Source organism: Vreelandella halophila (assembly GCF_019903425.1).
Classification (GTDB): domain Bacteria; phylum Pseudomonadota; class Gammaproteobacteria; order Pseudomonadales; family Oleiphilaceae; genus Halospina; species Halospina halophila.
The window spans coordinates 558744-616414 of sequence record NZ_JACHUZ010000013.1 but is presented as its reverse complement, the minus strand read 5'-3'; the positions used below and the strand labels follow the sequence as shown (position 1 = coordinate 616414).

At 62.5% G+C, this 57671-nt stretch carries 52 protein-coding genes (2 of these 52 cut by a window edge); 17 read left to right on the top strand and 35 right to left on the bottom strand.

Annotation, left to right across the window (positions count from 1 at the left end):
- From glmS to H4I92_RS07080, 16 genes are all read right to left on the bottom strand, one after another.
- Nucleotides 1-1642: the 5' portion of a glutamine--fructose-6-phosphate transaminase (isomerizing) gene (gene glmS, locus H4I92_RS07155; protein WP_077529957.1), read on the bottom strand. It extends 191 nt beyond the left edge of the window; the window shows 1642 of its 1833 coding nt (coding positions 1-1642); it begins with the start codon at nucleotides 1640-1642; the stop codon falls past the left edge of the window.
- A gap of 2 nt (nucleotides 1643-1644) precedes the next feature.
- Nucleotides 1645-3036, bottom strand: a complete 1392-nt coding sequence (gene glmU / locus H4I92_RS07150; protein WP_077529956.1) for a bifunctional UDP-N-acetylglucosamine diphosphorylase/glucosamine-1-phosphate N-acetyltransferase GlmU — start codon at nucleotides 3034-3036, stop codon at nucleotides 1645-1647.
- Between the two features lie 109 nt (nucleotides 3037-3145).
- The gene (locus tag H4I92_RS07145) at nucleotides 3146-3568 is read right to left on the bottom strand and encodes a F0F1 ATP synthase subunit epsilon (protein ID WP_077529955.1); all 423 of its coding nucleotides are present in this window, start codon (nucleotides 3566-3568) and stop codon (nucleotides 3146-3148) included.
- 29 nt (nucleotides 3569-3597) lie between these two features.
- Nucleotides 3598-4989, bottom strand: coding sequence for a F0F1 ATP synthase subunit beta (gene atpD, locus H4I92_RS07140; protein WP_077529954.1), 1392 nt, complete (start codon nucleotides 4987-4989; stop codon nucleotides 3598-3600).
- A gap of 36 nt (nucleotides 4990-5025) precedes the next feature.
- Complete coding sequence (gene atpG, locus H4I92_RS07135; protein WP_077529953.1) at nucleotides 5026-5886, bottom strand: F0F1 ATP synthase subunit gamma; 861 nt, start codon at nucleotides 5884-5886, stop codon at nucleotides 5026-5028.
- 65 nt (nucleotides 5887-5951) lie between these two features.
- Entirely contained in the window at nucleotides 5952-7496 is a 1545-nt protein-coding gene (gene atpA / locus H4I92_RS07130) for a F0F1 ATP synthase subunit alpha (RefSeq protein WP_077529952.1), read from the bottom strand.
- Between the two features lie 69 nt (nucleotides 7497-7565).
- Nucleotides 7566-8102, bottom strand: coding sequence for a F0F1 ATP synthase subunit delta (locus H4I92_RS07125; protein WP_077529951.1), 537 nt, complete (start codon nucleotides 8100-8102; stop codon nucleotides 7566-7568).
- A 12-nt stretch (nucleotides 8103-8114) separates the two neighbouring features.
- Nucleotides 8115-8585: a F0F1 ATP synthase subunit B gene (locus H4I92_RS07120; protein ID WP_077529950.1), complete on the bottom strand. Its 471-nt coding sequence runs from the start codon at nucleotides 8583-8585 to the stop codon at nucleotides 8115-8117.
- A gap of 79 nt (nucleotides 8586-8664) precedes the next feature.
- Complete coding sequence (gene atpE, locus H4I92_RS07115) at nucleotides 8665-8889, bottom strand: F0F1 ATP synthase subunit C (protein WP_077529949.1); 225 nt, start codon at nucleotides 8887-8889, stop codon at nucleotides 8665-8667.
- Nucleotides 8890-8944: 55 nt separating this feature from the next.
- Nucleotides 8945-9796: a F0F1 ATP synthase subunit A gene (gene atpB, locus H4I92_RS07110; protein WP_077529948.1), complete on the bottom strand. Its 852-nt coding sequence runs from the start codon at nucleotides 9794-9796 to the stop codon at nucleotides 8945-8947.
- A gap of 17 nt (nucleotides 9797-9813) precedes the next feature.
- Complete coding sequence (locus H4I92_RS07105) at nucleotides 9814-10155, bottom strand: ATP synthase subunit I (protein WP_077529947.1); 342 nt, start codon at nucleotides 10153-10155, stop codon at nucleotides 9814-9816.
- Between the two features lie 142 nt (nucleotides 10156-10297).
- The gene (locus tag H4I92_RS07100; RefSeq protein WP_077529946.1) at nucleotides 10298-11182 is read right to left on the bottom strand and encodes a ParB/RepB/Spo0J family partition protein; all 885 of its coding nucleotides are present in this window, start codon (nucleotides 11180-11182) and stop codon (nucleotides 10298-10300) included.
- Nucleotides 11183-11228: 46 nt separating this feature from the next.
- A complete protein-coding gene (locus tag H4I92_RS07095) occupies nucleotides 11229-12023 on the bottom strand; it encodes a ParA family protein (protein WP_077529945.1) in 795 nt (264 codons plus the stop codon).
- Nucleotides 12024-12028: 5 nt separating this feature from the next.
- Nucleotides 12029-12682 (bottom strand): 16S rRNA (guanine(527)-N(7))-methyltransferase RsmG, encoded by a 654-nt coding sequence (rsmG, locus tag H4I92_RS07090; RefSeq protein WP_077529944.1) that lies wholly within the window; start codon nucleotides 12680-12682, stop codon nucleotides 12029-12031.
- Nucleotides 12683-14569, bottom strand: a complete 1887-nt coding sequence (mnmG, locus tag H4I92_RS07085; protein ID WP_077529943.1) for a tRNA uridine-5-carboxymethylaminomethyl(34) synthesis enzyme MnmG — start codon at nucleotides 14567-14569, stop codon at nucleotides 12683-12685.
- 285 nt (nucleotides 14570-14854) lie between these two features.
- Nucleotides 14855-15400, bottom strand: coding sequence for a DUF3833 domain-containing protein (locus H4I92_RS07080; RefSeq protein WP_143512622.1), 546 nt, complete (start codon nucleotides 15398-15400; stop codon nucleotides 14855-14857).
- A 167-nt stretch (nucleotides 15401-15567) separates the two neighbouring features.
- On the opposite strand from H4I92_RS07080, the gene H4I92_RS07075 reads away from it, so the two are divergent.
- Nucleotides 15568-17388, top strand: a complete 1821-nt coding sequence (locus tag H4I92_RS07075) for an acyl-CoA dehydrogenase C-terminal domain-containing protein (protein ID WP_077529941.1) — start codon at nucleotides 15568-15570, stop codon at nucleotides 17386-17388.
- A 50-nt stretch (nucleotides 17389-17438) separates the two neighbouring features.
- Here the strand turns inward: H4I92_RS07075 and H4I92_RS07070 are convergent, their stop codons facing one another.
- The 6 genes from H4I92_RS07070 to rpmH form a co-directional block, all read right to left on the bottom strand.
- On the bottom strand, nucleotides 17439-19592 hold the full coding sequence (locus H4I92_RS07070) for a TonB-dependent receptor (RefSeq protein WP_223073625.1): 2154 nt from the start codon (nucleotides 19590-19592) through the stop codon (nucleotides 17439-17441).
- A gap of 216 nt (nucleotides 19593-19808) precedes the next feature.
- Nucleotides 19809-21176 carry a tRNA uridine-5-carboxymethylaminomethyl(34) synthesis GTPase MnmE gene (mnmE, locus tag H4I92_RS07065; protein ID WP_077529940.1) on the bottom strand — a complete coding sequence of 456 codons (1368 nt, stop codon included), beginning with the start codon at nucleotides 21174-21176 and terminating at the stop codon, nucleotides 19809-19811.
- Nucleotides 21177-21191: 15 nt separating this feature from the next.
- A complete protein-coding gene (yidC, locus tag H4I92_RS07060; RefSeq protein WP_077529939.1) occupies nucleotides 21192-22928 on the bottom strand; it encodes a membrane protein insertase YidC in 1737 nt (578 codons plus the stop codon).
- Nucleotides 22929-22936: 8 nt separating this feature from the next.
- Nucleotides 22937-23185, bottom strand: coding sequence for a membrane protein insertion efficiency factor YidD (yidD, locus tag H4I92_RS07055; protein WP_218668163.1), 249 nt, complete (start codon nucleotides 23183-23185; stop codon nucleotides 22937-22939).
- 4 nt (nucleotides 23186-23189) lie between these two features.
- Entirely contained in the window at nucleotides 23190-23621 is a 432-nt protein-coding gene (gene rnpA / locus H4I92_RS07050; protein ID WP_245800861.1) for a ribonuclease P protein component, read from the bottom strand.
- On the bottom strand, nucleotides 23590-23724 hold the full coding sequence (gene rpmH / locus H4I92_RS07045; RefSeq protein ID WP_077529936.1) for a 50S ribosomal protein L34: 135 nt from the start codon (nucleotides 23722-23724) through the stop codon (nucleotides 23590-23592). The genes rnpA and rpmH overlap by 32 nt, the downstream gene beginning before the upstream one ends.
- Before the next feature lie 627 nt (nucleotides 23725-24351).
- Here rpmH and dnaA point away from each other — a divergent pair.
- The 6 genes from dnaA to gyrB are packed head-to-tail and all read left to right on the top strand — an operon-like array spanning nucleotide 24352 to nucleotide 32738.
- Nucleotides 24352-25872, top strand: a complete 1521-nt coding sequence (gene dnaA / locus H4I92_RS07040; RefSeq protein WP_077529935.1) for a chromosomal replication initiator protein DnaA — start codon at nucleotides 24352-24354, stop codon at nucleotides 25870-25872.
- A gap of 44 nt (nucleotides 25873-25916) precedes the next feature.
- Complete coding sequence (dnaN, locus tag H4I92_RS07035) at nucleotides 25917-27020, top strand: DNA polymerase III subunit beta (protein ID WP_077529934.1); 1104 nt, start codon at nucleotides 25917-25919, stop codon at nucleotides 27018-27020.
- Between the two features lie 35 nt (nucleotides 27021-27055).
- Nucleotides 27056-28438, top strand: coding sequence for an ABC1 kinase family protein (locus tag H4I92_RS07030; RefSeq protein WP_077529933.1), 1383 nt, complete (start codon nucleotides 27056-27058; stop codon nucleotides 28436-28438).
- Nucleotides 28439-28447: 9 nt separating this feature from the next.
- Entirely contained in the window at nucleotides 28448-29197 is a 750-nt protein-coding gene (locus tag H4I92_RS07025; RefSeq protein ID WP_077529932.1) for a glutathione S-transferase N-terminal domain-containing protein, read from the top strand.
- 3 nt (nucleotides 29198-29200) lie between these two features.
- Nucleotides 29201-30304, top strand: coding sequence for a DNA replication/repair protein RecF (gene recF, locus H4I92_RS07020; RefSeq protein ID WP_077529931.1), 1104 nt, complete (start codon nucleotides 29201-29203; stop codon nucleotides 30302-30304).
- A 25-nt stretch (nucleotides 30305-30329) separates the two neighbouring features.
- Nucleotides 30330-32738 carry a DNA topoisomerase (ATP-hydrolyzing) subunit B gene (gene gyrB / locus H4I92_RS07015; RefSeq protein ID WP_077529930.1) on the top strand — a complete coding sequence of 803 codons (2409 nt, stop codon included), beginning with the start codon at nucleotides 30330-30332 and terminating at the stop codon, nucleotides 32736-32738.
- Nucleotides 32739-32742: 4 nt separating this feature from the next.
- Here the strand turns inward: gyrB and H4I92_RS07010 are convergent, their stop codons facing one another.
- The 3 genes from H4I92_RS07010 to glyQ form a co-directional block, all read right to left on the bottom strand.
- Nucleotides 32743-33570: a TroA family protein gene (locus H4I92_RS07010; protein WP_077529929.1), complete on the bottom strand. Its 828-nt coding sequence runs from the start codon at nucleotides 33568-33570 to the stop codon at nucleotides 32743-32745.
- A 109-nt stretch (nucleotides 33571-33679) separates the two neighbouring features.
- Nucleotides 33680-35764, bottom strand: coding sequence for a glycine--tRNA ligase subunit beta (glyS, locus tag H4I92_RS07005; protein WP_077529928.1), 2085 nt, complete (start codon nucleotides 35762-35764; stop codon nucleotides 33680-33682).
- 2 nt (nucleotides 35765-35766) lie between these two features.
- Complete coding sequence (glyQ, locus tag H4I92_RS07000) at nucleotides 35767-36723, bottom strand: glycine--tRNA ligase subunit alpha (RefSeq protein ID WP_077531689.1); 957 nt, start codon at nucleotides 36721-36723, stop codon at nucleotides 35767-35769.
- Between the two features lie 117 nt (nucleotides 36724-36840).
- Between glyQ and H4I92_RS06995 the strand changes: the two genes are divergently transcribed.
- Both H4I92_RS06995 and H4I92_RS06990 read left to right on the top strand, forming a co-directional pair.
- On the top strand, nucleotides 36841-37737 hold the full coding sequence (locus H4I92_RS06995; protein ID WP_077529927.1) for a lysophospholipid acyltransferase family protein: 897 nt from the start codon (nucleotides 36841-36843) through the stop codon (nucleotides 37735-37737).
- Between the two features lie 12 nt (nucleotides 37738-37749).
- Nucleotides 37750-39564, top strand: a complete 1815-nt coding sequence (locus tag H4I92_RS06990) for an ABCB family ABC transporter ATP-binding protein/permease (protein ID WP_077529926.1) — start codon at nucleotides 37750-37752, stop codon at nucleotides 39562-39564.
- A gap of 41 nt (nucleotides 39565-39605) precedes the next feature.
- Here H4I92_RS06990 and H4I92_RS06985 read toward each other — a convergent pair whose 3' ends face one another.
- The 8 genes from H4I92_RS06985 to def all read right to left on the bottom strand — a co-directional run bounded on the left by H4I92_RS06985 (nucleotide 39606) and on the right by def (nucleotide 49621).
- Entirely contained in the window at nucleotides 39606-41783 is a 2178-nt protein-coding gene (locus tag H4I92_RS06985; protein WP_179105644.1) for a TonB-dependent siderophore receptor, read from the bottom strand.
- 280 nt (nucleotides 41784-42063) lie between these two features.
- Nucleotides 42064-43368, bottom strand: a complete 1305-nt coding sequence (locus H4I92_RS06980) for a sensor domain-containing diguanylate cyclase (RefSeq protein WP_077529924.1) — start codon at nucleotides 43366-43368, stop codon at nucleotides 42064-42066.
- Nucleotides 43359-43928 carry a 7TMR-DISMED2 domain-containing protein gene (locus H4I92_RS06975; RefSeq protein ID WP_077529923.1) on the bottom strand — a complete coding sequence of 190 codons (570 nt, stop codon included), beginning with the start codon at nucleotides 43926-43928 and terminating at the stop codon, nucleotides 43359-43361. The genes H4I92_RS06980 and H4I92_RS06975 overlap by 10 nt, the downstream gene beginning before the upstream one ends.
- Nucleotides 43929-43972: 44 nt before the next feature.
- Nucleotides 43973-45421: a TrkH family potassium uptake protein gene (locus tag H4I92_RS06970; protein WP_077529922.1), complete on the bottom strand. Its 1449-nt coding sequence runs from the start codon at nucleotides 45419-45421 to the stop codon at nucleotides 43973-43975.
- Between the two features lie 11 nt (nucleotides 45422-45432).
- Nucleotides 45433-46815 carry a Trk system potassium transporter TrkA gene (gene trkA / locus H4I92_RS06965; protein ID WP_077529921.1) on the bottom strand — a complete coding sequence of 461 codons (1383 nt, stop codon included), beginning with the start codon at nucleotides 46813-46815 and terminating at the stop codon, nucleotides 45433-45435.
- Nucleotides 46816-46845: 30 nt separating this feature from the next.
- Entirely contained in the window at nucleotides 46846-48162 is a 1317-nt protein-coding gene (gene rsmB, locus H4I92_RS06960; protein WP_077529920.1) for a 16S rRNA (cytosine(967)-C(5))-methyltransferase RsmB, read from the bottom strand.
- Nucleotides 48159-49100 (bottom strand): methionyl-tRNA formyltransferase, encoded by a 942-nt coding sequence (gene fmt, locus H4I92_RS06955; protein WP_077529919.1) that lies wholly within the window; start codon nucleotides 49098-49100, stop codon nucleotides 48159-48161. The genes rsmB and fmt overlap by 4 nt, the downstream gene beginning before the upstream one ends.
- 14 nt (nucleotides 49101-49114) lie before the next feature.
- The gene (def, locus tag H4I92_RS06950) at nucleotides 49115-49621 is read right to left on the bottom strand and encodes a peptide deformylase (protein WP_077529918.1); all 507 of its coding nucleotides are present in this window, start codon (nucleotides 49619-49621) and stop codon (nucleotides 49115-49117) included.
- Nucleotides 49622-49812: 191 nt separating this feature from the next.
- Between def and H4I92_RS06945 the strand changes: the two genes are divergently transcribed.
- The 7 genes from H4I92_RS06945 (at nucleotide 49813) to H4I92_RS06915 (ending at nucleotide 56135) form a co-directional block, all read left to right on the top strand.
- On the top strand, nucleotides 49813-50841 hold the full coding sequence (locus H4I92_RS06945) for a LysM peptidoglycan-binding domain-containing protein (RefSeq protein ID WP_077529917.1): 1029 nt from the start codon (nucleotides 49813-49815) through the stop codon (nucleotides 50839-50841).
- Between the two features lie 29 nt (nucleotides 50842-50870).
- Complete coding sequence (gene dprA / locus H4I92_RS06940; RefSeq protein WP_143512620.1) at nucleotides 50871-52022, top strand: DNA-processing protein DprA; 1152 nt, start codon at nucleotides 50871-50873, stop codon at nucleotides 52020-52022.
- 57 nt (nucleotides 52023-52079) lie between these two features.
- The gene (locus tag H4I92_RS06935; protein ID WP_245800860.1) at nucleotides 52080-52652 is read left to right on the top strand and encodes an L-threonylcarbamoyladenylate synthase; all 573 of its coding nucleotides are present in this window, start codon (nucleotides 52080-52082) and stop codon (nucleotides 52650-52652) included.
- Nucleotides 52653-52685: 33 nt separating this feature from the next.
- Nucleotides 52686-53612, top strand: coding sequence for an oxygen-dependent coproporphyrinogen oxidase (hemF, locus tag H4I92_RS06930; RefSeq protein WP_077529916.1), 927 nt, complete (start codon nucleotides 52686-52688; stop codon nucleotides 53610-53612).
- Nucleotides 53605-54426 carry a shikimate dehydrogenase gene (gene aroE / locus H4I92_RS06925; RefSeq protein ID WP_077529915.1) on the top strand — a complete coding sequence of 274 codons (822 nt, stop codon included), beginning with the start codon at nucleotides 53605-53607 and terminating at the stop codon, nucleotides 54424-54426. Before hemF ends, aroE begins: the two co-directional genes overlap by 8 nt.
- An 89-nt stretch (nucleotides 54427-54515) precedes the next feature.
- Nucleotides 54516-55289, top strand: coding sequence for a motility protein A (locus H4I92_RS06920; protein WP_077529914.1), 774 nt, complete (start codon nucleotides 54516-54518; stop codon nucleotides 55287-55289).
- Between the two features lie 12 nt (nucleotides 55290-55301).
- Complete coding sequence (locus H4I92_RS06915; RefSeq protein WP_077529913.1) at nucleotides 55302-56135, top strand: flagellar motor protein MotB; 834 nt, start codon at nucleotides 55302-55304, stop codon at nucleotides 56133-56135.
- 70 nt (nucleotides 56136-56205) lie between these two features.
- Here the strand turns inward: H4I92_RS06915 and H4I92_RS06910 are convergent, their stop codons facing one another.
- Together H4I92_RS06910 and H4I92_RS06905 are read right to left on the bottom strand one after the other, a co-directional pair.
- Complete coding sequence (locus tag H4I92_RS06910) at nucleotides 56206-56664, bottom strand: Hsp20/alpha crystallin family protein (RefSeq protein ID WP_077529912.1); 459 nt, start codon at nucleotides 56662-56664, stop codon at nucleotides 56206-56208.
- A gap of 136 nt (nucleotides 56665-56800) precedes the next feature.
- On the bottom strand, nucleotides 56801-57340 hold the full coding sequence (locus H4I92_RS06905) for a gamma carbonic anhydrase family protein (RefSeq protein ID WP_077529911.1): 540 nt from the start codon (nucleotides 57338-57340) through the stop codon (nucleotides 56801-56803).
- 83 nt (nucleotides 57341-57423) lie between these two features.
- On the opposite strand from H4I92_RS06905, the gene H4I92_RS06900 reads away from it, so the two are divergent.
- A protein-coding gene (locus tag H4I92_RS06900; protein ID WP_077529910.1) for a M3 family metallopeptidase crosses the window boundary here: on the top strand, nucleotides 57424-57671 show its 5' portion. Its footprint extends 1804 nt past the window's final position; only the first 248 of its 2052 coding nucleotides appear in the window; its start codon is at nucleotides 57424-57426; its stop codon lies off the right edge, out of view.

Sequence of the window (57671 nt, the reverse complement as noted above, 5' to 3'; positions counted from 1 at the left end):
ACACGAAGAGTTCGCCGCCCCTAGCCCGCACCTCTTGGAGGTTGGACTTGAGCTTCTCGAGCAGCTCATTGGACGGCGCCACCGTCACAACCGGCATCTCGCTGTCCACCAGCGCCAGCGGGCCATGCTTGAGCTCGCCCGCCGGGTAGGCCTCGGCGTGGATGTAGGAGATCTCCTTGAGCTTGAGCGCCCCTTCCATGGCCACCGGGTAGAGCGAGCCACGTCCCAGGAAGAGGCTGTGGTGCTTGTCCACGAACCACTGGGAGAGCTGCTGGATGGAATCATCCAGGTTGAGGATGGCGCGCATCTGCTCCGGGATCGCCCGCAGGGCCTGTACCAGCTCCGCCTCGCGTTCCGCGGAAAGCCCATGATGGCGGGCCAGCGCCAGGGTGAACATCAGCAGCGCGGTGAGCTGGGTGGTGAAAGCCTTGGTGGAGGCCACCCCGATTTCCGGGCCCGCATGCGTCATGATGACCATGTCGGACTCGCGCACCAGGGAACTGCCCGGCACGTTGCAGATGGCCAGCGCCGCCCGGAAACCGGCATCCCGCGCCTGGCGCAGGGCGGCCAGAGTGTCCGCGGTCTCGCCGGACTGGGAGATGGTCAGAAAGAGGGTGCCGTCCTGGATGACGTGTTTCCGGTAACGGAACTCCGAGGCCACCTCGACACTGCAGGGAATGCCCGCCAGCTCCTCGATCCAGTAGCGGGCCACCATGCCGGCGTGGAAGCTGGTGCCGCAGGCCACGATCTGGACATGTCGGATCTCGCCCAGCAGTCGTGAGGCCTCGGTACCCAGGGCCTGTTCAAGCACCCGGCTGTCGGTCACCCGGCCCTGGAGCGTGGCCTCGATCACGTCCGGCTGCTCGTGGATCTCCTTGAGCATGAAATGGCGGTAGTCGCCCTTCTCCGCCGCGTCCGCGCTGTGTTCAAAACGATTAACGGCGCGCTCCACCGCCTGACCCTCAGCATCGGTAATGGTGACGCCATCCGCCCGCACTAGGGCGGTATCCCCTTCTGCGAGGTAGATGAAGCGATCCGTGACCGGCAGGAGGGCGAGCTGGTCCGAGGCCACGAAATGCTCACCGATGCCCACCCCGATCACCAACGGGCTGCCCTGGCGGGCGACCAGCAGTGTTTCCGGTTCGTCCGCGTGTAGTAAGGCCAGTGCATAGGCCCCCTGCACCTGGGCCACAGCATTGTGGAAGCCTTCAATCAGGTTGCCGGCGCGCTCGTATTCGCGCGCGATCAGGTGGGCAAGGACCTCGGTGTCGGTCTCGGAGGTAAAGGCGTAACCGCTGTTGCGGAGGTCGTCGCGCAGGGGCTCGAAGTTCTCGATGATGCCGTTGTGGACCACGGCGAGGCGCGCCCCGGACATATGCGGGTGAGCGTTGGCGGCGGAGGGTTTGCCGTGGGTGGCCCAGCGGGTATGCGCGATGCCCAGGTGGCCCGCCGGCGGGTTTTGTTCCACCGCCTGCTCCAGAGCCGCCACCTTGCCGACTTCGCGCTGGCGCCGGATGCCACTCTCGGGGTCCAGGACGGCCAGCCCGGCCGAATCATAGCCCCGGTACTCCAGGCGCCTGAGGCCCTCGATCAGGATGCCCTGAACGTCGCGGCGGGCGGCCGCTCCCACGATTCCGCACATGCCTAGCTGTCTCCCTCTTCGCTATCCAGCCCGTCTTCCGCCGGTACCCAGTCCGCAATATTGCGCTGGCGGCCCCGGGCCACGGCCAGCTCCCGGTCGCCAACGTCCCGCGTGATGGTGGAGCCGGCACCCACGAGGCTGCGCTCCCCTAGGGTAACCGGCGCCACGAGCGAGGTATTGGAGCCAATGAAGGCCCCGTCACGCACCGTGGTGTGGTGCTTGCTAGTACCGTCATAATTGCAGGTTATGGTGCCGGCGCCAACATTCACGCCGGTGCCCATGGTGGTGTCCCCCACATAACTCAGGTGATTGACCTTCGAGCCCCTGCCGATGCTGCTCTTCTTGATCTCCACGAAGTTGCCCACCCGGGCCTCGGGCCCGATCAGGGCATCCGGGCGCAGACGGGCGAACGGACCGATGGCGGCGCCGTGGTCGACCCGGGCGCCCTCGATCACGGAGTTCGCCTCAATTCGTGCATCCGCACTGATCCGGCAGTTGCGCAGGACCACGTTGGGGCCAATGTGAACGCGGTCCCCAATCACCACCTCGCCTTCCATCACCACGTTGACGTCGATCTCGACGTCCTGCCCGGTTTCCACCCGGCCACGGACATCCACCCGAGCGGGATCGGCGAGGCTTGCGCCCCCCATCATCAGTGCCTCCGCCTGGCGACGCTGGAACCAGCGCTCCAGTCCGGAGAGCTGTACCCGGTTGTTAACACCCTGCACTTCCTCAGGGTCATCCGGCTGTGACACCTCGACGCCAAGGCCTTCTGAGCGCGCCAGGGCAATGATATCGGTCAGGTAGTATTCACCCTGGGCGTTGTTTGAGGAGAGCGCGGGCAGCCACTCCTTCAACCGCTCCGCCGGCGCCCCCAGAAGGCCCGTATTCACTTCGGTGATCACCAGCTGATCCGGGGTGGCATCCTTCTGCTCGACGATACCGGTAACAGCGCCATGCCGGTCACGGATAATGCGCCCGTAGCCGGCCGGGTCCAGCAGGTTGACGGTCAGAAGCCCAAGCGATTCCCGGCTGATGACACCGGCCAGACGTGACAGCGTATCGGCAGAGGTGAGCGGCACATCGCCGTAGAGGACCAGTACCCGCGCGGTTTCCGGAATGCCCGGGAGGGCCTGAGCCACCGCGTGCCCGGTGCCCAGCTGCTCCTTCTGGATGACCCACTGGATATCGCTCCCGGGCGTTTTCTCCCGGACCTGCTCCGCGCCATGACCGATCACCACATGCAGACCGTCAGGGCGCAGGCTGCGCCCGGCGTCCAGCACATGGTGGAGCAGCGGTTGCCCGGCCAGCGAATGGAGCACCTTGGGCAGGGCGGATTTCATCCGGGACCCCTGGCCGGCGGCCAGGACGACAATGTGCAGCGGTGCCGCCATCCGTTCGCACTCCTTGAATCAGAAAAACCGCATTGGATCATGCCCCAGTAGAGCCATGATCGGCAATGCGGTTTCCAGTAACAACCCGATTGTCCGGATCAGCTGGTGTTCAGCGCTTCTTGCGCCGCAGCTTCTCCAGCGTCCGGAGCTGGGCGGCAGCCTCGGCCAGACGCGCAGCAGCATGGGAATAGTCCACTTCGCTGCTGCGGTTGGCCAGCTCACGCTCGGCTTCCTGACGGGCCCGTTCCGCGGCGGCCTCATCCATATCATGGGCACGCTCCGCGGTGTCCGCCAGGATCGAGATCTTCTTGGGCTGGACCTCGAGGTAGCCACCGGAGACGAAGAAGACTTCCTCCTTACCGTCTGCCATCCGGATGTTCACGGGCCCGGGAGCCAGCCCGGTCAGCATGGGCGTATGGCCTGCCATGACGCCCAGCTCGCCGTTACTTGCGGTCGCGGTCAGCATCTCCACCTCACCGGAGAAGATGCTTTCCTGCGCGCTCACAATGTCACACTGTACGGTGTTAGCCATTGGTTACGCCTCTCTCAGTCGGAAATGGATTACGCTGCCTTGTTTTCCATTTCCTTCGCTTTTTCGACCGCCTCGTCGATGCTGCCGACCATGTAGAACGCCTGCTCCGGCATTGAGTCGTACTCACCGTCCAGGATGCCCTTGAAGCTGCGGATGGTCTCCTTCAGCGACACGTACTTACCGGGGGAACCGGTGAATACCTCGGCCACAAAGAACGGCTGCGACAGGAAGCGCTCGATCTTACGCGCCCGGTCAACGGTCTGCTTGTCTTCCTCGGAGAGCTCATCCATGCCCAGGATGGCGATGATATCCTTGAGCTCCTTGTAGCGCTGCAGCACGCCCTGAACGCCACGGGCAACCTCGTAGTGCTCCTGACCAATAACCAACGGATCGAGCTGGCGACTGGTGGAATCCAGCGGATCGATGGCCGGATAGATGCCCTTGGCCGCGATGTCACGGGCCAGTACCACGGTCGCGTCAAGGTGCGCGAAGGTGGTTGCCGGTGACGGGTCCGTCAGGTCGTCCGCCGGTACATAAACCGCCTGGACGGAGGTGATGGAGCCGGTCTTGGTGGAGGTGATGCGCTCCTGCAGCTTACCCATCTCCTCGGCCAGGGTCGGCTGGTAACCCACCGCAGAGGGCATACGGCCCAGCAGTGCGGAGACTTCCTGACCCGCCAGGGTATAACGGTAGATGTTGTCGATGAACAGCAGGACGTCACGGCCTTCGTCGCGGAACTTCTCGGCCAAGGTCATGCCGGTCAGGGCGACACGCAGGCGGTTCCCCGGCGGCTCGTTCATCTGACCGTACACCATCGAGACCTTGTCCAGGACGTTGGAGCCCTTCATCTCGTAATAGAAGTCGTTACCCTCACGGGTCCGCTCACCCACACCGGCGAATACGGAGAGACCGGAGTGCTCCTTCGCGATGTTGTTGATGAGCTCCATCATGTTCACGGTCTTGCCTACCCCGGCACCACCGAAGAGGCCAACCTTGCCGCCCTTGGCGAAGGGGCAGATCAGGTCGATGACCTTGATCCCGGTCTCCAGCAGCTCTTCCGAGGCTGACTGATCCGCATAGCCGGGTGCCTTGCGGTGGATGGTCCAGCGCTCTTTCTCGCCGATCTCACCCACTTCGTCCGTAGGCTCACCCAGTACGTTCATGATGCGGCCGAGGGTCTCCTCGCCAACCGGTACCTTGATGCCTTCACCGGTGCCGGTCACGCTCATGCCGCGCTTCAGGCCCTCGGTGGTACCCATGGCGATGGTGCGGACCACGCCGTCACCGAGCTGCTGCTGGACTTCCAGAATGGTACCGGTGTCATCCAGCCGCACAGCATCATAGATGTTGGGTACGGAATCACGCGAAAATTCCACGTCGATAACCGCCCCGATGATCTGAACGATACGTCCACTACTCATGCTTGCTTCCTCACTAACTCAGTATTCGGTATCGCCTTAAACGGCCGCTGCACCACTGACGATTTCGGAAATTTCCTGCGTGATGTTGGCCTGACGGGCCTTGTTGTACTCGGTCTTGAGATCGTCGATGATCTCGCCGGCATTGTCGGTCGCGCTCTTCATGGCAATCATCCGCGCGGCCTGCTCACAGGCGATGTTCTCGACCACACCCTGATACACCTGGGATTCCACATAACGGGTCAGAAGCCCGTCAAGCAGGGTCCTCGGATCCGGCTCATAGAGGTAGTCCCAGCGATACTTGCCTTCCGGCTCGGCTTCCGCCTGGAGCGGCAGCAGCTGCTCGATGGTCGGCGTCTGGGTCATGGTGTTCACAAACCGGTTGTACACCACGTAGAGCCGGTCGATACTGCCGTCGCGGTAGGCATCAAGCATGACCTTGACGCTGCCGATGACCTGCTCGGCACTGGGCCGGTCCCCGAGCTGGGTTTCCGACGCCACGATATTGCCGCCCACCACGTTCAGGAAGACGCTGGCTTTCTGACCGAGCGTGCAGAAATCCGACGGCACGCCCTTGTCGTTCCAGCCGCGGCTGTCCTGAAGCATGGTCTTGAACAGGTTGTTGTTCAGACCGCCGCAAAGACCACGGTCCGTGGAGACGACGATGTAGCCCACGCGATTCGCTTCCCGTGCTTCCATGAACGGGTGCCGGTAGTCGGAATCGGCTTCCGCGAGATAGCCGATCACATCCCGGATCTTGTTTGCGTAAGGGCGGGTCAGTTCCATGCGCTCCTGGGCTTTACGCATCTTGCTCGCCGCCACCATTTCCATGGCGTTGGTGATCTTCTGCGTATTCTGGATGCTGGAGATCTGAGTGCGTATTTCTTTTCCGCTGGCCATAGTTCAGTGCCTTTTCCGGTTGATCGCTCCGCCACAGTCACGGGGCCCGCAGGCCCCGAACGGCATTACCAGCTCTGGGTCGACTTGAACTTATCCAGCGCTGATTTCAGACCACTCTCGACCTCGTCATTCAGTTCGCCGGAGTCGTTGATCTTGGCCAGCAGCTCAGACTGCTCGGTGCGCATGTAATCCATAAGCGCCTTTTCGAAATCCACGATCTTCTTGGCGTCCACATCCTCGAGGTAACCCTCGTTGGCAGCAAACAGGACCGTCGCCATCTCACCCACGGACATCGGCGAGTACTGTTCCTGCTTCATCAGCTCGGTAACACGGGCACCGTGCTCCAGCTGCTTACGGGTCTGCTCATCCAGATCGGACGCGAACTGTGCGAACGCCTGGAGCTCGCGATACTGGGCCAGAGCCAGACGGATACCGCCACCAAGCTTCTTCATGATCTTGGTCTGCGCGGAACCACCCACACGGGAGACCGAGATACCCGCGTTCATCGCCGGGCGGATGCCCGAGTTGAACAGGTCCGTCTCCAGGAAGATCTGACCGTCAGTGATGGAGATCACGTTGGTCGGAACGAAGGCGGACACGTCACCGGCCTGGGTCTCGATGATCGGCAGTGCCGTCAGTGACCCGGTCTTGCCGGTTACTTCACCGTTGGTGGCCTTCTCAACGTACTCCGGATTGACCTTGGACGCACGCTCCAGCAGACGGGAGTGGAGGTAGAACACGTCACCCGGATAGGCTTCACGGCCTGGCGGACGGCGCAGCAGCAGGGAGATCTGGCGATACGCCCAGGCCTGCTTGGTCAGGTCGTCGTAGATGATAAGGGCGTCTTCGCCGCGATCACGGAAGAATTCACCCATGGAGGTACCGGCGTAGGGCGCCAGGAACTGCATGGATGCCGGGTCGGCAGCGCCGGCGGCGACCACGATGGTGTTGTCCATGGCACCGTGTTCTTCCAGCTTGCGCACCACGTTGGCGATGGTCGACTGCTTCTGGCCGATCGCCACGTAGATGCACTTAATGCCGCTGTTCTTCTGGTTGATGATGGTATCAACGGCCACGGCGGTCTTACCGATCTGGCGGTCGCCGATGATCAGCTCCCGCTGGCCGCGACCGACGGGAACCATGGTATCAATAGGCTTCAGGCCGGTCTGGACGGGCTCGTTCACCTCTTCACGGGCGATAACCCCGGGCGCCACCTTCTCAATCGGTGTTGTTTCGGTGGTTCCCGCGTCACCCTTACCGTCGATCGGGTTACCCAGGGCGTCCACAACGCGGCCCAGCAGTTCGCGACCCACCGGCACCTCGAGGATGCGGCCGGTACACTTGACCTTCTGGCCTTCCGCGAGACCTTCGTCCTCACCGAGCACAACGGCACCGACCGAATCCCGCTCGAGGTTCAGGGCCATGCCGTAGTTGCCGTTCTGGAACTCAACCATCTCGCCGTACATGACGTCGGCAAGACCGTGGATGCGGACGATGCCGTCGGAAACGCTGACGACCGTCCCTTCATTGCGAGCTTCAGAAGACACATCGAGCTTCTCGATGCGCTTCTTGATGATCTCGCTGATTTCGGATGGATTCAGTTGCTGCATGCCTGTGTCCTCAAAAAATTCTGCAAATGACCGCGTGTCGGAATTCGGTTCCTGCCGTGCCTGGCGGACTCAGGCGCCCATGGCGTTGGCCAGTCTGTTCAGGCGCCCGCGCAGCGAGGCGTCAATAACCTCGTCACCCGCTCGGATAACCACGCCGCCGATGATTGACTGATCGGACTCAACACTGAGCTCAACCGTACGGTCCAGACGCTTCTCCAGAACCTGGGAAAGCCGCTGCTTCTGCTCATCGGTCAGTTCAAAGGCGGTGGTCAGCGTAACGTCCACGATCCGCTCATGGTCATGGCGATAGGCGTCAAAGAGCGCCGCAACAGCCGGAAACTGTTCCAGCCGGCGGTTTTCGGCCATGATCTGGATGAAATTGCTAATCGGCTCCGAGAGCGGGTTCTCAAAGACGTCGCTGATGAGCTGGATCTTTTCCTGGGCGCTCAGACCCGGATGGCGCAGGACCGAGGCCATGCGGTCATCACTGGTGATGGCCGCCAGCAGATTGAGCGACTGACTCCAGTCATCAAACTGACCGCTGTCGCGTGCCGCCTCGAATGCCGCCCGCGCGTAGGGTCGGGCGAGTGACGTTGACTCTGCCATGTTGGACCTCGTTTACAGTTCCGCGGAGAGCTTATCCAGCATCTCGCTGTGCGCCTTGGCGTCGACGGAGGATTCCAGGATCTTTTCCGCGCCGGCGATCGCAAGAGTGGCAACTTCAGCGCGCAGTGCATCCCGCGCTTGCTGGCGTTCCTGCTCGATCTCGTCGCGGGCCTGGGCCAGCAGCCGGTCGCCCTGTTCGCGGGCTTCGGTCTTGGCCTCTTCCACGATCTGGTTGGCGCGCTTGTTGGCCTTTTCCACGATCGTGGCCGCCTCGTCACGTGCTTCCCGCAGTTCCTGGGTTGCCCGTTGCTGGGCCAGCTCCAGGTCCTGGTTGGCGCGGTCGGATGCAGCAAGGCCGTCGGCGATCTTCTTCTGGCGGTCCTGCATGGCCTGAACCAGCGGGGGCCAGACGTACTTCACGCAGAATGCGATGAAGATGAAGAAGCCGATGGTCTGCCCGATCATCGTGAGGTTGATATTCACGGCGTTCTACCTCTTTCCGATTCGTTGCGTTCGGGACGATGGGGCAGCCGCTGTTGGACCACCCCTTAACCATCCGGTGTTATGCAACAACAAAGATCAGGTAAAGGCCGATACCCACACCGATCATGGAAACTGCGTCCAGAAGACCCGCCATGATGAAGGTCTTGGTCTGGAGCTCAGCGGCCATTTCCGGCTGGCGTGCGGTGGTTTCCAGCAGCTTGCCACCCAGCAGGGCGAAGCCGACGGCGGTACCCAGTGCACCGGAGGCGATCATGATTGCAGCGGCGATGATTACGAGTTCCATAACAACTCCTGATTTAACGACGGTTTAGGGGTTTAGGGTCATCAAAGATTGATGGTTAATGCTCTTCATGGGCCATGCTCAGATACACGATCGTGAGCACCATAAAGATGAAGGCCTGTAGCGTGACCACCAGGATGTGGAAGATCAGCCAGGGCACCTGCAGCGCCCACTGGGCCCAGAACGGCAGCAGCGCGATAAGGATGAAGATCACTTCACCCGCGTACATGTTGCCAAAAAGCCGGAGCGCGAGGGAGAACGGCTTGGTCAGCAGCCCCACGGTCTCAAGGATCAGATTGAACCAGGACAGGGACCAGTGGTTGAAGGGGCTGAAGGTCAGCTCCTTTGTGAAACCACCCACACCTTTCACCTTGATGCTGTAGTAGAGCACCATCAGGAAAACGCCGATGGCCATGCCGAAGGTGGCGTTGGGGTCCGTAGTGGGTACGATCTTGGTGTACTCGATACCCATGGCCGACGTCAGGGCCGGGATGTAGTCAACCGGGATCAGCTTGAGCGAATTCTGGAGGAAGACCCAGACAAACACGGTAAGGGCGATCGGCCCGATCATGGGATTGCGGCCGTGGAAGGTGTTCTTCACCAAGTCCTGAGTGAACTCCACCACCATTTCCACCAGGTTCTGGAGTTTACCCGGCTGCTCGCTGGTAGCATTCTTGGCCACCATCCTAAAAAGAACCAGAAAGATGATACCTGTCAGCGCCGACATGAAGAGAGTATCAACATGGAACGCCATGAACCCCATGGCACGGGCTTCTTCCGCCGACTGTGCCATGGTCCAGGTCGCTTCCTGGAGCTCCGTGCCGTTCCGCTCGAAACCGGCCGGCAGCTTGCCATAGGTGAGGTTCGTCAGATGGTGCTGTATGTATTCCGCTGGAGATTCACCTGCCATGTTCTACTCTCGCCCCGTCATCGGTTTGCAACCCTACTGAACACTAGCGGCGTCAGCATGTGGCTGAGGATCATGGTGCCGAACCCGGTAAACAGGCCCGGCCCGTCGATCGGCTGGATCAGCATCAGCGTGCCCGCCAGAAGAACCACTGTTGCGGACAGCTTGAACATCTCACCGGCCATCATGGCCGCGAAAACCGCCCCAGCACGCTGCGCTCCGCGATGGCGGAAATAGCGCAGCGTAAAAAGGCTGTTCGGAATCCAGTAAGCAAGCCCCCCGAACAGAGCGGAGCGGGCTCCGAGCGCCGACTCAAGCAGGAAAAGGCCGCTGACCAGCAGCAGAATTCCCAGCTGGATCATGATGAGTCGGCCTATCGGAGGCCGCCTGATGTTCAATGTGCCAACCCTTGTCGGCCGTTATTAAAGCGGGGCAGATTATAGGGCTTTGGGTGGTCTGGATCAATGAATTTGGATGAAAATTCGAACGATTGACGCCCGCGGACTACTGGATATGTTCAAGAATTCCGTCCAGTTCATCCAGGCTGTTGTACTCGATCACCACCTTGCCCTTGCCGCGTTTGCCGTGGTTGATGGCCACGCGCGCGCCCAGCCGATCCGCCAGCTGGTCCTGGAGGTTGCGGATGTCCGGATCCTCCTTTTCGGGCTCCGGCTTTGCATTGCCCTGGCCCTGTTCCAGCGTTTTACGCACCAGCGCCTCAGTCTGGCGCACCGACAGCGACTTGCTCACCACCTGGCGTGCCACAGGTGCCTGCTGCTGGTGCGACAGCCCCAGCAGGGCGCGGCCATGGCCCATTTCTAGGTCGCCATGCTCGAGCATGATCCGGACCTCTTCCGCCAGCCCCATGAGCCGCAGCAGATTGGTGATGGTGGTGCGGGACTTGCCCACGGCGTCGGCGGTCTGCTGCTGGGTCAGGCCGAATTCCTCCTGCAGCCGGTGGAGCGCGGCGGCTTCCTCGATGGGATTGAGGTTTTCGCGCTGGATGTTTTCCACCAGCCCCAGGGCAATCGCCGCCTCATCCGGCACCTCGCGGATCAGCGCGGGAATGCGGTCCAGGCCGGCCAACTGGGTGGCGCGCCAGCGCCGTTCCCCGGCCACCAGTTCGTAGTGGCCGCTTTCCAGGGGGCGCACCACCACCGGCTGCATCACGCCCTGCTGCTTGATGGACTCCGCGAGTTCCTGAAGGGCCTCCTCGTCCATATCCCGGCGCGGCTGATAGCGGCCACGCTGGATCAGGTCCAGTGGCAGCTCTTTCAGTTCCGCATTGATGCCCGGGTCGGCGGGGGCCTCTTCCTCAAGATTGGTCCGGGAGCCTTCGAGAAGGGCATTGAGGCCTCGCTGGCCAAGTCCGCGTTTGCGCGATGACATGATGGTTGCTTTTTATCCTGTTCGTTCCACGGGTAGGACGGGGCCGTTACACGGCCACAGCGTCCTGGGACTGCTGGCTGCCATTGCGCCTGACCATCTCGCCCGCCAGCGCCAGATAGGAGATGGCGCCCTTGGAGCTGCGGTCGTAGCGCAGTGCTGGCATGCCGTAACTGGGAGCCTCGGCCAGACGCACATTACGTGGGATCACGGCCGAGTAGACCCGATCTCCGAAGTAGTCACTGAGCTGGCGTGACACATCCAGGGTCAGGCTGTTCCGGGGGTCGTACATGGTACGCAGCAGCCCCTCGATCTTCAGCGCCGGGTTCACCGTTTCCTGGATCTGCTCGATGGTGCCCATGAGCGCCGCCAGCCCCTCCAGTGCGTAGTACTCGCACTGCATGGGGATGAGCACGGAGTCGGCGGCGGCCAGCGCGTTGACCGTCAGCAGGTTCAGCGCCGGCGGGCAGTCGATGAGGATGAAATCATACAGCTCGGTGATGGGCTTGAGGGCCAGCCGCAGGCGGTGTTCACGGCCGATCTCGTTCATCAGCTCCACCTCGGCGGCGGTAAGATCGCCGTTGGCGGGCAGCACATCGAATCCGGAATCGGGCGCCTCGGTGCAGACGTCGGCCGCGTCCTGCCGGCGCGTGAGCACGTCATAGCCACTGACGCGGAGCTCGTTCTTGTCGAGCCCGCTGCCCATGGTGGCGTTGCCCTGAGGGTCCATGTCCACCAGCAGCACCCGGCGTTTAGTCGCCGCCAGCGAGGCCGCCAGGTTCACACAGGTGGTGGTCTTGCCCACGCCACCCTTCTGGTTGGTTACCGCCACGATGCGCGCCATTGCCATCAGTCTCCTGTCTCGCCCGTGGAATCCGAACTGTTGCGCCCGATGCGCAGGATCCGCCGTTCCGCGTCCACGCCGGGTACGGTGACCCGGCTGTCTTCAAGCAGCTGCCAGCCGCTCGGAAGCCCTTCAACCTCGGTGGTGGCTTCCGGCCCCTTCATGGCCAGGTGTTCCCCGTCCGCTGCCAGCAGGTGGGCCGTCATGGGCACCATCTCCGCCAGGGACGCGAACGCGCGGCTTGTGATCTGCGGGAAGGGGCCACCCTGCCAGTCCTCGACCCGGGCCTGCACCACCTGCATGTTGTCCAGGCCCAGCTCCAGCCGGCACTGGGTCAGGAACCGGGTCTTCTTGCTGTTGCTGTCCAGCAGTGTCACCTGTCTTGCCGGCGAGTGCAATGCCAGCACCAGCCCGGGAAACCCCCCGCCAGAGCCAACATCCAGTACCGGCCCCGAGCCGAGCCGCGGCACCAGCGTGAGGCTGTCCAGAAGGTGGCGGGCACACATGGCGCTGCGCTCACGCACCGCCGTCAGGTTGTAGGCCCGGTTCCACTTTTCCAGCAGGTCCAGCAGCCGCAGCATGCGGTCCACCGTCTCCGGGGCGAGGCTGACACCGAGCGCTTCAGCCCCTGCCTCCAATTCACGGCGTTCCGCGTCCATTCAGGCGCTTTCCTGTTGCAGCAGGTCCCGCTTCTTGAGGTGGATCAACAGCTGGGAAACCGCCGCCGGTGTAACGCCCTGGATGCGCGAGGCCTGGGCGATGGTCTCCGGCCGGGTTTCCTCGAGCTTCTGCTTCACCTCGTTGGACAGGCCGCCAACACTGTCGTAGTCCAGATCCTTCGGCAGGCCCATGTTCTCATGCCGGCGCAGGCGCTCGATATCCGCTTCCTGGCGCGAGATGTAGCCCTCGTATTTCACCTGGATGGCGACCTGCTCGGCCACCACCGGGTCCTCGGCGCGTTCGCCGCCGATGGCGGCAATCGCCTCGTAGTCGACTTCCGGCCGACGCAGCAGCTCGGCCAGGGTCTGGTCCTTCTTGAGCGGCTGCTTCAGGTACTGATCGGCCACGGCGGCCGCCTCGGTGTTCGGGTGGATCCGCGTGCGGTCGAGTCGCTCGCGCTCCGCCCGGATGCCTTCACGCTTAGCCTCGAAGGCGGCCCAGCGCTCGTCGTCCACCAGCCCCAGGTTGCGGCCGGTCTCGGTCAGGCGCAGGTCCGCGTTGTCCTCGCGCAGCACCAGGCGGTATTCCGCCCGGCTGGTGAACATACGGTAGGGCTCATTGGCCCCCATGGTAATGAGGTCGTCCACCAGGACACCGAGGTAAGCCTCGTCCCGGCGTGGGTACCAGGGTTCCTCGCCATGCGCCGCCAGGGCCGCGTTGAGCCCCGCCAGCAGGCCCTGGGCGCCGGCCTCCTCGTACCCTGTGGTGCCGTTGATCTGGCCCGCCAGGTAGAGACCGCCGATGAACCGGGTCTCGAGCGTATGATGAAGGTCGCGTGGGTCCAGGTAGTCGTATTCGATGGCGTAGCCCGGCCGGGTGACGTGGGCGTTTTCGAAGCCCGGAATGGTCCGGATGAACGCCATCTGCACGTCGAACGGCAGGCTGGTGGAGATGCCGTTGGGATAGAGTTCCTGACTGTTCAGTCCCTCCGGCTCCACGAAGATCTGGTGCGAATCCTTGTCCGCGAAGCGGTGGACCTTGTCCTCAACGGACGGGCAGTAGCGCGGCCCGACACCGTCGATGTCACCGGCGAACATGGGCGACTGGTCCAGTGCCCCCAGGATGATGTCGTGGGTCTCCGGCGTGGTGCGGGTGATGTAGCAGGGCATCTGCTGCGGGTGCCAGCTCGCGTCGCCCATGTAGGACATCACCGGCTCTTTCTCGTCGCCGGGCTGCACGTCCATCTTTGAGAAATCCACGGTCTTGGCGTCGATCCGCGCCGGGGTGCCGGTCTTGAGCCGGCCCACGGTGAACGGCAGCTCGCGCAGGCGCTTCGCCAGCCCGATGGTCGGCGGGTCGCCGGCGCGGCCGCCCTGCTGGTTCTGCATGCCGATGTGGATGACGCCGCCCAGGAAGGTACCCGTGGTCAGCACCACTGTGGGCGCACGGAAGGTGACGCCGGTCTGGGAAACCACACCCTGAACCCGGTCGTTCTCGACAACCAGGTCATCGGCCGCCTGCTGGAAGATGTGCAGGTTGGGCTGGTTCTCGAGCATGTTCCGGATGGCGGCCTTGTACAGGGCGCGGTCCGCCTGGGCGCGGGTGGCGCGCACGGCCGGGCCCTTGCTGGAATTGAGCACCCGGAACTGGATGCCCGCTTGGTCCGTGGCAAGGCCCATGGCGCCGCCCATCGCATCAATTTCCTTGACCAGATGACTCTTGCCGATACCGCCGATGGCGGGGTTGCAGGACATCTGACCCAGGGTCTCGATGTTGTGCGTCAGCAGCAGGGTATCGCGCCCCATGCGGGCCGCGGCGAGGGCCGCCTCGGTGCCCGCATGGCCGCCGCCGATCACGATGACGTCGAAGTGCTTGGGGTATTCCACAGTGGACCTCGGGGCTTGCCGGATTCTCTGAATGAACCGCGTAGTATAACCCGAAGCGTCAACCCTGTGCAGACAACCCGGACAATTTCTGAACAGAGGTCTTCACCCCGGAATAACAGACACCTGGGGCGCTTTTATCACAAAGCACTCAAAAAACTGTCCACAGATTGTAAATGACCAAAACAGCCTTAATATTGCTTTAGGATATTGATTTTAAACGTTTAAATGAACTTTCTACAGATCTTTCCCTATTCTGTAAACAGAGTTTTCCACAGGAGGGCCATCTCATTGTCTCTGGATCACGAGAACCACCTCACCCACACGGAAGCCCCAGTAGGTCATTTCCGTTTCATTGATGACGGTGTCTTCGGTGACCCGGTACATCCAGTCATCCATGCGGACATTGTAGGTGCTCCCGCCAAAGGACACTTCCAGCACATAGTTCATATGGATGGCATTGCCCTCATACTCCATGAAGCCCGGCTCCGTTACATCGCCCGCAGTGGCGTGATAGCCACCATCCCGGGGCTCCAGAGTCCAGACCCGGGTATCGGTCTCGCCGTCACTGTAGGTGAAGATCTCATCCAGGGTACCCACGCCGTCCTCATCCCAGGAGGCATCGATAGTGGCATCGAAGTGGCGGATAACCTCACCGGAGCGGTCCTTGACCACGCCTCGGGCGGTCAGCTCACCCTGAAAGAACTCACTGGGCACCAGCTCCGGCTCCTGGCCCACGTAGTCATCAATGGCGGGGCCGGAGCAGGCCGCCAGAAAGGGCAGGACCAGGAGAAAGATCCCGGATAAGCAACGGGCTGGGCGAATGACTGCCATGGGCTGAACCTCCATCGGAATGAATGACTGTTATTGCATACGCGGATGCCCGCCGCGAGGTTTACCGGGTGGCCGCAGCGACGTACACAGATGTACACGTCGCCATTGGCTCGAATGACGTTCCTGTCAGAGACTGCCTCCATAGCAACCTGATGGGAGGGTCCGTAATGGCAAGCTATAAAGCGCCTCTGACCGATGTGAATTTCCTGCTCAACGAAGTCTTCGACTATCCGAGCCACTACCAGAGCCTGAGCAACGGGGCCGAGGCAACACCGGACATGGTGGATGCCATTCTGGGCGAGTGTGCGAAGTTCTGTGAGAACACGCTCTTCCCGCTCTACCAGAGCGGCGACGAAGAGGGCTGTAAGCTGGTGGATGGCGAGGTGAAGACGCCGACCGGCTACAAAGAAGCCTATGAGGAATACGTGGCCGGCGGCTGGCAGGGCCTCTCCAGCCTGGAGGAGTACGGCGGCCAGGGCCTGCCCGCTTCCCTGGGCCTGATGAAGCAGGAAATGATGGGCACCGCCAACTGGCCCTTCAGCATGTACCCGGGCCTGTCCATGGGGGCCATGAACACCCTCCAGCTCCACGGCGACGAGGACCAGCGCCAGACCTACCTCACGCCCATGACCGAGGGCCTCTGGACCGGCACCATGTGCCTGACCGAACCCCAGTGCGGCACCGACCTGGGCCAGGTCCGGACCAAGGCCGTGCCCCAGGAGGACGGCAGTTACCGCATCACCGGCACCAAGATCTTTATCTCCTCCGGAGACCATGACCTGGCCGAAAACATCGTGCACATCGTGCTGGCACGCACGCCGGAGGCGCCCAAGGGCACCAAGGGCATTTCGCTGTTCATCGTGCCCAAGTACCTGCCGGACGACCAGGGCAACGCAGGCGCGTCCAACGGCGTCTCCGTGGGCGCGCTCGAGGAGAAGATGGGCATAAAGGCCTCCGCCACCTGTACCATGAACTTCGACGATGCGAAGGGCTACATGGTGGGCGAGGAAAACAGGGGCATGGAGTGCATGTTCACCTTCATGAACACCGCCCGCATCGGCACCGCTATCCAGGGCGTGGGCCCGGCGGAACTTTCCTACCAGAACGCACTGGCCTACGCGAAGGAGCGCCGTTCCATGCGCGCGCTCTCCGGCAAGAAGGAACCGGACCAGATCGCGGACAGCCTGATGTACCACGCCGACGTGCGCCGTATGCTGCTGACCCAGAAGGCCGTGGCCGAGGGCGGGCGTGCCATGCTCTATGATGCCGCCCAGTACGCGGACCACATGGTCTGCGGTCACCTGGAGGAGGATGAGAAGAAGATCCAGAAGTACGACGACAAGCTCGGCTTCCTGACCCCGATCCTCAAGGGCTTCCTGACCGAGAAGGGCTACGAGGCCACCAACCTGGGCATGCAGGTGTTCGGCGGCCACGGCTACATCAAGGAACACGGCATGGAGCAGATCGTGCGCGATACCCGGATCGCCACCCTCTACGAGGGCACGACCGGCATCCAGGCACTGGACCTGCTCGGCCGCAAGGTGCTGATGATGACCCAGGGCGGGGCGGTGCGCGAGTTCACCCTGCGCATGAGCAACGAGGCGCGCAAGCACCTCACCGACAGCACCCTTCGCCCCTGGGCCTGGCGCATCCTGAAACTGGCCACCCAGTGGAACTGGCTGACCTTCCGCCTGATGGTCATCGCGCGCAAGGACCGCGATATGGTTTCCGCGGCGGCCCACGACTTCCTGATGTACAGCGGCTACGTCTACATGGCCTTTATGTGGCTCCGCATGGCCGCCGCCGCCCGCAAGGGGCTCGAAGAGGGCGGCAGCCAGAGCGAGGAATTCTACAATGCCAAGCTGGCGACCGCGGAATTCTACTTCGACCGGATGCTGCCCCAGGCCCAGGGCCATGCCGACAGCATGCTGAGCCCCAGCGAGACCCTGATGCAGCTCGACAACGAGGCCTTCGCCTTCGATTACTGAACCACGCTTTACCCCTCCCCTTGCCGGCCTTCGGGCCGGCTTTTTTGTGCTCAGCCCCCGAACGGAACCCTGACGGTCATGCGCACATCACGGCCGGGACTCAGAGCATAGCCCTTATAGGTATCAAGGAAGTCACGGTAGCTCTTATCGGTCAGATTCCGCACTTCGAGACTGAACCGCATGGGAGCCCCGGTACCGCCATCCACGGAGAAGCCGACGCCGAGATCCGCAACGGTGTAGGCATCCGTCGATGCCGTCCCAAAGGGTGCGTTGTCGAACTGGGAAAACGGTTCACCCGGTGCCGCATCCCTGGACGCGTTGTGACGCAGACCCAGGCGAACATGGGGGTCGCGTGCCCACCCCCAATGACCGGGCGTCCAGGTTCCCTCGAGCAGCAGTTCGTCCGCCGGCTGCAGCGGCAAGTCCTCACCCGTCTGGTCATTCTCGCCGTCAACCGCACTGTAGGTGGTGCTCAGCTCCAGCGTCTCCGTCACCCGGGCCCGGGCCGTCAGCTCCACCCCTTTAAGCACCGCATCCGTCTGGCGGTAGCGGAAGACAGGTAAACCGTTATCCGTGTTGCCTGTGTCCTGAAGATAGATGTAGTCGTCAATGGCATTACGGTAGACAGTGGCACTGGCAGACGTGCGATTGGAACGCCACCTCAGTGAGAGGTCCATGTTCAGTGATTTCTCCGCATCAAGATCCGGGTTGCCCTTCTGGACAGCCGCAACTCCGGCATGAACGCCGTCAGCATGGAGCTCGAAAAGGGTCGGCGCCCGGAAACCGCGTCCGATGTTGCTGGCAAGGGTCAGGTTGTTGGTAAGGGCGTAGGAGCCACCAAAGGAGCCCGAGGTAACCGATTCGTCGTTTTTATCGCTGCCGGAAAACGATGTGGGCACTGCCGTTTTGCTGCTTTTGGCAATCGTTTCAATCCAGTCCTGGCGCAGACCGGCCTGAAGGGTTAACCGACCGAGTGTGCGCTCCTCAAAGGCGAATACGCCCAGATTGTTGACCCGACCTCCGGGTGTCAGCTGGGTAGTTCCCCTGGAGACCTGCTGCTTGGTCCGGTATTCAACACCCACACGTCCGGCATCCAGGAACGCCAGTTGACCGTGCCTGGCTTCGAGGCGGGTGGTGTACTGGTCGAACTCAATATCGATGGTGCCGTCGAAAAGGTTGTCCCTTGGTACGCCGGCCGCGTTCGATTGGCGAAGGTTATTCTGCCATGCCAGGGTTGGCTCAAAGGTCCAGGTGTCATTGACCGGCAGTGTGGCGTCCAGTCGAAGCTCATCATTTTCCAGATTCTGGCCAACGCCCTCGGGGCCCTGGCCAGGCGGCTTATTCCCCGCCGGGGGCGGCAGGAGGAAATTGTGTTCATTGCGCCACCCGGTATAACGCAGCCGGAGCTCACCAAAGTCCCCGCGATAACCGACGCCAATCTGCCCATTGGTCTGCTCAAAATCCGTGTAATCCAGCGAGCCGGTGTAGGCGGGTGCCCGGCGTTTGCCGGCGTCACTGGGGGGCGGCGGGAAGAATGTCCGATCATCCGGTACGGTGATATCCCCGGCATCCCGGTGGATGATGCCACCGACAAAGCTCCAGTGATCCCCCTCACTGGTTCCCTTGAACCCAATGTCATTCTGATTGTTGTTGGTGGCGTGCCGAAGTAACGCCTCGCCCCTGTTGTGACGGGAACCATCGCTGCTGAAGGTCAGCGGCAGGGGTTTAACGTCGACGGCACCGCCCAGCGCATCGGATCCATAAAGAATACTCGAGGCACCACGAACCACTTCAATGCGCTCGCTCAGAAAGGGGTCAATGTTGGGTGAATGCCGGGTTCCGAACTGCTGGTGATCCACGCCAACACCATCGGAAAGAATCCGCACGCGGTTACCGGAGAGACCCCGAATGACCGGCTTCCCGGCCTGGTTACCGGCATTGACGGTATCCACACCGGGCAGGTGATCCAGGGTCTGGCCAAGGGTTGTGCCCTCACGGCGATCCTTTTCCTCACCCTGAAGAACGTCAATCTGGGCGGCCTGCATAAGCGGTGACCCAGGGGCGGGTGCGCCGGCTTCCACAACCACTTCATCAAGGGCCATAACGCCCACGCCATCCGCCTCCTGTGCCAGGACCAGGGGAGCTGCCATGGCAAGGCCCAGCACGCCCATGGTTCCCGGAATAGCGTCGGATCGCCACCTCATGTGGACTGGTCTCAATCGCATGGATTCTCCTTACTACGTTATATCGTTTCATTAGGAAGGCGCATCCAGAAGCAATAGCTCTGTCGGGCGAGCCTGATGGGAGTCTGTCCCAGCGCCTTATGACGAATTAACGGATGTTATATCATAACATTTAAAGGGACAACCCAATGATTCACGAGTGGATGGGAAACCGATGATTGCGGTGGAAGCGGCCGGTTATTTACCGATACAGAAGGAGCTGAAGATTTCGCCCAGCAGTTCATCCGGCGTCATGGCCCCGGTGATCTCGCCAAGCGCATCCTGGGCCTGGCGGAGATCCTCGGCAAGGAGCTCACCGGCACCGAACTCGCTGAGCTGGGTCTGGCCCTGGACCACCATGGCGCGGGCACGCTCCAAAGCGTCAAGGTGGCGTCGGCGTGCCATGTAACGTCCCTCGGCGGCCGTCTGGTAGCCCATGCAGTCCTTCAGGTGTTCCCGCAGGGTCTCAACACCCTCCCCGGACTCTGCGGAAAGCCGGATGACGGGCGTACCATCCTGTCCGATGAACCCGGGCGTTTCTCCTGAAAGATCCACCTTGTTGCGGAGTACCGTGACCGGGAGTCCTTCCGGCAGCTGGCGAGGCAGGCCGGTTCGAAGGGTCGCGGGATCGGTATCCGGTGTCGTGGTGCTGTCCACCAGCAACAGGACCCGGTCCGCCTTCTCGATCTCGGCCCAGGCTCGGTCGATACCGATGCGTTCCACTTCATCGGTGCTGTCGCGCAGACCGGCGGTGTCAATGATGTGCAGCGGCATGCCGTCGATCTGGATCTGCTCGCGCAGCACGTCCCGGGTAGTGCCTTCGATCTCGGTCACGATGGCCGTGTCCTGGCCGGAAAGGGCATTCAGGAGGCTGGACTTGCCTGCATTGGGTTTGCCGGCGATGACCACCTGCATGCCGTCCCGCAGCAGGGTGCCCTGGTGGGCTTCCTGGACGGTGCGGTCCAGGGATTCCAGAAGGGCCTGGAGATCCGAGGCCACCTTGCCGTCGCCGAGGAAATCCACATCCTCGTCGGGAAAATCGATGGCGGCTTCCACATAGACCCGAAGATGGACCAGCTCATCAATGAGCCCTGACACCACGCGGGAGAACGCGCCCTGAAGCGACTGCAAGGCGCTTCGGGCCGCCTGCTCCGAGCTGCTTTCGATGAGATCGGCAATGGCCTCGGCCTGGGCGAGGTCGAGTTTGTCGTTCAGGAAGGCTCTTTCCGAGAACTCACCGGGTCGCGCCAGACGCGCACCGCGGGCCGTAGCCGAAGCAAGGATCCGATCCATGAGGACAGGCCCACCATGGCCCTGGAGCTCGAACACATCCTCGCCGGTAAACGAATGCGGGCCCGGGAAGTACAGGGCAATCCCCTCATCCAGAACCTCCCCGGCTTCATCCAGGAAGGGCCCGTAATGGGCGTACCGTGGCCGGGGTTCAAAGCCGAGGAAAACCTGCGCCAGAACCAGGGCCTGTGGGCCGGACAGGCGGATAACGCCAACGCCCCCGCGGCCCGGAGGCGTGGCGAGAGCGGCAATGGTGTCCCGGTCGGCGCCGCCCATGGTGAACTCAGGGGATCAGCCCTTGGCGGACTTCCCCTGCTCCTTCTCGATCTGGCGGTAGATGAAGAACTGCTGCGCCATGGAGAGCACGTTGTTGCTCAGCCAGTACAGCACCAGGCCTGCCGGGAACCACAGGAAGAAGAAGGTGAACATGATCGGCAGCATCTTCATCACCTTGGCCTGGACCGGATCTGGGGGCGTGGGGTTCAGCTGCATCTGCAGGAACATCGAGGCGCCCATGAGGATCGGCAGAATGAAGTAGGGATCCATCACCGACAGGTCATTGATCCACAGCATGAAGGGCGCGTGCCGCAGCTGAACACTCTCGAACAGGACCCAGTACAGGGAGATGAACACCGGCATCTGGACCAGTATCGGCAGACAGCCACCCAGCGGGTTGATCTTCTCCTTCTTGTAGAGATTCATCATCTCCTGGGAGAGCTTCTGGCGGTCGTCGCCGTACTGTTCCTTGAGACGCTGCATCTCCGGCTGGACACGGCGCATGTTGGCCATGGAACGATAGCTGGTAGCGGAGAGCTTGTAGAAGGCCAGCTTGACCACCACGGTCAGCAGGATGATGGCCACACCCCAGTTGCCAACCAGGTCATGGAACCAGTCCAGAAGGTAGAACAGGGGCTGGGAGATGAAGAACAGCCACCCGAAGTCGACGGTGCGGTCCAGGTTGGGTGCAATATCCTGGAGACGTTCAATGATCTTGGGACCCACGTAGACCCTGGATCCGATTTCCTTTTCCTCTCCCGGGGCCACTTCGGTTCCCGGGCTGACAAAGCCCATCACGTGCAGGTTATCGCCACGCTGGCGGGTCTGGTAGCGATGGGTCTCATCCTGGTCCGGAATCCAGGAACTCATGAAATAATGCTGGAGGAAAGCGATCCAGCCGCCTTCCACCTGGCGGTTGAGGGGATTTTCCCTCAGGTCCGAGAACTCATACTTGGTGTAGGGTTCCTGGGGCGTGCTCAGAACCATGCCGAGGAAAGCCTGGACGCCGAGGATCCGCTGGCCGGTGGGGTCGCCACTCTCGTCGCGTACGATGCGGCCGGAGAAGTACCCGTTCCAGGGCTCATTGGACTCGTTCCGGATGTGGTAGCTGACCTTCAGGCGGTAACGATCGCGCTCGAAGGTGTAGCGCTTGATGATCTGTACCCCGGAATCCGTTTCATGGGTCAGATCCACGGTCAGCTCGTCTTCACCTTCATCCAGCCGATAGATGTCTGATTCACTAGTGAAGGTCAGGTTGCCGTGGCCACGGTCGGAGCCCCCGTCACCGAGAAGACTGCTCTCCAGGATGTAGGTGAGTTCGCCATCACTCTGAAGCAGCTGCAGCGGCTTATCCGACTTAAGGGTCCGGGTGTGCTCGGGCAGCCAGGCTTCCACGAGATGGCCACCATTGAGACTGATGCGGGCATCCAGAACATCCGTTTTCACGCGGATGGTGTCGCCGGTATCAGTGGTTTCATTGCTTCCGGAGCCGGTGGCTTTACCGCTGGTTTCCCGATCGGCGCTAGCCATATCCGATTCCGGACGCTCAAAGCCATCACCGGTACCACTGCTGCTGTCGCCACTGTCAGGGGGCTGTTGGCTCTGGGAACCGCTATCAGTGGGTGCGGCCTCCTCGGCCGCCACGGGTTCGTTGGAAACGGGCTGCTGGTGATAATCCTCGTTCCAGGCCATGACGAGGAGGTAGCTGACTATGGCCAGACCAAGCCATATGGCGACGCGGGGGATATCCATGGATTGGTTCATCCTTTGCGTGAACAGGAGTTATGGGTCGGGGAAGCCCCTGGAACCGGATCATAACCGGATGTGCCCCAGGGATGGCATCGAAACAGGCGGTGCAGCGCGTAGTAACCACCGCGGATTACGCCATACTGCTGGATGGCGCTTATGGCGTATTCGGAACAGCTGGGCATATGCCGGCAGTGAGGGGGTATCAGCGGACTGATCCCGTACTGGTAGGCTCGAATCAACAGAAGAAGCAGCCAGCGCATTGGGTTATCCCGTTTTTGCCGGGGACCGGGAGGTCGCCTGTTTGCCCAGCTTGCGCCAAGCCCGGTCCAGTTCCTGGAACAGTTCGGCATTGTCCATGGTGTTGCCGCCAGGCCGGGCCAGCACGATGACGTCCAGAGCCGGGAGATCATGCTGTCTGTGCCTGAAGGATTCCCGTACCGCACGCTTGAACCGGTTGCGCGTTGTGGCCCTCGGAAGATGCCGGCGGGCCACGATGATGCCGAGACGGGGCAGTGGCCTGGATCCGTCAACGGTTCGGGCAAGCATCAGGAATCCCCGGCTGCCGGCCCTGAACTCGACATTGTCGAATACCCGCGTGTAATCACGACTGTTGAGCAGTCTTGCCTGGCGGGGAAATCGGAAGTCAGGCGGCAACTGGACGGGTTCAGACGCTGAGGCGCTTGCGACCCTTGGCACGACGGCGCGCAATCACTTTGCGGCCATTCTGGGTTGCCATGCGGGCACGGAAACCATGGGTCCGCTTGCGCTTGAGGTTACTCGGCTGAAAGGTGCGTTTCATGGTGATGATCCTGTTCAGGGCTGCGAATGTCGGAACAATGGTTTCGGCCGATGGTCCGAACACGGAGCTGCCACCGGGATGCGGGATTCTAGTCAATTTGTGGCGTTCAGACAATGGGCATCGTGATTGGAAAACGCTGGCGGTTACAGTAGAAACAAAGTTTTTATCTTTAAGGAATCAATAAGACTGTTGTTAATGTTATTAGGCAAGCGGATTTCTGTGGATAACCAACTCCCAGACTCTGATGGCGCGCTCAGAGCGTGGGGACGGTTCTGTTCAGTTGTGCTTGGTAAGCTGGTACTAACAGGGGGGAGGGAATGGGTATAAGAGGGGGTGCCTTGCCGGGGTCATGGTTATTAACGGGTCTGTCCGGGGTTTATACGGTCGTTAACACACGGTGTTTGCACAGGCTGTTGTGGAAAACCTTTTTGAGGAGAATTGATCTGTAATTTTGTGCACGACTCTGTTTGTAAGTAGATAGATTTTTGAGTAAAAAAGAAAAATTCATCCACAGGGTGTTTATATCGTTGCCCGAGGGGGCTTTTACAGGCGGTGGGCGGAGCGTAGAATACCGCTCTTGCCGGGGTAGAGACCCGTCCGAAAAAGAACAATGCGAGGTCAGCAGTCGTGGCACAGGAAATCTGGCAGCAGTGTCTGGAGCTGTTACAGGATGAGTTCCCCGCCCAGCAGTTCAATACCTGGTTGCGTCCGTTGCAGTCCCGTGACGACGGAGGTGCTCTGGTGCTGCTTGCCCCCAACCGGTTTGTGCGCGACTGGGTGAGCCAGAAGTATCTGGACCGCATTGAAGAGGTTGTCCGGGACCTGAATGGCGCCAAAGGGCTCCAGGTCGAGGTCAAGGTGGGGTCCGCTGAGGACGCCAGGCCGCGTTCGACGCAGTCTTCCGGCAACCGTAGCGAAAGCACGTCGAAACGGCACAGCGCCGATAGCGCTGGCGGTGAGGTGGAGTCCGCCAGTGCGGAAGTGGCGCCGCCAGTGAACGATGCGGAACTGAACACAGCCGACGAGCGCCCGGTCGAGGATTCACCTGTTGCGGCGCGCATAGCCGGGCGCGCCAATGGCGGTCGGGATGACAGGCGCGCCAATGTGGAGGGTGGTGTCCAGCACAGGGAGACCTTCCTGAATCAGCAGTTCACATTCGGGACCTTTGTCGAGGGCAAATCCAACCAACTGGCACGGGCGGCCTCCAGTCAGGTAGCTGAAAACCCCGGGGGCTCCTATAATCCGTTGTTCCTTTACGGTGGCGTGGGCCTGGGTAAGACCCACCTGATGCATGCCGTGGGCAACGAGATCGTTCGCCGCAATCCCGGAGCACGTGTCGCGTACCTGCGCTCGGAACGCTTTGTGGCGGACATGGTCAAGGCGTTGCAGCTCAACGCCATCAATGATTTCAAGCGCTTCTACCGGTCCCTGGATGCGCTCCTGATCGACGATATCCAGTTCTTCGCGGGTAAGGAGCGCTCCCAGGAGGAGTTCTTCCACACCTTCAATGCGCTGCTTGAGGGCGGTCAGCAGGTGATCCTGACCTGTGACCGCTTCCCCAAGGAGATTGTGAACATGGAGGAGCGGCTCAAGTCGCGCTTCGGCTGGGGCCTGACGGTCATGGTGGAACCGCCCGAGCTCGAGACGCGGGTGGCGATCATCATGAAGAAAGCGGAGCAGGCCCAGGTCAGCATCAGTAATGAGGCGGCTTTTTTCATTGCCCAGAAGATCCGCTCCAACGTGCGTGAGCTCGAGGGTGCGCTAAAGCTGGTGATTGCCAATTCCCACTTCACCGGCCAGCAGATCACGCCGGCATTCATCCGGGAAAGCCTCAAGGATCTGCTGGCCCTGCACGAGAAGCAGGTCAGCATCGACAATATTCAGCGGACCGTGGCAGAGTACTACAAAATGAAAGTGGCGGATCTGCACTCGAAGCGCCGCACGCGCTCGATCACACGGCCCCGCCAGATGGCGATGGCACTGGCCAAGGAGCTGACGAGCCACAGCCTGCCCGAGATCGGTGATGCCTTTGGCGGCCGGGACCACACCACGGTTCTTCACGCCTGCAAGAAAATCGAGGAACTCCAGGAATCGGACGCCAATATCCGCGAGGATTACCAGAACTTCCTCCGGCTGCTGACCACCTGAACCACTGACAAACCCACATCCGAACCAGGCGGAATCCGACAATCATGAAAATCCGGACCAGTCGCGAATCCCTTCTTGAACCACTCCAGGCAATCGCCGGAGTGGTGGAAAAGAAACAGACCATGCCCGTTCTCTCCAACGTTCTGCTGGTGGCCGAAGGCGAGGCCCTGACGCTGACCGGGACGAATATGGAGGTGGAGCTGGTTGCCACCGTCACCGATCTGGAAGTGGAACAGGAGGGGCGCATCACGGTGCCCGCCCGCAAGCTGGTGGATATCTGCCGGTCGCTGCCGGAAGCGGCGGATGTGACCCTGGCCTTGGAGGGGGATCGCATGCGCATCCGCGCCGGGGCCAGTCAGTTCACCCTGGCTACCCTGCCCGCCGATCATTTCCCGAACGTCGAGGATGATGAGGACAGCTTCACGCTGAACCTGGAGCAGGGCAGCTTCCAGAGCCTGCTCAGCAGTACCGCCTTCGCCATGGCGCAGCAGGACGTCCGTTACTATCTCAACGGGCTGCTGCTCGAGATTGGCGACGATGCCATCCGGGCGGTCGCGACTGACGGACACCGCCTGGCGCTATCGAATCTTTCCGCGCCCACCTATCTGGATGAGACACGCCAGATCATTGTGCCCCGCAAGGGGGTCCAGGAGCTGATCCGGTTGCTTGGAGATGGGGAGCAGAATGTGGCGGTCACCATTGGCGGCAGCCATATACGGGCAACCATTGACGGTTTCACTTTCACCTCCAAGCTCATCGAGGGTCGTTTCCCGGACTACAACCGGGTGATTCCCAGTGGTGGGGACAAGACTGTTATCGCGGACCGTGAGACCCTGCGCAGCATCTTGCAGCGGGCTGGCATCCTCTCCCATGAGAACATCCGTGGCGTGCGGCTGGAGCTCGAGCCGGCGGAATTGCATGTCTATGCCAACAATCCGGACCAGGAGCAGGCTGAGGACACCATGGCGGTGGAATACCAGGGTGAGTCACTCCAGATCGGCTTCAATGTGGGCTACCTGATCGACGTCATGAACGTCATCCGTGAGGAGCAGGTCCGGATCGTGCTCTCCGGCCCCAACGCCAGCGCGCTGATTGAGAGCACCGGGCCGGATGACAATCTCTACGTTGTGATGCCGATGCGTCTTTAATCGTATCCAGACTGGACTGACAGGGAAGCTTGGGAATGAGCGCACTGATTCAGAAGACCCCGGTGACGGGACGCAACACAGGCAGCCATGGTACGGAAAAGGAAGGTACGGCGCTGGGAGGCAACCCCGCTCGCATCCTCGGCGATGGCATCAAGGGGGCGTTTCGGATTGGCCAGACTGCCATGGTGGTCGGCGGCCAGGGAGTACGCTGGCTGCGGGGCGACCGTCAGCCCCTGCCCCGGCTGATGCGCGATACCTTCGAACGGCTTGGTGCGACCTATATCAAACTGGGTCAGTTCATCGCCTCGTCTCCAACCTTCTTCCCCCGTGAGTATGTGGATGAATTCCAGAACTGTCTGGATCAGACACGCCCCCTGCCCTATGCCGTGATGGAGAGGATCCTGAGGGAAGAGCTGGGCAGCGCGGTGGATACCGAATTCACCCATATTGACCGTACGCCGCTTGCGTCCGCATCCATAGCGCAGGTTCACGGGGCGCGATTGGCCAGTGGGGAGGAAGTGGTTCTGAAGATCCAGAAGCCGGGTGTATCCAACATCCTGCTTACCGATCTCAACTTCCTCTATGTGTCAGCCCGGGTGGTCGAAACCCTGGCGCCGAAGCTGGCGTGGACATCGCTCTCCGGGATCATCCAGGAGATCCAGCGGACGATGATGGAGGAATGCGATTTCGTCCAGGAGGCCAACAACCTTGAGGCGTTCCGGGAATTCCTCGATCGCACCGGTAACAGCGAAGCCACTGTCCCGCGGGTTCACCGCAGGCTGAGCACAGGGCGGGTGCTGACCATGGAGCGGTTCCAGGGTGTGCCTCTGACGGACCTGGAAACCATCCGGCGTTACAGTGATGATCCCGAACGCACACTGATCACGGCCATGAACACATGGTTTGCCAGCCTGACCCAGTGTGAGTTCTTCCACGCGGACGTACATGCCGGCAACCTTATGGTTCTTGAGGACGGGCGTGTCGGGTTCATCGACTTCGGCATCGTCGGGCGTATTGATCCGGATACCTGGACGGCGGTTTCCGATTTCATGGGCGCGCTGATGAGCGCTGATTTCCAAAGCATGGCGGATGCCATGACGCGGATCGGAGTAACCCGTGAGGGTGTGGACGTGGAGGCATTGGCGCGTGACCTTTCCGGGCTCCAACAACATATGGAGACGGTTGTTCCCACCGATCCGTACGACATGCCTGATATCGAAACGCTGTCCGATGAAACGGACGACGATGTGAATGAGCTGTTGATGGACCTGGTGCGTGTGGGCGAGGATCACGGCCTGCATTTCCCGAGGGAATTCGCCCTCCTGATCAAGCAGTTCCTGTATTTTGACCGCTACGTCCACATACTGGCGCCGGAAATGGATATGTTTCTGGATGAGCGCCTGAATATGCTCCACTGAGGTCGGCCTATGGCGCTTGTTCCCCAGCTTGTTACCTCCACCCTGGCGCTTTGGCGCGGTACGGCGATCCGCGAGCGGGATTCGGAGCAGCCGGAGCAACCGCTGCAGCTGTTTGATATGGAGGGTTGCCCCCACTGTCGGCTGGTACGGGAAACGCTGACGGAGCTGGATCTGGACGCAGTGATCTACCCCTGCCCTAAAGGTGGAGACCGCTTCCGTAACCGTGCCCGCGAGCTGGGAGGACGGGAACGCTTTCCGCTGCTGGTGGATCCCGACCAGGGGGAGGTTCTCTATGAGAGCCGACGCATCCGGCGTTATCTGTGGGAGTGTTACGGCCGGGGATCGGTGTCGGGGCTCAGCAGTTGGCTTCCGGTCGACAAGGGGCGCGGTGTCCTGGCGTCCGGTTCGAGGCTGGGTGGTGGTCTTTACGCGAAACCAGCCCGTCGGCCGGAGCGCCTTCTGGAGCTTTACAGCTTCGAGTCCAGCCCCTACTCCCGTGAAGTACGCGAGCTCCTGTGCGAACTTCAGTTGCCCTATGTGATCCGTAACTGCGGCAAGTCTTCGGTGAGGGAATTGGTGCTTCCTGTGATCCGTGACCGCCTTGGGCTTGAATACCAGCCCCGCTCCCGCAATCGCATGGAACTGCTCGAGAGGACCGGTCGTGTCGCTGTGCCTTACCTGGTGGATCCGAATCAGGGGGCGGCAATGTATGAAAGCGAAGCGATCCTGGCGCACCTGCGCGATCATTATCAGATCTGATCCATGGCGCTGACCGAGCTCCACGTCCATCACTTCCGCAATATTGAACAACAGAAGCTCCAGTTCTCTTCCGGTCTCAACCTGATTCACGGTGCCAATGGCAGCGGTAAGACCAGTCTTCTCGAGGCGATCTACTATCTTTCCACGGCACGGTCTTTCCGGACGTCCAATCATCGACGTGTTGTGCAGGAAGGCTGCCGTTCGTTGACGCTTTTCGGGAATGTCACGGACCCGCTAAGAGGATCACTTCGGATCGGGTTGGAACGGCAGCCCGGCGATGCAAACGGGGTCAGGCTGCAGCGCAACGGAGAGGCGGTGCGCTCGGTTTCGGAACTGGCGAGGCTGTTGCCGGTATCGGTTATCGAGCCGGGGACCTTCGAACTGGTTGCCGGAGGCCCAGGCAATCGTCGCCGCTTTCTGGATTGGTTGGTGTTTCACGTGGAACATTGGTTCAGCGGCCTCTGGCAGGAGGTACAGAGGGCGCTCAAACAGCGCAATCACCTGCTCCGGCATGGTATAATTGATCAGTCATCCATCGGCCCCTGGAACGCTCGGGTGGCCGATCTGGGGGAGCGCCTGAATCAGGGCCGGCAGGCGGGTTTCGACCGCTTCTACAGCGAGTTTGAGGCTATCCGGTCCCGTTCCCAGGCTGAATGGCTGGGGGCTGTATCCCTGGCCTTTAATCCTGGCTGGGATTCCAGTGAGAGCCTGGGCTCGATTCTGGAAAGCAACCTTGAGGCAGAAGCCCGTGCTGGGTTCAGCCTCTACGGGCCCAATCGGGCGGATATCCGGATCCGGGTCGGCAAACAGCCTGCCGGGGAAGTGCTTTCCCGTGGGCAGCAGCGTTCGCTCGTTGTGCTTATGAAACTGGCCCAGATGCGGGTGCTTCAGGCTGTTGGCACTGAGGGTATCTGTCTCCTGGATGATATCCATGCGGAGCTTGATGGCGAAAATCAGGCTCTGCTTGCCAGCGAACTGCTGGCTCTTAATACACAGGTTTTTCTCACCGGGATCACGGCTCCCAATGAAGGAGCGCTCGGTAGCCTGATGCACAAACATGAACCCGCGATGTTCCACGTGGAACATGGCCGATTCACGGAACAATGAACGCCAAGCTGGGGGAACCCTGCGAATGTCTGATTACACCTCTACAAGCATCAAGGTACTCAAGGGTCTGGATGCCGTGCGCAAACGGCCTGGTATGTACATCGGTGACACCGATGATGGAACCGGTCTCCACCACATGGTCTTCGAGCTGGTGGACAATTCCATCGACGAGGCTTTGGCGGGCTTCTGTTCCGAGATCGGCGTTGTCATCCATCCGGATGAGTCCGTCACCGTCCGAGACGATGGCCGTGGCATCCCCACGGACATTCACGAGGAGGAAGGCGTTTCCGCCGCCCAGGTCATCATGACCGTTCTCCATGCTGGCGGTAAGTTCGATGACAACACCTACAAGGTGTCCGGCGGTCTCCACGGCGTGGGCGTTTCCGTGGTCAACGCCCTCTCCTCGACCCTGAAGCTGACGATCCGTCGCAATGGCCAGGTCCATGAGCAGGTTTACCATGACGGCATCCCGGAAGAGCCGCTTCGCATCGTGGGTGATACGGAAGCTTCCGGCAGCGAAGTCCACTTCATACCCTCTCCTGACACCTTTACCAGTATCGAGTTCCATTTCGATATCCTGGCCAAGCGTCTTCGGGAGCTCGCCTTCCTCAACAGTGGTGTGCGAATCCGGCTGACCGATGAGCGCAGCGGCAAGGATGAGGTGTTCGAGTACGAAGGTGGACTCAGGGCCTTTGTTGAGCACCTGAACACCAACAAGACGCCACTCAACCGCGTCTTCCATTTTACCCGGGAACGGGAAGACGGCATCGTGGTGGAAGTGGCGATGCAGTGGAACGATGCGTTCCAGGAGAACATCTTCACCTTCACCAACAACATTCCCCAGCGTGATGGTGGTACCCATCTTGCCGGATTCCGCGCCGCGCTGACCCGGACCCTGAACTACTACATGGAGCAGGAAGGGCTTCTCAAGAAGCTCAAGGTGAACACCTCCGGGGACGACGCCCGCGAGGGTCTGACCGCGATCATCAGTGTCAAGGCGCCGGACCCCAAGTTCTCCTCCCAGACCAAGGACAAGCTGGTTTCCTCGGAGGTCAAGACGGCCGTCGAACAGGAGATGAACCAGCAGTTCACGGACTACCTGCAGGAATACCCCCAGGAGGCAAAAGCCATCGTCAACAAGATGGTTGATGCCGCCCGGGCACGGGAAGCCGCCCGCAAGGCCCGCGATATGACACGCCGCAAGGGCGCTCTGGATGTCGCGGGGCTGCCGGGTAAGCTGGCGGACTGCCAGGAAAAGGATCCGGCACTTTCCGAACTCTTCATTGTGGAGGGTGACTCCGCCGGCGGCAGTGCCAAGCAGGGGCGTGAACGCCGTACCCAGGCCATCCTGCCGCTCAAGGGAAAGATCCTGAACGTGGAGAAGGCACGTTTCGACAAGATGCTCTCTTCGGTGGAGGTGGGCACCCTGATCACGGCCTTGGGCTGCGGTATCGGCCGTGAGGATTACGATCCCGACAAGCTCCGCTACCACAGCATCGTGATCATGACCGACGCGGATGTGGATGGCTCCCATATCCGTACCCTGCTGCTCACCTTCTTCTACCGGCAGATGCCGGAACTGATTGAGCGCGGTCACATCTTCATCGCCATGCCGCCTCTGTATAAGGTCAAGCGTGGTAAGCAGGAACAGTACCTCAAGGATGAGAAAGCCAAGACCGCGTACGTCACGCAGTCCGCGCTGGAAAACGCCGCGCTCTACGTCAATCCCGAGGCACCGCCTCTGGCGGGCGAGGCACTGGAAGACCTGGTGCATGAATACCAGAGCGTGATGGAGAACATCGAGCGGCTTACCCGTGTCTATCCAGAACGGGTGCTCCAGGAGATGGTCACCCACAGGACGCTGACCACCGCAGACCTCAACAACCCTGAAACCATCCAGCAGTGGGTGGCGGATCTCGGGGAACGGCTGGTTCTGGATACCCGCACGGGTATCCGCTATGAGTTCTCAACCACCGAGGACAAAGAGCGCGGACTCACGCTGCCGAAGGTTACTCTTCTGATTCACGGTATTCCCTACGAATACGTGTTCCGTCATGAGTTCTTCGAGTCGCCTTCGTACAAGGCTATTGCGGCTCTGGGTGAAAAGCTCGATGGGCTGATCGAGCCGGGCGCCTACATCCAGCGTGGCGAGCGCCGGCATCCCGTGGATACCTTCGCGGGCGCCCTGGATTGGCTGATGCGGGAAGGCCAGAAGGGCCTGACTATCCAACGGTATAAGGGTCTGGGTGAGATGAACCCGGATCAGCTCTGGGAAACCACCATGGATCCGGAGACCCGCCGGATGATGAAGGTGACGATCGAGGATGCCATTGCGGCTGACCGGATCTTTACGACCCTGATGGGTGACGAGGTGGAGCCCCGGCGGGAATTCATCCAGAGCAATGCCCTGGAAGTGGCGAACCTGGATATCTGAGGGCTTACGAGTCCCAGGTATCCGGTTTCAGGGTCTGGAAACGGGTGGCGAGATCCGCCAGCCGCTCGGGCAGGGATGGCCCAAGGCACATCAGTTCCAGCATTGGGAGCCTTGCCCAGCGTTCCGTTTCTGCCGCCGGTGACAGCATCAATGGCCAGTGCCGGGCTAATGCGGATTCCCCTTCCCCTCCGGGCCAGGCCTCCAGAATCAGAATGGCATCGTGTTCCAGCATGCTGAGCGTCCGGACGCTCAGTTTCTCTCCGGCAACCCTCTCAGAAGGTGCACTGGTCCAGCCAAGCTGCGCGAATATCCTGTGGCAGGCGTGGTCCTGGCCTGTCAGGCGGTAACGGCCGCGTCCGGTTTCCACCAGAACCAGAACCCTCGGACCCGGTACATGCAGCCGGGAACGCAGTCCCTCAAAGGTTTCCCGGAAGCGTTGGGCAGGAACGATTTCCCCCATGGTATTGCCGAGGATGCGGGCAATGCGTTTGAGGTTATTCTGAACATCGGCAGCGCTGCGCGCTCCCTGGACCATGGACAGGCGTGGTTGGTAACGGGGAGGCAGCCAGGTTGGGCATAGACTGGTCCCGCCGGCGATCTCGTGCGCAAGGATAAGATCCGGCTCCGGCACATCGTCACGGCCGAGATGTTGCCAGGGGACCAGCCGGTCCCCAAAGCCAAGCGCTCTGATGTAGTCTTCGATCACCGCATCGCCGGCCATGACACGCCGGATCTGCGGCATGGTCGTGGCGTGAAGCGCCAGGGCCGTTTCGATGCAGGCACTGACGCTGGCCTGGAGTTCGGGAAGAAGGCGGGTAAAGGAATGGCTCATGGCGATTCAATGGGTTCCTGCGGATCATCGAATCACCAGTATTGCCGGCCTTTTCTTATATGTCAATGAGAATGGTTCGTAATTAAAAAGCCGTTCTCAAAGCCAGCGCCTATTCACCGCTGCCCGTCTGCAGCAGTGAGATATCCGCGACCCTGAGGAACAGCTGTCGCAACCGTTCCAGAAGCGCCAGCCGGTTGGCTCTCAGGCTTTCCTCCTCCGCCATGACCATGACGTCATTGAAGAAGCTGTCGACCACCCCCCGCAGTTTCGCAAGAGACTGGAGACCGGGGTCATAGTCGCCGCGAGCGAACAGCGGTTCAACTTCCTCTTCCTGGGCCTGGAGCGCCTCATACAGTGCCCGCTCCGCCTGTTCCCGGAAGGCTTCGGGATCCACGCTGCCGGCCCGGGTGCCGCCCTGTTTCTCAAGGATGTTGGAAACCCGCTTGTTGGCGGCTGCCAATGCCTGGGCTTCCGGCAGGGCGATGAAGTTGCCCACCGCCAGAACCCGGCGATGGAAATCCAGGGGCTGGGTGGGCCGGCGTGCCTGAACCGCCAGGAAAACCTCCGCAGGAACACCCTGATCCTCGAAGCTGGCCCGGAACCGCTCAAGAATGTAGTCCACCACCGGATTGACCGGGTCGTTCACGGTAAGGCTGTTGAACTCCTCGGCAGCCCAGCCGGCCAGCTCTTCCAGATCCAGGGTGAGTTCGCGTTCCACCAGGATGCGGATCACGCCCAGTGCCGCCCGGCGCAGTGCGTACGGGTCGCGTGTGCCGCTGGGGGGCTGGTTGATGCCGAACAGGCCCACCAGTGAGTCCAGCCGGTCCGCCAGTGCAACGCAGGCGCCGATGTCCGTCTCCGGCACACGATCCCCGGCAAAGCCCGGCAGGTACTGCTCGCTCAGCGCCCGTGCCACGGCCTCGTCTTCCCCGTCATGGCGTGCGTAGTACTCGCCCATCACGCCCTGGAGATCGTCGAACTCCTGGACCATCTCGGTCAGCAGGTCGGTCTTGCTCAGGGTGCCCGCCCGCCGGGCCTTGTCCGCATCCGCTCCGATGGCTTCGGCAATACGTCCGGCCAGCGAAGCGATCCGCTGCGTCTTGTCGTGCAGGCTGCCAAGGTCCTGCTGGAAGACGATGGGCTTGAGGTCATCGAGCCTGTTGATAAGCGGGGTCTTGCGGTCCGTGTCGTAGAAGAAAGCGGCGTCTGCCAAGCGGGGCCGGATGACCTTCTCGTTGCCGGCAGCCACAGCCGATGGATCCCGGCTCTCGATGTTCGCCACCGTGATGAAGCACGGCATCATGGTGTCGTTGGCGTCCACCACGTGGAAGTACTTCTGGTGCTCCTCCATGGAGGACACCAGGGCCTCCGGGGGGACCTTGAGGAAGCGCTCCTCGAACCGGCCCAGAAGCGGTACCGGCCATTCACAGAGGGCGGTGACCTCGTCGAGCAGGCCGTCATTGATCACGGCGCGCCCGCCGGCTTCCTGTTCAGCTACCCGGGTGACACCGGTACGGATCTGGTCCCGGCGGGCAGCAAAATCCGGTTCCACCCAGCCGTGCTGGCGCAGCACCAGTTCGTAATCAGCCGGCGTGGAAATGATCAGTTCACCGGGATGGTGGAAGCGATGCCCGCGGGTCGCATGGCCTGCCTTGCAGCCGAGAATGGTAGAGGGAATCTCCTTACTGCCGTAGAGCATGATCAGCCAGTGCACCGGGCGGACAAACTCGTCGCGGCGGGCGCCCCAGCGCATGCGCTTGGGGATGGGCAGGCCGTTGAGGGCCTGTTCCACCATGCCGGGCAGAAGCTCCGCTGTGGGGCGGCCCTTTTCCACGCCGCGATAGACCAGCCAGGCACCTTTTTCGGTTTCCATGGTATCCAGTTCATCCGGCTGGATGCCCAGGTTGCGGGCGAAGCCTTCCAGGGCGCGGGTGGGGTTGCCCTGGTCGTCAAAAGCGGCTTTCACGGCCGGACCTTTCTTCTCGAAAGGCGTGTCCGGCTGGGCGTCCGCCAGCTGCTTCACCCTTACAGCCAGCCGCCGGGGTGTGGCGAAGGTTTCGATCTCTCCGTGCTCGATGCCCGCATCCGCGAGCGCGCTGCGCAGGCCCTCCCCGAAGGATTCCGAAAGCGTCTTCAGGGCCTTGGGCGGTAATTCTTCCGTGCCGACTTCAACCAGGAAATCCGGTGTGGCCATGATCATGCCTCCTTCTGGGTGTCGTCGTCGGCGAGCAGTTCGCGCCGGATGGCTTCATCCGCCATGGGGAAGCCGAGATCCCGGCGCCGGTCGTAGTAGGCTCGGGCCACGGCCCGGGCGAGGGTGCGTACCCTCAGGATGTAACGCTGGCGCTCGGTGACCGAGATTGCGTGCCGGGCGTCCAGCATGTTGAAGGTGTGGGAAGCCTTGAGCACCTGCTCGTAGGCCGGCAGCGGCAGGCCCGCGTCCACCAGGCGCTGGGCTTCGCGCTCATGCACACCAAAGGCGTGGAACATGAACTCGACATCCGCCTGTTCGAAGTTGTAGGTCGACTGTTCCACCTCGTTCTGGTGGTAGACATCGCCGTAGGTCACTTCCCCGGCCGGTGTGCGCGTCCAGACCAGGTCGTAGACGCTGTCCACCTCCTGCAGGTACATGGCGATCCGTTCCAGGCCATAGGTGATCTCGCCGGTGACCGGGTAGCACTCGATGCCGCCCACCTGCTGGAAATAGGTGAACTGTGTGATCTCCATGCCGTTGAGCCAGACCTCCCAGCCCAGGCCCCAGGCGCCCAGCGTCGGGGACTCCCAGTTGTCCTCCACAAAGCGGATGTCGTGCACCAGCGGATCCAGTCCCAGGACCCGCAGCGAGTCCAGGTACTGCTCCTGGATGTCGTCCGGTGAGGGCTTGAGCACCACCTGGAACTGGTAGTAGTGCTGCAGCCGGTTGGGGTTCTCGCCGTAACGGCCGTCAGTGGGGCGGCGACTGGGCTGGACATAAGCGGCGTGCCAGTTCTCCGGACCGATACTGCGCAGGAAGGTGGCGGGATGGAAGGTCCCGGCGCCCACTTCCATGTCCAGCGGCTGCTGGATGATGCAGCCGCGCTCAGCCCAGAACTGCTGGAAGGCCAGGATCAGCCCCTGGAAGGTTGTTACATCGGGTTGTGCCTGTTCGCTCACGGCGTCCACCTGCTGGGGATTGAGGTGATAGGTTTCTCGTTGTACCAAAGGCGCGTATTATACGCTCCGCCTCCGGTGCTTAGGAAAGCCCCCGGCCTGGGAGTCGTTCAAATTTCCATGAAAACCCTGCGTATCAAGTGCCTGCGTGCCCTGCTCTGGCTCATTGGCCACCTGCCGCTGGCGTTCGCCCAGGCGCTGGGCCGTGTTGTTGGTCTCTGCCTCTGGGCCGCGCGTGATCGTACCCGCAAGGTGACCGAGCGCAGTCTTGCCCTGGCCTATCCCGATAGGCCGGAAGCCGAGCGCCGCACCCTGGCCCGTAACAGCCTGCGCGAGACCGGCAAACTGATCGCGGAAGTCCCCATCATGTGGGAAAGTCCGGTACCGCGCTGCCTGGGCCTGATCCGCGAATTCGAGGGCCAGTATCTGCTGGACGAAGCCCGCGCCGAGGGCCGGGGCGTAGTGTTGATCGTACCCCACCTGGGCAACTGGGAGCTGCTGGGCCTCTACTATTCCACACGCTTTTCCATGGCCGCGCTCTACAGCCCGCCCAAAATGGCCGAAATGGAGGATTACATGTCCCAGGTTCGGGGCCGGGGCGGGTCGGAACTGGTGCGGGCGGACCGCCGGGGTGTACTGCGCCTGTTCAGCATCCTGCGCGAAGGCGGTGTCGTGGGCATATTGCCGGATCAGGTGCCGGATGCCAGCGGCGGCACCTATGCGCCCTTTTTCGGGATCGATGTTCTGAGCATGAAGTTGGTCTCGCGGCTGGTGCAGAAGACCGGCGCCCGCGCCGTCGTGACTTACTGCGAGCGGCTGCCGAAGGCGCAGGGGTTCCGCCTGGTGGCGGATGAGGTGGATCCCCGGCTCTATAATGAGGACACCGATACCTCGGTCGCCGGCCTCAACGCCACCGTGGAATCCGTGGTGCGGCGCATCCCGGAACAGTACCAGTGGGAGTATAAGCGCTTTCGCAAGCAGCCTCCCGGCCAGCCCAACCCCTACAAAGACCTCTGACGGAGCCCTAGAGTGCGCGCCTACGCGGATAACGACTACCCGGGGGATTACCGCCCGGACTGGCGGGTGATCGCCAGCCTCTGGCCCTACCTGAAGGAATTCCGTGGCCGGGTGGCCATTGCCGCCGCCTGCTTGATCGTCGCCAAGCTGGCGACGGTGGCCACCCCGGTGGCCCTGAAATACATCGTCGACTACCTCGATACCGAGGGTAACGGGGAGGTTGCGCTCTGGATTCCGGTCCTGCTGGTGGTCGCCTACGGCTTGCTGCGTTTCAGCGGCACCCTCTTCAACGAGGTGCGGGACGCCGTCTTCGCCCGTGTGGCGGAACGCGCCATGCGCCGCGTCTCCCTCCAGATCTTCCGCCACCTGCACCAGCTGGAGCTGGGTTTCCACCTGGACCGGCGCACCGGTGGCCTGGCACGGGACATCGAGCGTGGCACCAACGGCATCAGCTTCCTGCTGCGCTTCACCCTCTTCAACATCGTGCCCACCATCCTGGAACTGGTGCTGGTCTGCGGCATATTGCTGGTGGCCTTTGATCCGGGCTACATGCTGACGGTGCTGGTGGCTGTGGTCGTGTACGTGGTGTTCTCCATCCGTGTAACGGAGTGGCGCACCCGCTTCGTGCGCGAAGCCAACGCCAGGGACAACGAGTCCAACAGCCGCGCCGTGGACAGCCTGCTCAACTACGAGACGGTCAAGTACTTCAGCAACGAGGACTTCGAGGCGGAGCGCTACGACCAGACCCTGGAGGAGTGGGAGCAGGCGCGGCTCAACAACCGCCTGTCCCTGGCCACCCTGAACGCCGGCCAGGCCCTGATCATCGGGCTGGGGCTGATTGCCATCATGGCCATGGCGGTGACCGATGTGGCCGCCGGCGAAATTTCGCTGGGCGATTTCACCATGATCAACGCCTACCTGCTGCAGCTGTTCATTCCCCTGAATGCCCTGGGTTTTGTCTACCGCGAGATCCGCCAGGCGCTGGTGAACGTGGAGCGGCTCTTCGGTCTTCTGGAGCAGCCGCCAACCGTGGTGGATGCGACGGATGCAGGACCGCTGGCGATAAGCGGCGGTCGCATCGAGTTTCACCATGTCGGATTCGGCTATCGCTCGGACCAGCGGATTCTCCACGATGTTTCCCTTGAGGTGCCTGCCGGCTCCCGGGTCGCCGTGGTGGGGGCCAGCGGTGCCGGCAAGTCCACCCTCGCCAAGCTGCTGTTCCGGTTCTTTGATGTGCAGGACGGGGCCATCACCATCGATGGCCAGGATATCCGGGAGGTCACCCAGCAGAGCCTGCGCCAGGCCATCGGCGTGGTGCCCCAGGACACGGTGATGTTCAACGACACCCTGCGCCGCAACATCCTCTACGGCCGGCCGGATGCCAGTGAACAGGATCTGCAGCGGGCGCTGCGCATGGCGCACCTGGAGGATTTCGTGGCAGGCCTTCCCGAAGGTCTGGAAACCCGTGTCGGAGAACGGGGTCTTAAGCTCTCGGGCGGCGAGAAGCAGCGCGTCGCCATCGCCCGCGTCATCCTCAAGGATCCGCCCATACTGGTGCTGGACGAGGCCACGTCCTCCCTGGATTCAGTGGCGGAAAGCCATATCCTGGAAGCCCTGGACGAGGTGGCCAGCAATCGCACCACCCTCGCCATTGCCCATCGCCTGTCCACGGTGAACGACGCGGACACCATCCTCGTCATGGATGCCGGCCGCATCGTTGAACGGGGCACCCATGATGAGCTGCTGGCCCGGAACGGCCACTACGCCCGTCTCTGGGAACGGCAGGCGCACTCGGGGAGTGGCCCGGAGAACGACGCTAGCGAGTGACCCAGAATGGGTCTGTCCGGATCGTCCGTTGCTCGCCATGATCAGAACAGCTGGTGTGTGATGCTGGCAACGATTGAGCGCGGTACGCCGTACTCACAGATCGAGTCAGCACTGCGGCCCGAGCAGTAGATTGGCTGCTCGTCGAACAGGTTGTTCACACTCAGCTGAAAGCTCGTGTCGGCGAGGTCGTAGCTGACACTCGCATCCACCTGGGTGGAGGCCGGGTACTTGATGGTGTTGTCCGCGTCCGCCCAGCTGGTGCCGGTATAGCGAACCCCGGTACCGATGCCGAGCCCCTGGAGGCGTCCGCTCTGAACGGTGTAGTCGATCCAGGCCTTTGCCAGATGCTGTGGCTTCTCGCTCAGCTGTTTGCCATTGGTAGCGCCCTCGCCACCGGACTCGACCACCTCCACGTTCTGGTAGGTGTACGCCAGTGTGCCCTTCCAGCCCCCGGTAAGTTCCGCGTTCAGGCCCAGCTCCACGCCCTCGGAACGGGTCTCACCGATCTGGATCGAGCGGGTGCTGTTGTTGGGGTCCTCAACCAGCTCATTATCGCGCTCAATGCGGAAGGCGGCGATGCTGGCGGACAGCAGCTGGTCATCCGGCTGGTAACGCAGGCCCGCTTCGTACTGGCTGGCCGTGACGGGATCATAGGATTCACCGGTGACGGAATCCGAGCCATACTGCGGGCTGAAGGATTCCGAGTAACTGGCGTAGGGGGCAAATCCGCCCGGAGCCAGGTAGACCAGGCCGGCACGGTGACTGAATTCGGACTGGTCCTCGCTGCCGCTGTCGGTCTCCTCGGAAACGTCGTCATAGCGGCTGCCGAGGGTGGCGGCCCAGCGCTGCCCGAACTTCAGGTGGTCCTGGACATAGACCCCGAGTTGATCCGCCTCGGTGCGACTGGTTTCGAAACTGGACGGTGTTGAAAAATCACCGCCGTAATTGGGGTCATAGAGGTCCAGGGTTTTGTCCAGACCATTCATGAAGCCGCTGTCGCGAGTGTCGTAGGTGAGGGTCTTGTAGTCCACTCCGACCAGGAACTGGTGGTCGACGGGACCGGTGTTGGCGTCAATGATGAATCGGGTATCCGAGGTCAGCGTATCGCCCTCATCGAAACGCGCCCGGTTGTCGCGGTTCAGGGTCCGGCCGTCTGGTTGCAGGTAGGGGCCGAAATAATCCCGGAACGTGTCCAGTACGTCGTACTCGATCGTCCGGTACCGCAGGTTCTGGTGAAAGGCGATGCTGTCGGTCAGTTGCTGGTCGAGCAGCATCTCCACGCTTTGTTCCTCGGCATCATAACGGTCGAAGCTGGGCTCGCCGATGTAGCGGCTGTCGGGAATGCGGCCGTGCTCACTGGGCTCCTTGGTGCCCTCACGGGGGAAGGCGCTCCAGGGGTAGCGGGTTTCGTTTTTCTGGTAATGCGCGAGAAGGGTGAGCCGGGTATCGGCGTCGGGCTCCCAGGTCAGCGCGGGGGCCACGTAGACCCGGTCATCGTTGACGTAGTCGATGTGGCTGTCGGATTCCTGGACCAGGCCGGTCAGTCGATAGCGCAGCGTCCCCTCGCTGTTGAGCGCATCGCTCACGTCACCGGTGAGCTGGCGGTGGTTGTCGCTGCCGTACTCGATGCCCACTTCGGCGAAGGGTTCCGCCGTCGGCTGCTTGCTGACCATGTTGATCACACCCCCAGGCTGGCCCTGGCCATAGAGCATGGAGGCGGGGCCCCGGAGGATCTCGATGCGCTCGAGTCCATAGACTTCCACAGGGCTGTCGTAGGGCAGCCCGGCCTGGCGCTGGGTGCCGTTGCGATAGGTGGCATCCGCGGCCGAAAAACCACGGATCTCGGTGTTGTTGGAATCGATCACGCTCGAGCTCGCCCGGTTATCGGTGTAGATGCCCGGACTGTAGGTCACGGCCTCTGTCAGGCCCTGGCTGCCCCGGTCTTCCATCTGGTCACGGGAAATCACACTGATGGACTGGGGACTCTCTATAAGCGGGATGTCTGTCTTGGTGGCGGAACCGGAACGGCGGGCGACATAGCCCTCAACGGGGCCGTCCGGGCGTTCCCGTTCGGACGTAATGGTTACAGGAGCCAGGTTGGGCAGTTGCTTTTCCCCTGTTGTTCCCTGCGCTGTGGCGCCGACTCCGGTGCAGGCCAGCGCCAGGAAGACGAATTGGCGGTAGCAGTGGTGGCGCTTGTGAACGGATGACTGCTTCATGAAGGTTACCTCCCTTTCATTTTTCGCAAACATAAATGATAACGGTTTGCATTACAATCCCTGTCTGATACATTCGCTGGAAAAGGTACGCGGCATCAACAATCCACAGGGAGGCAGCACCCATGCAGCAAACAACTCGAATGGCGGGCTCCAGTGACCAGATTGCGGCGTTCTGGCGTGTGATTCGGGAGGACACCAGAGAACAGCACAGCGAGGATACGGATCCAGGCAGAATCAGAGGTTCCGCGTCCGCTGAGAGTCGGCGTGAAAAGAGCAGGCGTCAGCCCCGGGAGGGCTGATTGTTTCCGGCGGGTGTCAGGTTGATCTCCCCGCTGTCATTCTCGTGGGCCATCAGCGTGCGGTTGCGGCCGCAGGCCTTCGCTCTATAGAGTGCCTTATCGGCCGTGCGGATCAGCCATTCGTAATCACGCTGATAATCCGGTGTGCAGCTGGCCACGCCAATGGAAAGCGTGATCGGAATAGTGGTTCCTTCCCACTCAAATGCCAGTGAGGCAGCCGCGTTCCGGACGCGTTCGGCCAACAGGCCAGCACCCTCAAGGTCTGTCATGGGAAGCAGGATCACGAACTCCTCGCCACCGTAGCGCGCAACGGTGTCCGCCACCCGCCCGACCCCGTCCTGGCAGATCCCGGCAATCTGGCGCAGTGCCTCATCGCCACAGATGTGGCCATAGTTGTCATTCACCGCCTTGAAGTGATCTATGTCCAGCATCAGAAGTGACATCGCCTGGGTTTCACGGCAGTTGCGCCGCCATTCGCGTTCCAGTGCCTGGTCGAAGTAGGGCCGGTTCTTGAGCTGCGTCAACCCATCCAGTTCGCTCAGCTGTTTGAGCTGGTCATAGGCATGGCGTAACTCCTCGGTGCGTTCCTCTACCCGTGCTTCCAGTTTCAGGTTGGCGTCCTGCTGCACTCGCAGGGCCTTGGCCTGTGCTTCCTGGCGCTGTTCTCGCTCCTGGTTAATGCGCCAGGCCAGCGCGAAGGAAAGCAGCAGCATCTGGATGACGGCGCCGATCTGCGTGCCATGGTCCACCAGCGTGTTGGTGGGAATCAGGCCTGCCTTGCTGAGGGTATAGGCAATATTGGCAAACAGGAAAATGCCCCAGGCAATGACGTAGAAGCGGGCGAGCACTTCACCGCGCCACCATAGATAGCAGCCACCCACCAGCCCCAGTACAGCCCCGCTGGTGACAACCACCAGCATCAGCGCAACGGCGATGTGGTAGGGCACGATCAGGCTGAGGAGTGCCAGGCCCACGCCCGACCAGCCGATGGCCCGGAAGATGATGGACCACAGGCGGCTGTGACGGGGAGCATTGAGGAACTGGTGGGTAAAGAAACCCACGGCCGCAAGGCTGAGTGAGAGAAACAGCGTCAGGCTGACGCCGTTGAACCAGGGGGCGCCGGGCCACAGGTACTGGAATCCGAAGCCCCGCAGCGATGCCTGTGAAAGAACAAAGGCCAGCAGATAGAGCACATACCAGAGATAGGCACCGTCCCGTACCGCGACGTAAAGCAGCAGGTTATAGATGGCGAGTGCTCCCATGATGCCGAAGAACATCATGTGCATGGCCGAGGAGTCCTGGGTATCCCTGAGAAAGGCTGCTGGCTCCCCGGGGCCTGCAGGGCTCCCTCGGTCTGGATGCGGATCAGCAGCAGGTAGCGTGCGTCCGGGGCCAGGGTCAGGCGGGTCACGAAATCGTGATGGGCAATCGGCCGTGTTGAGAACGGCAGGGTATCGCCGGTATGGACGTCGATGATGGTTTCACCATCACTGGCCCGGACAAGGTACATCCGGACATCATCCAGCGGTGGATAGGCCAGCTGGAGGTAGCGGTCGACCTCCGAGTTACTCTCAAGCCAGACGCCCATCCAGACGGGGGCGCTCTCGAGCCCCAGGTTGAGAATCCTGCCGTTGGTGCTCTGCCAGTCCGGCTTTTGCGGTTCCCTTAGCAGGGATTGTGGGCTCAGTTCAGATTCGGGGTCGGCAACCCAGCGCATATGACGGCTGAGATCCAGCTCCGTCTCATCATCCACGGCGACGCGTTCAAGTGCCCTGGCCGGGCCACTGCCCAGTGCCATGAGACCGAGGATAACGACCAGAAACCAGGCCCCGACAGTACGTTCCATGTGTCGCAGTCTAGTCCAGCCTCGCTGGTTGTTACACTGGCCGTTCAACGCCGCCAGAATTCAGGGGTGAACAGTACCAGCAGCGTGAAGATCTCCAGGCGCCCCAGGATCATGGCCGCCATGCCGCTCCACTTGGTGAGATCCGGCATCGTCTGGAAGGTGTTGGAGACCTCGCCCAGACCCGGACCGAGGTTGGTCAGAGTGGCGACCACGGCCGTCCAGGCGGTGACCTGATCCAGGCCCACCGCCAGGTTGATCAGAAGCAGCACCACGAAAACCACCATGTACATGGAGAAGAAGCCCCAGACCGCCTGGAGGATACGGTCCGAGACGGGCCGGTGGCCGAGCTTGATGGGGATGACGGCGTTCGGATGCAGGATACGGCGGATTTCCCGCGCGCCCTGGCGGTAGATCAGAAGTATCCGCATGGCCTTCATGCCGCCGGCGGTGGAGTTACCGCAGCCGCCCATGAAGGCCATCAGGATCAGCATGACAGGGAGAACACTCGGCCAGTAGTGGAAGTCGGCAGAAGTGAAACCGGCGGTGGTGGCGATGGACAGGACCTGGAAAATCCCGTTGGTGATGCTGTGCCAGGGATCGTAGGTGGCTGTCACGAGCAGGATCCCCACGGTAGCCACGCAGGCCCCTCCCATGACACCGGCATAGAAGCGGAATTCCGGATCCCGGAAGTAGTGCCAGGGGCCGCGCTGGTTCCAGGCCATGAAATGCAGGGCAAAGTTGACGCCGCTGAGGAACAGGAAGAAGGAGGCGATCAGCTTGATGGCGTGGCTGTCGAAGTGCCCCATGCTGGCATCGTGGGTGGAAAAGCCCCCGATGGCGACGGTCGAGAAACTGTGACCGATGGCATCGAACAGGGTCATGCCCGCGATCCAGTAGGCCAGCGCACAGGCGATGGTCAGCCCCACGTAGATGTACCACAGGGCCTTGGCCGTCTCGGCGATGCGTGGGGTCAGCTTGTTGTCCTTGACCGGCCCCGGCACCTCGGCCCGGTACAGCTGCATGCCCCCGATGCCCAGCATGGGCAGGATGGCCACGGCCAGCACGATGATGCCGATGCCGCCCAGCCACTGCAGCTGCTGGCGGTACCAGAGGATGGACTCGGGCATGGTGTCCAGTCCGGTCAGCACGGTCGCGCCCGTGGTAGTCAGGCCCGAGACTGCCTCAAAAAGCGCGTCTACGTAGCGCATGCTGGGGTCGGAGCTGAAGAAGAACGGCACGGAGCCGGCAAGGCTCAGCACGATCCAGAAGAGGGAGGTGATCAGGAAGCCGTCGCGCACCCGCAGCTCAGCACTGTTGCCACGGTTCGGCCACCAGACCAGTGCCCCGACCAGAAGCACCACGGCAAAGCCTTCAAGAAAAGCGTAGGCCTGTCCGTCACTATAGAGCAGCGAGATGGCCACCGGCGGCAGCAGCGTCAGGCTGAACACCATCATCAGCAGGCCGATAATTCTGGCGATGACCCCGTAACGCATGGCGTGCCCTTCTAGAAGAACGTGAGTCCGACCTGGAAGAGCTTCTCCACTTCCCGGATGCGGGTCTTGTCCACAAGGAAAAGGATAACGTGATCGTCCGGCTGGACCCGGACGTGGTCGTGGGCGATCAGCACCTCGTTATCGCGCACGATGGCGCCGATGGTGGTGCCTTCCGGCAGCGGAATTTCATCGAGACGCAGCCCTACGACCTTGGACGACCGTTGATCGCCATGGGCGATGGCCTCAATGGCCTCGGCCGCGCCCCGGCGCAGTGAATGCACGTTGACCACGTCGCCCTTGCGCACGTGCGTGAGCAGGCTGCCGATGGTGGTCTGCTGGGGCGAAATGGCCACATCGATTTCACCGCCCTGGATCAGGTCCACGTAATCCGGGTTGTTGATCAGTGTCATGACCTTGCGCACACCCAGGCGCTTGGCGAGCATCGAGGCCATGATGTTGGCCTCGTCGTCGTCGGTAACGGCGCAGAACACGTCCGTGTCCTCGATGTTTTCCTGCAGCAGCAGGTCCTTGTTGGCGGCGTCGCCCTGGAGAACGATGGTGTTGTCCAGGTTCTCGGAAAGCTCAATGCAGCGGTCCTGGCTGCGCTCGATGATGCGTACCCGGAAGCGATCCTCCAGCGTGCGCGCCAGCCGGTGGCCAATGTTGCCGCCGCCGGTGATCATGATGCGCTTGTAGGGCTTTTCCAGCGGCTGGAGTTCGCTCATGACCGCGCGTATATGGTCACTGGCGGCAATGAAGAAGACCTCGTCGCCCTCCTCGATCACGGTGTCGCCCTGGGGAATGATGGGCCGGTCGCGCCGGAAGATGGCGGCGACCCGGGTGTCGATGCGCGGCATGTGCGCGCGCAGGTAGGACAGCTCATGCCCGACCAGCGGACCGCCTTCGGTGGCGCGGATCGCCACCAGCCGGGCCAGGCCGCGGGAGAAGTCCAGAACCTGGAGGGTGCCGGGGTATTCGATCAGGCGCGTGATGTGCTCGGTGACCACCTGCTCCGGGCTGATCAGCACATCAATGGGGAAGCCTTCCTTCTTGTCCCGGTCGAACAGCTCCGGGCGGGCCAGGTAGGCGCCGGTGCGCACGCGGCTGATCTTGGTGGGGGTTCGGAAGCAGGTCCAGGCCACCTGACAGGCGACCATATTGACCTCGTCGCTGTTGGTGGTGGCGATCAGCATGTCCGCGTCCTGGGCGCCGGCCTGCTTGAGCACGCGCGGATAGGAGCCGCGTCCGAGCACGGACTGGATGTCCAGCCTGTCCTGGAGCTCGCGCAGCCGGCCCGGGTTGTTGTCCACCACGGTGATGTCGTTCGCCTCGCTGGCCAGGTTTTCCGCGAGCGTACCCCCCACCTGGCCGGCGCCGAGAATGATGATCTTCATGGGTAACTGCTGACTCCCTTGCCGGATCCGTCAGACCCAGTGGGCCGGGTTCTTCTCCAGACAGGCGTAGAAAAAGCCGTCCTGCTCCCGCTCCCCCGTGATTAACTGGCGACCGTAACCGGTCTCGATGCCCCAGTCCAGCGTTATGGGGACCAGCTGGGCATCCATGTGGCCATTGATGAAGCGCTGTATGATACGCGCGTTTTCCTGCTGAAGCACAGAGCAGGTGGCGTAGACCAGCCGGCCGCCAATGGCGAGGGTATGCCAGCAGGCCTCCAGCAGGCGCAGCTGGGTATCCGCCAGGTCGCGGATGTCCGTTTCGCGGCGCAGGAGCTTGATGTCCGGATGGCGGCGGATGACGCCGGTGCCGCTGCAGGGGGCGTCCAGAAGGATGCGGTCGAAGGCGGCGCCGTCCCACCAGGTGTCCGGGTCGCCGGCATCCGCCGCCACCAGCCGGGCGCGGGCGCCGATGCGTTCCAGGTTCTCCGTGATGCGGCCGAGCCGGTCGCGGTCCGAGTCCAGCGCCACCAGGTCCGTCAGATCCGGCTGGTTTTCCAGTATCGCGCCGGTTTTGCCGCCGGGAGCGGCACAGGCGTCCAGCACGCGCTGGCCCGGGGCCAGCTCAAGCAGCTGCGTACACAGCTGCGCGGCTTCGTCCTGGACGCTGAAGTGGCCTTCGGCAAAGCCCGGAATGCGCTCCACCGGGCAGGCCTCGTCCAGCTGCAGGGCATGGGGCGCGAGCCGGCCGGGCTGCGCGCTCAGACCGGCGTCGGCGAGTGCCGCCAGGGCACTGGCTTGGTTGTGGTGACCGGGATGATAACGCAGGCTCATGGGGGGCCTGTGGTTGTTGGCCTCCAGCATGGCCTGCCAGTGTTCCGGCCAGTTGGCACTGATCTTGGCCACCAGCCATTCCGGATGGCTGTAGCGGATGGCATCGGAAGCGGGGTCCGTTTCGCCGTCACGCAGGCTTTTCCGGAGTATGCCGTTAACCAGGCCGGTCAGCTGGTGCGCGCCGAGTTCCCGGGCGGTCTCGACGCTCTGGTGGATGGCCGCATGGGGCGCGATCCGGGTGTGGCGCAGCTGGTAGAGCCCCAGGATCAGCAGGGACTCGAGCTGCGCATGGCGTTTCGGCAGGGGCTTGTGCAGCCGCTGCTGCAGTTCCGCGTTGAGGCGGTGCCACCAGCGGCAGCTGCCGAAGCACCAGTCCTGCAGTCGGCCACGCTCATCCGCCGGCAGGCCCTCAAGAGCCGGGGGCAGGATCTGCCCGAGTGACTGGCCGCTGTGAACCACCTGGTGGATGATGCGGGTTGCCGTGGCGCGCAGGGAGCCCCCTGTCACGCCGCTCATGCTCCCAGCCTCTGCCCCGGAAGGAGCACGGGCCGGCCACCATTGATGAGGTCCTGCATGGACTGGGGACGGCCTCCGGGCAGCTGGACCCTGGTAATGCGGATGACGCCTTCGCCGCACTGCACCAGGGCGCCGGACGATTCGCGTTCCAGCACGGTGCCGGGGTCGGCATCCGTCACCTCGGTGTTCACCGGCTCCGCAAAGAGCACACGCACAGCCTCGTCACCCACCGTGGTGTGGGCCATGGGCCAGGGATTGAAGGCGCGGATGCGCCGCGCCAGCGACTGGGCCGACCCCTGCCAGTCGATGCGGCCATCGCTGCGTTCCAGCTTGCGCGCATAGGTAGCCCTGTGATCATCCTGGGGCTCGGGGTTAAGGCTGCCGTGGGCCAGTTCGTGCAGCGCACTGGAAATGGCCTTGCCTCCAAGTTCTGCCAGCCGGTCGTGAAGGCTGCCGCCGGTGTCCTCGTCCGTGATGGTGATAGGGTGGCGGCTGAGGACATCGCCGGTATCCAGGCCGGCGTCCATCTGCATGATGCTGATGCCGGTCTCGGTGTCGCCGGCGGCAATGGCCCACTGGATTGGCGCGGCCCCGCGCCAGCGTGGCAGCAGTGATGCGTGTACGTTCAGGCAGCCGTGATCCGGAATATCCAGCACCGGCTGGGGCAGGATCAGGCCGTAGGCGGCAACCACCATCACGTCCGGTGCCAGCTCACGCAGCCTGGCCTGTGCCTCGGCGTTGCGCAGGCTCTCCGGCTGTTCGATGCACAGTCCGTGATCGTGAGCCAGTTGGGACACCGGGCCGCGGCGTGCCTTTCGGCCCCGCCCGGCGGGGCGGTCCGGCTGGGTGTAGACGGCCAGGATCTCGTGCCCCGCTTCAATGAGGGCATTCAGGCTGGCCGCGGCAAAATCCGGGGTGCCCGCGAAAACAATCCGCACGGTTCAGTGACTCCTCAGGACGCTTTCTGGCGCTGCTGTTTCTCGACCTTGCGCCGGATACGGCTGCGTTTGAGCTGGCTCAGGTAGTCGATGAAAAGCCGACCGTTCAGGTGGTCCACCTCATGCTGCAGGCAGACTGCCATGAGGCCGCTGTGTTCCTCTTCGAATGGCTCGCCGTTGTAGTCGAGTGCCCGCACCCGCACGGACTGGGGGCGAGAGACATCCTCGTAGACGCCCGGAATGGAAAGGCAGCCCTCCTGCATGGGCTCCTTCTCGCTTTCGGGAATCTCGAGTTCGGGGTTGATGAATACCCGGGGGTTGCTCTGGTCTTCGGAAAGATCGATTACCAGCACCCGCTGGTGCACATTCACCTGGGTGGCGGCCAGCCCGATGCCCGGGGCCGCGTACATGGTTTCGATCATGTCATCGATCAGGCGTCGGATGCTGTCATCAACGGACGTCACCGGCTCCGCCACGGTCCGCAGGCGCGGGTCCGGAAATTCCAGAATACTGAGAGTCATGGTGCTGCTCCGAAGGATTACCGCTGCCATTATCACGCATCAGGCAATGGCCGTACAAACCGCAGCGCTTACAAATCATTGCAGTGTTGTGGACGCGGTTGCCCGGCGGAGATCGCAAATGGCGTTATTTCTTCTATAGTGGTGAAATAATGACGTCGATCGATCGAGACAAGCCAGCAAGGAAACCGAGCATGAGGATTCTGTCGATTCTGCTCACGGTGGCCCTCGGGCTGGGCGCCGCCGGGGTTATGGCCCAGACACAGCTGCGGGATGACCATCCCGAGCAATACACCGTGCAGCCGGGGGATACACTCTGGGATATCAGCGCGCGCTTCCTGAAGGAGCCGTGGAACTGGCCGGAAATCTGGCAGGCCAACCCGCAGGTGGACAACCCGCACCTGATCTACCCCGGCGATGTCCTGGAGCTGACCTGGGTGGACGGACAGCCCCGGCTGACCCGGGCCACGGACACGGATCAGGACCGTGAGATCAAGCTGTCTCCGGAAGCCAAGGAGACGCCCCTGGACACGCCCATCCCCACCATACCCCTGGAGGAGATCCGGAGCTTCCTGTCCAAAACGCGGATCGTTGACGAGTCCACCCTTGAGCAAGCCCCCTACATCGTGCAGGGCCGGGACCGGCGTTCGATCAGCGGTGCCGGAGATCGGGTCTACGCGAGAGGCGAGGCTCAGCCCCGGGAGACCCTGGCGGTGTTCCGGCGTGGTGCCCGGCACGTGGATCCGGAAACCGGTGAGTTCCTGGGGCTCGAGGCACGTTCCATGGGCCGGGGCCGTGTGGCCGAGGTCAATGGCGAGCTGCTGAGCGTGGACCTCACGGCCAGCCGTGAAGAGATTGAAGCCGAGGACCGGCTGCTGCCCACGGAGGCGCGTGAGATCACCACTCGATTCCAGCCGCGCGCTCCGGAGGCTGATATCCAGGGGCGGATGATCGACGTTGAGGATGGCGTCAGCAACATCGGCCAGTATAATGTGGTCACCATCAACCGCGGTGAGCGCGAGGGTCTGGAAACGGGTCATGTGCTGGCGGTCTACAAGAAGGGCAACCAGGCACGGGATCCGGTGACGGATGAACTGCTGCAGCTGCCATCGGAACGGGCCGGCCTGCTGATGGTCTTCCGCACCTATGAGAAACTCAGCTACGGCCTGGTTCTGCAGGCGACGCGACCGCTGGAGATCATGGACGAGGTCCGAAACCCCTGAAACAATCTTTCTGACAGAGGAAGTCACCAATGACGGTCATGGAACGACCCACCCTTCCCGAGCCGGAGACAGGCGACGCCCATCATCTTCTCGCTCTGCTGCCCGGTATGAACCCGGAACACTGGCAGGTGGTCCTGGACCAGCTTGAGGACCCCACACAGCTGCTCGCCATGGCGCCGGACAGTCTGCGGGCACTTGGACTGCCGCCCTCAACCCGCAGGACCCTGAACGCCTGGCAGGTCCAGGGGCTGGAGCCCACCACCCGGCAACGCCTGGATCATGCCCGGCAGCAGTGCGCGTCGCTCGGGATCCGCGTTATCCACTGGCGGGATCCGGAGTACCCGGAGGTGCTGCGCCACATCCATGGCCCGCCGCCGGTGCTCTATTGCCGGGGCGACATCAGCGCCCTCAGTCGCCCCTGTCTCGCCATGGTCGGCAGCCGGCACGCCAGCCGCGACGGACTCAACCATGCACGCCGGTTTGCCCAGGCCCTGGCTGAAGGCGGTTTCAGCGTGGTCAGCGGTCTCGCTCTCGGCATCGACGGGGCAGCCCATAAGGGGGCGCTGGAAGGCGGTGGCGCCACCGTGGGCATACTCGCCAACGGCGTCGACCGCCCCTACCCGCGCCGCCATGAGGCCCTGGCCCACGACATGCTGCAGGCAGGCGGTCTCCTGGTCTCCGAGCTGCCTCCGGGCACCCCTGCCCGCTCCCACCTGTTTCCCCAGCGCAACCGCCTGATCAGCGGCCTCTGCCGGGGTGTCCTGGTGGTGGAAGCCGGGCTGCGCAGCGGCTCGCTCATCACGGCACGGCTGGCCATGGAACAGGGGCGGGAGGTCTTCGCCATTCCCGGCTCCATCCATCAGCCGAGCGTCCGGGGCTGTCACCGGCTGATCCGGGAAGGCGCCGTGCTGGTGGAGACGGTGGAGGATATTGTCTCGGAGCTGGGTGTCTGGGAATCCCTGCCCACCGGAACGGAACCGCAAGCTGAAACCACGCCCGCCCATCTGGATGAAAGCAGTCGCCGCGTTCTGGAGGCCGTGACCTATGAGCCGGTGGATTCGGACAGCCTCTGCCGCGCCACGGGCATGGCGGCCGCCGACCTGCTCCAGGCCGTGCTGCTGCTGGAGATGGAGGGGCTGGTGGAAGCAACGCCCGGAGGCTATCGACGCCGTTCGGGCTGACGTGGAACGCCGCTACGGATAGACTTCCGCCTGACGATTCTGCAGACGGAGGTGCCGGTGACAGCGCGGAGCCCGGACTGGTGGCATATTGAACAGGCAGCGGATTCGCTCATGGCCGGCGGTGTCTGGGCCTACCCAACGGAGGCGGTCTGGGGCCTGGGCTGTGATCCCTGGGACCCGGAGGCCGTGGAGCGGATCCTGGCGCTCAAGGGCCGGCCCTGGCACAAGGGGCTGATCCTGGTTGCCGCGGATGCGCAGCAGCTGGATTTTCTGCTGGCGGACGCACCCTCAGCGCTCCGCAGGGCGGTGGATGACTACTGGCCCGGCGCCAATACGCTGTTGCTGCCGGATCCCGGCGAGCGGGTGCCTTCACTGGTGCGCGGCGATCACGACCGGGTGGCCGTGCGGGTGCCCGATCATCCCCAGGTCCGGCGTCTGTGCCGGGCCTTTGGTGGGCCACTGGTGTCCACATCCTGCAATCGCGCCGGCGGCTCGCCCCTGCGCTGGTCCTGGCAGATCCAACGGGCTTTCGGCCGTGAGCTGGACGGCATCCTAACCGGATCCCTGGGCGGCGCCCGGCGCCCGAGCCGCATCATCGACCCCATGGATGGTACCCTTCTGCGTGACTGACAACGCCCGCCCACGGACAGCCGAGGAGCACCCATGAACAATACCCCCGACCCGGACGCCGTTTACCAGTACCTGATTGATCTTCAGGACCGGATTACTGGGACCCTGGGGGAGCTGGATGGGGGCGCCGGTTTCCGGGAAGAAACCTGGGAACGGGACGCCGGCGGCGGTGGCCGCAGCCGCGTGATCGAGGGCGGGGAGCTGTTCGAGAAAGGGGGCGTGAACTTCTCCCACGTCATGGGTGAGGAGCTGCCGCCTTCGGCCTCGGCGAGCCGGCCGGAGCTGGCAGGGGCGAGCTGGGAGGCCATGGGTGTATCGCTGGTGATCCACCCACGCAACCCCTATGTGCCCACCTCCCACGCCAATGTGCGTTTCTTCATTGCCAGGCCCGAAGGCCGGGATCCGGTCTGGTGGTTCGGCGGCGGTTTCGACCTGACGCCCTATTACGGTTTCGTGGAGGACTGCCGGTACTGGCACGACATGGCCCGTAAAGCCTGTGCGCCCGCCGGCGATGACACCTGGCACCGCTTCCGCCAGTGGTGCGACGACTATTTCCACCTCAAGCACCGGGGTGAGCAGCGCGGCATCGGCGGGCTCTTCTTCGACGACTACAACGAAGGCTCCTTTGAGCACAGCTTCGAGCTGATGCGTTCCATTGGGGACGGTTACCTCCAGGCCTATGTGCCCATCGTAGAGGCACGCCGTGATACGCCCTACGGCGATCGGGAGCGTCAGTTCCAGCTTTACCGCCGGGGGCGCTACGTGGAGTTCAACCTGGTCTATGATCGGGGCACCCTGTTCGGGCTGCAGTCCGGGGGCCGGACGGAGTCCATCCTGATGTCCCTGCCGCCGCTGGTGCGCTGGGACTACAACTGGCAGCCGGAACCGGGCACGCCCGAGGCCCGGCTGAGCGACTACTTTCTGCAACCCCGCAACTGGCTGGAGGAGACGGATGACTGAACAGGCCCGCTATGCCGTGGTCGGCAACCCCATCGAGCACAGCCTGTCGCCGCGGATCCATGCCGCCTTCGCCGAGCAGACCGGCGAGGCCCTGGTCTATGAGCGGCTGCTGGCGCCACTGGAGGGATTCCGGGATGCCGTGGAGCGCTTCTTCGCCGAAGGCGGTGCGGGTCTCAATGTGACGGTACCGTTCAAGCAGCAGGCCTGGGAGATGGCCGGCCGCCATGAGCCCAGAGCGGCGCGGGCCGGTGCGGTGAACACCCTGTGGCGAGCGGCGGACAGCACCCTGATCGGCGACAATACCGATGGCGCCGGGCTGGCACGGGATCTCCGTGTGAACAACGGAGTCACCCTGACCGGAGCCCGGGTCCTGGTGCTGGGCGCCGGAGGTGCGGTGCGCGGCATTCTGGATCCCCTGCTGGCGGAAGGGCCGCGGGAGGTGGTAATCGCCAACCGCACCCCCGCGAGGGCCGAGGAGCTGCGTGAGCTGTTCGCGGACAGCGGCACACTGGTCGCCTGTACCTTCGAAGACCTGGCGGGCCCGTTCGATGTCATCATCAATGGCACCAGCGCCAGCCTCCGGGGCGATCTGCCGCCTTTACCGGGAGGACTCATCACCCCGGAGACTGTCTGCTACGACATGATGTACAGCCAGGCGGAAACCGCCTTCAATGCCTGGGCACGCCAGCAGGGTGCGGGGCTGCGCCTTGATGGGCTGGGCATGCTGGTTGAGCAGGCGGCGGAATCCTTCCTGCAGTGGCGCGGGGTGCGCCCGGATACGGGCCCGGTCATGGCCATGCTGCGCCCGGCCTGAAAGCTGTTCCGCTGAATCTGGACTATGCTGGGGCCATGGATGCCCGCCGGGAAGAGATACCCGGCCCCCTTCAGAGACAGTGAGGCGCCATGGATCTTCTGACACTGCTCGGCCTGCTGGTCGGCATCACCACCATTGTTGCCGCGATCGCCACCAGTTCCGGCCTCGCGTCGTTTCTCAACATTCCCGGTTTTCTCATCGTGGTGGTGGGCACCCTGGCGGTGACCCTGATCAAGCACCGCATGACCTCGGTGGTCAGCGCCTTCCGCATGGCGTTCGGCGAGGCTTTCCGGGACCGCACCGAGGAGCCCCTGGACCTCATCCTGCAGATCCGGGACCTGGCGGACATCGTCCGCAAGAAAGGGATTCTGGGGCTCGAGGATTACGACACCCGCTACCGGTTCCTCGCCAGGAGCATCGAGCTGGCCGTGGACGGCCATCCGCCGGAATTCATCGAGGAGGCCATGACCCATGAGTTCCAGCAGACCCTGGAACGGTACGAGAATGCGGAGAGGGTCTTCCGCGGCATTGGTGACTCCGCTCCCGCGCTGGGCATGATCGGCACACTGGTGGGGCTGGTGCAGATGCTCAACCAGATGGATGACCCCTCCGGCATCGGCCCCGCCATGGCGGTGGCGCTGCTGACCACCTTCTACGGCGTGGCCATCGGCCAGGTGATCTTCCTGCCGCTGGCGGACAAGCTCCAGCTCAAGATGCAGGACGAACAGCGCAACATGACGCTGGTGCTGACCTCCATGCAGAACATCCTGCAGGGCCAGAACCCGCGCGTCATGCAGGATGTGCTGGCCGCCTATCTCTCACCCGAGGCGCGCGAGCGGCTCGACCAGGGCCGGCAGGCCTGACGGAGGGCGTTGATGGCGGCACCGCCCAAGCGCCGGCCCAGACGCGGCAATACCAGCAGCAGCTCCCCGGGGTGGATGACCACCCTGGCGGACATGTTCATGCTGCTGATGACCTTTTTCATCCTGATGCTGTCCTTTTCCAGCATGGATGCGGAGAAATACCGGGCCATGGTCACCTCCCTGGTGGAGGCGTTCAACATGGCCCCGGATCAGATGCCCGAGCCCCAGGGACTGGCGGATGAGGACACGGAGTCCCCGGCGATCAGCGAGGACGTTCCCATCCCCTTGGACGGGGCACCCGCAGCGCCTTCCGAGGGCGAGGCCATTCTCCGGGACCAGGCCTCGGCGAAGCCGGCACGCCCGGATGTAGATCCGGGCGTGGAGCAGCTCGCCAGTATGCTCATCTCGGAAATGGAAGAAGCGGTCAGCGAGGAACAGATCGACGTCGGGTTTGACCGCCAGCGGGTGGTGATCCGGTTTAACGACCAGGCCACCTTCCCGGTGGGTAGTGCTGAGCTGATCCCAGACATCCGCCCCGTCGTGGCCGACATCGTGGATATTGTGGCGCGCTGTGACGGTGAGGTGATCGTCACCGGCCATACGGACAACCGGCCCATCGTGAGCGACCGTTATCGTTCCAACTGGGACCTGTCCGCCGCGCGCGCCGTTTCCCTGGTGCATGAGCTGGTGCTCAACCGGGCCATCCCGGCGGAGAATGTAGTGGCGGCAGGGCGTGCCGAAACCCGGCCGATCGCTGATAACGACACTGCGGAAGGCCGCGAGAAGAACCGGCGCGTGGAGATCGAGATTTACGAACCGGACTGTGACACCGATGGTGGGGACTGAGTTCCGGGCATAAAAAAGGCGCCGGGCAGAGCCGGCGCCGGGGCACCATGGGGCATTCCGCCCCGAGGGGTCAGTTGACTTCCACCTCGATGGCCCGGGGCTTGGCCTTCTCCTGTTTGGCCAGGGTCAGCTCAAGCACGCCATCGTGGTAGTTGGCCTTGATGTTCTCGTCGTCCACATTATCCGGCAGCGAGAAGCTGCGGGCGAAGTGGCCGTAGAACCGTTCCACCCGGTGCCGCCTGGCCTCGTCCTCGGTGTTCTCGAAGTTACGCTCACCCTGGATGGTGAGAACGCCGTCCTGCACCGAGACATTCACATCCTCTTTCCGAATACCGGGCAGTTCCGCGGTTATGACGAAGGCATCCTTGTTCTCGGTGATGTCCACCGAGGGTGCCCAGTCGGTCTTCTGCAGGATCTCCCGGTTGCCGTTGGTCGCCGGAGCTGAGTTGCGGCCGGCTACCTGGCGGTTATAGCGGTCGAGAATGTCCTCGAACTCGGCAAAGGGGTTCCAGCGGGTCATGGCTGTCATGGTGTTCACCTCCTCTCAACGAATCTGAAATCATTCGGGACAACAGCTTCGTCAGGGGAGCGTGGCTGACCGGCGCCGGACTATCAGTCCGCTTCCCTAACGCCCTGTTGAATAGGTAGGGACTGCACGCGCATTTTCAAGGGGCCTCGGCAAGGAATTCATCCTTGAGTTTGACGTAATTGCCAGCGGTATAGGTGAAGAATGAGCGTTCCTCGTCGGTGATTGCCCGAGCCTGGCGTGCCGGACTGCCCCGGTACACGAAACCGGACTCCAGGGTCTTGCCCGGCGGTACCAGGGTGCCGGCGGCGATGATGACCTCATCCTCCACCACGGCGCCGTCCATGATGATGGCGCCCATTCCAACCAGCACCCGGCTGCCGATGGTACAGCCGTGCAGCAGGGCCTTGTGGCCGACGGTGACATCATCGCCAACCCTCAGGGGGAAGCCGTCCGGATTGTAGGGGCCGGCGTGGGTGATGTGGCAGACGGAGCCATCCTGGATGCTGCAGCGGTTGCCGATGCGGATGCGGTGCATGTCGCCGCGGATGGCGGTCATGGGCCAGACCGAGCAATCGTCGCCCAGTACCACGTCGCCGATGACGGTGGCGGTGGGATCAATCCATACGCGTTCCCCGAGCTGGGGATGATCGCCCTTGTGGCTGCGGATCCGGGTCACGGTGGGTCCTCCATCTGAACTTAGGGTGGTTACGGGAAGTATGTCATCATGATTGCATCAAGGTCACACGCAGGAGACGCTCCATGAACAATCCTCTGCTGGCTCAGGACCAGCTGCCGAAGTTCGATGCCATTGATGTCGAGCACATGGAGCCGGCCATCGACCGGATCCTGAAGGAGAATCGGGCGCGCGTTGCGGAACTGGCGGAGCAGCAGGCGCCGACCTGGGCGAGCTTGGCCCAGCCCATGCAGGCGTTGGACGACCGCCTCAACAATGCCTGGGCGATCATTTCCCATCTCAATGGCGTGATGAACGACGAGGCGATCCGCGA

Bases quoted from the DNA above. Each gene is read 5' to 3' on its own strand.
- glmU (WP_077529956.1), bottom strand. From the start codon at position 3,036: ATGGCGGCACCGCTGCACATTGTCGTCCTGGCCGCCGGCCAGGGGTCC.
- H4I92_RS07145 (WP_077529955.1), bottom strand. From the start codon at position 3,568: ATGGCTAACACCGTACAGTGTGACATTGTGAGCGCGCAGGAAAGCATC.
- atpD (WP_077529954.1), bottom strand. From the start codon at position 4,989: ATGAGTAGTGGACGTATCGTTCAGATCATCGGGGCGGTTATCGACGTG.
- atpG (WP_077529953.1), bottom strand. From the start codon at position 5,886: ATGGCCAGCGGAAAAGAAATACGCACTCAGATCTCCAGCATCCAGAAT.
- atpA (WP_077529952.1), bottom strand. From the start codon at position 7,496: ATGCAGCAACTGAATCCATCCGAAATCAGCGAGATCATCAAGAAGCGC.
- H4I92_RS07125 (WP_077529951.1), bottom strand. From the start codon at position 8,102: ATGGCAGAGTCAACGTCACTCGCCCGACCCTACGCGCGGGCGGCATTC.
- atpE (WP_077529949.1), bottom strand. From the start codon at position 8,889: ATGGAACTCGTAATCATCGCCGCTGCAATCATGATCGCCTCCGGTGCA.
- atpB (WP_077529948.1), bottom strand. From the start codon at position 9,796: ATGGCAGGTGAATCTCCAGCGGAATACATACAGCACCATCTGACGAAC.
- H4I92_RS07105 (WP_077529947.1), bottom strand. From the start codon at position 10,155: ATGATCCAGCTGGGAATTCTGCTGCTGGTCAGCGGCCTTTTCCTGCTT.
- H4I92_RS07100 (WP_077529946.1), bottom strand. From the start codon at position 11,182: ATGTCATCGCGCAAACGCGGACTTGGCCAGCGAGGCCTCAATGCCCTT.
- H4I92_RS07095 (WP_077529945.1), bottom strand. From the start codon at position 12,023: ATGGCGCGCATCGTGGCGGTAACCAACCAGAAGGGTGGCGTGGGCAAG.
- rsmG (WP_077529944.1), bottom strand. From the start codon at position 12,682: ATGGACGCGGAACGCCGTGAATTGGAGGCAGGGGCTGAAGCGCTCGGT.
- H4I92_RS07080 (WP_143512622.1), bottom strand. From the start codon at position 15,400: ATGGCAGTCATTCGCCCAGCCCGTTGCTTATCCGGGATCTTTCTCCTG.
- H4I92_RS07075 (WP_077529941.1), top strand. From the start codon at position 15,568: ATGGCAAGCTATAAAGCGCCTCTGACCGATGTGAATTTCCTGCTCAAC.
- H4I92_RS07070 (WP_223073625.1), bottom strand. From the start codon at position 19,592: ATGAGGTGGCGATCCGACGCTATTCCGGGAACCATGGGCGTGCTGGGC.
- mnmE (WP_077529940.1), bottom strand. From the start codon at position 21,176: ATGGGCGGCGCCGACCGGGACACCATTGCCGCTCTCGCCACGCCTCCG.
- yidC (WP_077529939.1), bottom strand. From the start codon at position 22,928: ATGGATATCCCCCGCGTCGCCATATGGCTTGGTCTGGCCATAGTCAGC.
- yidD (WP_218668163.1), bottom strand. From the start codon at position 23,185: ATGCGCTGGCTGCTTCTTCTGTTGATTCGAGCCTACCAGTACGGGATC.
- rpmH (WP_077529936.1), bottom strand. From the start codon at position 23,724: ATGAAACGCACCTTTCAGCCGAGTAACCTCAAGCGCAAGCGGACCCAT.
- dnaN (WP_077529934.1), top strand. From the start codon at position 25,917: ATGAAAATCCGGACCAGTCGCGAATCCCTTCTTGAACCACTCCAGGCA.
- H4I92_RS07030 (WP_077529933.1), top strand. From the start codon at position 27,056: ATGAGCGCACTGATTCAGAAGACCCCGGTGACGGGACGCAACACAGGC.
- H4I92_RS07025 (WP_077529932.1), top strand. From the start codon at position 28,448: ATGGCGCTTGTTCCCCAGCTTGTTACCTCCACCCTGGCGCTTTGGCGC.
- recF (WP_077529931.1), top strand. From the start codon at position 29,201: ATGGCGCTGACCGAGCTCCACGTCCATCACTTCCGCAATATTGAACAA.
- gyrB (WP_077529930.1), top strand. From the start codon at position 30,330: ATGTCTGATTACACCTCTACAAGCATCAAGGTACTCAAGGGTCTGGAT.
- H4I92_RS07010 (WP_077529929.1), bottom strand. From the start codon at position 33,570: ATGAGCCATTCCTTTACCCGCCTTCTTCCCGAACTCCAGGCCAGCGTC.
- glyS (WP_077529928.1), bottom strand. From the start codon at position 35,764: ATGGCCACACCGGATTTCCTGGTTGAAGTCGGCACGGAAGAATTACCG.
- H4I92_RS06995 (WP_077529927.1), top strand. From the start codon at position 36,841: ATGAAAACCCTGCGTATCAAGTGCCTGCGTGCCCTGCTCTGGCTCATT.
- H4I92_RS06985 (WP_179105644.1), bottom strand. From the start codon at position 41,783: ATGAAGCAGTCATCCGTTCACAAGCGCCACCACTGCTACCGCCAATTC.
- H4I92_RS06980 (WP_077529924.1), bottom strand. From the start codon at position 43,368: ATGCACATGATGTTCTTCGGCATCATGGGAGCACTCGCCATCTATAAC.
- H4I92_RS06975 (WP_077529923.1), bottom strand. From the start codon at position 43,928: ATGGAACGTACTGTCGGGGCCTGGTTTCTGGTCGTTATCCTCGGTCTC.
- H4I92_RS06970 (WP_077529922.1), bottom strand. From the start codon at position 45,421: ATGCGTTACGGGGTCATCGCCAGAATTATCGGCCTGCTGATGATGGTG.
- trkA (WP_077529921.1), bottom strand. From the start codon at position 46,815: ATGAAGATCATCATTCTCGGCGCCGGCCAGGTGGGGGGTACGCTCGCG.
- rsmB (WP_077529920.1), bottom strand. From the start codon at position 48,162: ATGAGCGGCGTGACAGGGGGCTCCCTGCGCGCCACGGCAACCCGCATC.
- def (WP_077529918.1), bottom strand. From the start codon at position 49,621: ATGACTCTCAGTATTCTGGAATTTCCGGACCCGCGCCTGCGGACCGTG.
- H4I92_RS06945 (WP_077529917.1), top strand. From the start codon at position 49,813: ATGAGGATTCTGTCGATTCTGCTCACGGTGGCCCTCGGGCTGGGCGCC.
- dprA (WP_143512620.1), top strand. From the start codon at position 50,871: ATGACGGTCATGGAACGACCCACCCTTCCCGAGCCGGAGACAGGCGAC.
- hemF (WP_077529916.1), top strand. From the start codon at position 52,686: ATGAACAATACCCCCGACCCGGACGCCGTTTACCAGTACCTGATTGAT.
- aroE (WP_077529915.1), top strand. From the start codon at position 53,605: ATGACTGAACAGGCCCGCTATGCCGTGGTCGGCAACCCCATCGAGCAC.
- H4I92_RS06920 (WP_077529914.1), top strand. From the start codon at position 54,516: ATGGATCTTCTGACACTGCTCGGCCTGCTGGTCGGCATCACCACCATT.
- H4I92_RS06915 (WP_077529913.1), top strand. From the start codon at position 55,302: ATGGCGGCACCGCCCAAGCGCCGGCCCAGACGCGGCAATACCAGCAGC.
- H4I92_RS06910 (WP_077529912.1), bottom strand. From the start codon at position 56,664: ATGACAGCCATGACCCGCTGGAACCCCTTTGCCGAGTTCGAGGACATT.